47 protein-coding genes and 2 tRNA genes are annotated in these 50,841 nt (G+C 46.4%); 37 read left to right on the top strand and 12 right to left on the bottom strand.

What is annotated here, in order from left to right; translation table 11 throughout:
* Positions 1–35: 35 nt before the first annotated feature.
* Positions 36–111 (top strand) — tRNA-Gly (locus tag VHA02S_RS19470).
* 280 nt (positions 112–391) lie between these two features.
* Positions 392–468, top strand: a tRNA-Met gene (locus tag VHA02S_RS19465).
* A gap of 528 nt (positions 469–996) precedes the next feature.
* Here VHA02S_RS19465 and queG read toward each other — a convergent pair.
* Entirely contained in the window at positions 997–2,124 is a 1,128-nt protein-coding gene (gene queG / locus VHA02S_RS19460) for a tRNA epoxyqueuosine(34) reductase QueG (protein ID WP_038897862.1), read from the bottom strand.
* A 297-nt stretch (positions 2,125–2,421) separates the two neighbouring features.
* On the opposite strand from queG, the gene tsaE reads away from it, so the two are divergent.
* The 8 genes from tsaE (at position 2,422) to hflC (ending at position 11,638) form a co-directional block, all read left to right on the top strand.
* Positions 2,422–2,886 (top strand): tRNA (adenosine(37)-N6)-threonylcarbamoyltransferase complex ATPase subunit type 1 TsaE, encoded by a 465-nt coding sequence (gene tsaE / locus VHA02S_RS19455; protein ID WP_038897863.1) that lies wholly within the window; start codon positions 2,422–2,424, stop codon positions 2,884–2,886.
* A complete protein-coding gene (locus VHA02S_RS19450; RefSeq protein ID WP_005451397.1) occupies positions 2,880–4,610 on the top strand; it encodes a LysM peptidoglycan-binding domain-containing protein in 1,731 nt (576 codons plus the stop codon). Before tsaE ends, VHA02S_RS19450 begins: the two co-directional genes overlap by 7 nt.
* Positions 4,611–4,628: 18 nt before the next feature.
* Positions 4,629–6,692, top strand: coding sequence for a DNA mismatch repair endonuclease MutL (mutL, locus tag VHA02S_RS19445; protein WP_038897864.1), 2,064 nt, complete (start codon positions 4,629–4,631; stop codon positions 6,690–6,692).
* Positions 6,689–7,621 (top strand): tRNA (adenosine(37)-N6)-dimethylallyltransferase MiaA, encoded by a 933-nt coding sequence (miaA, locus tag VHA02S_RS19440; protein ID WP_005451402.1) that lies wholly within the window; start codon positions 6,689–6,691, stop codon positions 7,619–7,621. The genes mutL and miaA overlap by 4 nt, the downstream gene beginning before the upstream one ends.
* 194 nt (positions 7,622–7,815) lie before the next feature.
* Positions 7,816–8,079, top strand: coding sequence for an RNA chaperone Hfq (gene hfq, locus VHA02S_RS19435; protein WP_038897865.1), 264 nt, complete (start codon positions 7,816–7,818; stop codon positions 8,077–8,079).
* A gap of 38 nt (positions 8,080–8,117) precedes the next feature.
* Complete coding sequence (hflX, locus tag VHA02S_RS19430; protein WP_005451407.1) at positions 8,118–9,407, top strand: ribosome rescue GTPase HflX; 1,290 nt, start codon at positions 8,118–8,120, stop codon at positions 9,405–9,407.
* A 45-nt stretch (positions 9,408–9,452) separates the two neighbouring features.
* A complete protein-coding gene (gene hflK / locus VHA02S_RS19425; protein WP_005451415.1) occupies positions 9,453–10,655 on the top strand; it encodes an FtsH protease activity modulator HflK in 1,203 nt (400 codons plus the stop codon).
* A gap of 2 nt (positions 10,656–10,657) precedes the next feature.
* On the top strand, positions 10,658–11,638 hold the full coding sequence (gene hflC / locus VHA02S_RS19420) for a protease modulator HflC (protein WP_009697541.1): 981 nt from the start codon (positions 10,658–10,660) through the stop codon (positions 11,636–11,638).
* Positions 11,639–11,745: 107 nt separating this feature from the next.
* On the opposite strand, the gene VHA02S_RS19415 is transcribed toward hflC, so the two are convergent.
* Positions 11,746–11,931, bottom strand: a complete 186-nt coding sequence (locus tag VHA02S_RS19415) for a DUF2065 domain-containing protein (protein WP_038897867.1) — start codon at positions 11,929–11,931, stop codon at positions 11,746–11,748.
* Between the two features lie 173 nt (positions 11,932–12,104).
* Between VHA02S_RS19415 and VHA02S_RS19410 the strand changes: the two genes are divergently transcribed.
* On the top strand, positions 12,105–13,421 hold the full coding sequence (locus VHA02S_RS19410; protein ID WP_005451418.1) for an adenylosuccinate synthase: 1,317 nt from the start codon (positions 12,105–12,107) through the stop codon (positions 13,419–13,421).
* Between the two features lie 230 nt (positions 13,422–13,651).
* Positions 13,652–14,287 (top strand): flagellar protein MotX, encoded by a 636-nt coding sequence (gene motX, locus VHA02S_RS19405; RefSeq protein WP_005451422.1) that lies wholly within the window; start codon positions 13,652–13,654, stop codon positions 14,285–14,287.
* Positions 14,288–14,393: 106 nt separating this feature from the next.
* On the opposite strand, the gene hmpA is transcribed toward motX, so the two are convergent.
* The gene (hmpA, locus tag VHA02S_RS19400) at positions 14,394–15,578 is read right to left on the bottom strand and encodes an NO-inducible flavohemoprotein (RefSeq protein ID WP_038897868.1); all 1,185 of its coding nucleotides are present in this window, start codon (positions 15,576–15,578) and stop codon (positions 14,394–14,396) included.
* A gap of 111 nt (positions 15,579–15,689) precedes the next feature.
* Here hmpA and nsrR point away from each other — a divergent pair, with 111 nt between their 5' ends.
* The 5 genes from nsrR (at position 15,690) to trpS (ending at position 21,505) form a co-directional block, all read left to right on the top strand.
* Positions 15,690–16,115 (top strand): nitric oxide-sensing transcriptional repressor NsrR, encoded by a 426-nt coding sequence (nsrR, locus tag VHA02S_RS19395; protein ID WP_009703335.1) that lies wholly within the window; start codon positions 15,690–15,692, stop codon positions 16,113–16,115.
* A gap of 117 nt (positions 16,116–16,232) precedes the next feature.
* Positions 16,233–18,719: a ribonuclease R gene (gene rnr, locus VHA02S_RS19390; RefSeq protein ID WP_005451428.1), complete on the top strand. Its 2,487-nt coding sequence runs from the start codon at positions 16,233–16,235 to the stop codon at positions 18,717–18,719.
* Positions 18,720–18,795: 76 nt separating this feature from the next.
* Complete coding sequence (gene rlmB / locus VHA02S_RS19385; RefSeq protein ID WP_005451431.1) at positions 18,796–19,539, top strand: 23S rRNA (guanosine(2251)-2'-O)-methyltransferase RlmB; 744 nt, start codon at positions 18,796–18,798, stop codon at positions 19,537–19,539.
* A gap of 125 nt (positions 19,540–19,664) precedes the next feature.
* Positions 19,665–20,351 carry a phosphoglycolate phosphatase gene (locus VHA02S_RS19380; RefSeq protein ID WP_005438341.1) on the top strand — a complete coding sequence of 229 codons (687 nt, stop codon included), beginning with the start codon at positions 19,665–19,667 and terminating at the stop codon, positions 20,349–20,351.
* 116 nt (positions 20,352–20,467) lie between these two features.
* Positions 20,468–21,505, top strand: a complete 1,038-nt coding sequence (trpS, locus tag VHA02S_RS19375) for a tryptophan--tRNA ligase (RefSeq protein WP_005432761.1) — start codon at positions 20,468–20,470, stop codon at positions 21,503–21,505.
* Positions 21,506–21,556: 51 nt separating this feature from the next.
* On the opposite strand, the gene VHA02S_RS19370 is transcribed toward trpS, so the two are convergent.
* Positions 21,557–21,952 (bottom strand): hypothetical protein, encoded by a 396-nt coding sequence (locus VHA02S_RS19370; RefSeq protein ID WP_005451435.1) that lies wholly within the window; start codon positions 21,950–21,952, stop codon positions 21,557–21,559.
* A gap of 624 nt (positions 21,953–22,576) precedes the next feature.
* Between VHA02S_RS19370 and VHA02S_RS19365 the strand changes: the two genes are divergently transcribed.
* From VHA02S_RS19365 to VHA02S_RS19335, 7 genes are all read left to right on the top strand, one after another.
* A complete protein-coding gene (locus VHA02S_RS19365; protein ID WP_038897869.1) occupies positions 22,577–23,653 on the top strand; it encodes a porin in 1,077 nt (358 codons plus the stop codon).
* 21 nt (positions 23,654–23,674) lie between these two features.
* Positions 23,675–26,845: an ExeM/NucH family extracellular endonuclease gene (locus VHA02S_RS19360; protein ID WP_038897870.1), complete on the top strand. Its 3,171-nt coding sequence runs from the start codon at positions 23,675–23,677 to the stop codon at positions 26,843–26,845.
* A gap of 189 nt (positions 26,846–27,034) precedes the next feature.
* A complete protein-coding gene (locus tag VHA02S_RS19355) occupies positions 27,035–27,622 on the top strand; it encodes an aminodeoxychorismate/anthranilate synthase component II (RefSeq protein WP_038897871.1) in 588 nt (195 codons plus the stop codon).
* A 361-nt stretch (positions 27,623–27,983) separates the two neighbouring features.
* Complete coding sequence (locus VHA02S_RS19350) at positions 27,984–29,195, top strand: aspartate aminotransferase family protein (protein ID WP_005438347.1); 1,212 nt, start codon at positions 27,984–27,986, stop codon at positions 29,193–29,195.
* Between the two features lie 108 nt (positions 29,196–29,303).
* Positions 29,304–30,323 (top strand): arginine N-succinyltransferase, encoded by a 1,020-nt coding sequence (gene astA / locus VHA02S_RS19345; protein ID WP_005438349.1) that lies wholly within the window; start codon positions 29,304–29,306, stop codon positions 30,321–30,323.
* Between the two features lie 28 nt (positions 30,324–30,351).
* Positions 30,352–31,809 (top strand): succinylglutamate-semialdehyde dehydrogenase, encoded by a 1,458-nt coding sequence (gene astD, locus VHA02S_RS19340; RefSeq protein ID WP_017819681.1) that lies wholly within the window; start codon positions 30,352–30,354, stop codon positions 31,807–31,809.
* A gap of 264 nt (positions 31,810–32,073) precedes the next feature.
* Positions 32,074–32,865, top strand: coding sequence for a DUF1338 domain-containing protein (locus tag VHA02S_RS19335; protein WP_005451448.1), 792 nt, complete (start codon positions 32,074–32,076; stop codon positions 32,863–32,865).
* A 178-nt stretch (positions 32,866–33,043) separates the two neighbouring features.
* On the opposite strand, the gene crp is transcribed toward VHA02S_RS19335, so the two are convergent.
* From crp to VHA02S_RS19305, 6 genes are all read right to left on the bottom strand, one after another.
* A complete protein-coding gene (gene crp, locus VHA02S_RS19330) occupies positions 33,044–33,676 on the bottom strand; it encodes a cAMP-activated global transcriptional regulator CRP (RefSeq protein WP_005381432.1) in 633 nt (210 codons plus the stop codon).
* A gap of 239 nt (positions 33,677–33,915) precedes the next feature.
* Positions 33,916–34,785 carry a phosphoribulokinase gene (locus VHA02S_RS19325; protein WP_005438358.1) on the bottom strand — a complete coding sequence of 290 codons (870 nt, stop codon included), beginning with the start codon at positions 34,783–34,785 and terminating at the stop codon, positions 33,916–33,918.
* Positions 34,786–34,909: 124 nt separating this feature from the next.
* Complete coding sequence (locus VHA02S_RS19320) at positions 34,910–35,122, bottom strand: YheU family protein (RefSeq protein WP_005451451.1); 213 nt, start codon at positions 35,120–35,122, stop codon at positions 34,910–34,912.
* 70 nt (positions 35,123–35,192) lie between these two features.
* Complete coding sequence (locus VHA02S_RS19315; protein ID WP_009700452.1) at positions 35,193–36,200, bottom strand: hydrolase; 1,008 nt, start codon at positions 36,198–36,200, stop codon at positions 35,193–35,195.
* A 100-nt stretch (positions 36,201–36,300) separates the two neighbouring features.
* Positions 36,301–36,780 (bottom strand): TIGR02444 family protein, encoded by a 480-nt coding sequence (locus VHA02S_RS19310; RefSeq protein ID WP_038897872.1) that lies wholly within the window; start codon positions 36,778–36,780, stop codon positions 36,301–36,303.
* The gene (locus VHA02S_RS19305) at positions 36,777–38,696 is read right to left on the bottom strand and encodes an ABC transporter ATP-binding protein (RefSeq protein ID WP_038897873.1); all 1,920 of its coding nucleotides are present in this window, start codon (positions 38,694–38,696) and stop codon (positions 36,777–36,779) included. Before VHA02S_RS19305 ends, VHA02S_RS19310 begins: the two co-directional genes overlap by 4 nt.
* A 177-nt stretch (positions 38,697–38,873) precedes the next feature.
* On the opposite strand from VHA02S_RS19305, the gene kefG reads away from it, so the two are divergent.
* From kefG to VHA02S_RS19280, 5 genes are all read left to right on the top strand, one after another.
* Positions 38,874–39,461, top strand: a complete 588-nt coding sequence (gene kefG / locus VHA02S_RS19300) for a glutathione-regulated potassium-efflux system ancillary protein KefG (protein WP_005451460.1) — start codon at positions 38,874–38,876, stop codon at positions 39,459–39,461.
* Complete coding sequence (kefB, locus tag VHA02S_RS19295; protein ID WP_038897874.1) at positions 39,445–41,241, top strand: glutathione-regulated potassium-efflux system protein KefB; 1,797 nt, start codon at positions 39,445–39,447, stop codon at positions 41,239–41,241. The genes kefG and kefB overlap by 17 nt, the downstream gene beginning before the upstream one ends.
* Before the next feature lie 35 nt (positions 41,242–41,276).
* On the top strand, positions 41,277–41,477 hold the full coding sequence (locus VHA02S_RS19290) for a YheV family putative zinc ribbon protein (RefSeq protein ID WP_005432753.1): 201 nt from the start codon (positions 41,277–41,279) through the stop codon (positions 41,475–41,477).
* Between the two features lie 88 nt (positions 41,478–41,565).
* Positions 41,566–42,141 carry a peptidylprolyl isomerase gene (slyD, locus tag VHA02S_RS19285; RefSeq protein ID WP_005432768.1) on the top strand — a complete coding sequence of 192 codons (576 nt, stop codon included), beginning with the start codon at positions 41,566–41,568 and terminating at the stop codon, positions 42,139–42,141.
* Between the two features lie 130 nt (positions 42,142–42,271).
* A complete protein-coding gene (locus VHA02S_RS19280; RefSeq protein ID WP_038897878.1) occupies positions 42,272–43,213 on the top strand; it encodes an isoaspartyl peptidase/L-asparaginase family protein in 942 nt (313 codons plus the stop codon).
* A gap of 93 nt (positions 43,214–43,306) precedes the next feature.
* Here the strand turns inward: VHA02S_RS19280 and VHA02S_RS19275 are convergent, their stop codons facing one another.
* Positions 43,307–43,534 carry a SlyX family protein gene (locus tag VHA02S_RS19275; RefSeq protein ID WP_005451463.1) on the bottom strand — a complete coding sequence of 76 codons (228 nt, stop codon included), beginning with the start codon at positions 43,532–43,534 and terminating at the stop codon, positions 43,307–43,309.
* A complete protein-coding gene (locus VHA02S_RS19270) occupies positions 43,531–44,517 on the bottom strand; it encodes a WD40 repeat domain-containing protein (RefSeq protein ID WP_005451464.1) in 987 nt (328 codons plus the stop codon). The genes VHA02S_RS19275 and VHA02S_RS19270 overlap by 4 nt, the downstream gene beginning before the upstream one ends.
* A gap of 128 nt (positions 44,518–44,645) precedes the next feature.
* Here VHA02S_RS19270 and fkpA point away from each other — a divergent pair, with 128 nt between their 5' ends.
* The 8 genes from fkpA (at position 44,646) to fusA (ending at position 50,685) form a co-directional block, all read left to right on the top strand.
* A complete protein-coding gene (gene fkpA, locus VHA02S_RS19265; RefSeq protein ID WP_005451465.1) occupies positions 44,646–45,428 on the top strand; it encodes an FKBP-type peptidyl-prolyl cis-trans isomerase in 783 nt (260 codons plus the stop codon).
* A gap of 144 nt (positions 45,429–45,572) precedes the next feature.
* Entirely contained in the window at positions 45,573–46,289 is a 717-nt protein-coding gene (locus VHA02S_RS19260; RefSeq protein ID WP_005438378.1) for a helix-turn-helix transcriptional regulator, read from the top strand.
* A 2-nt stretch (positions 46,290–46,291) separates the two neighbouring features.
* A complete protein-coding gene (tusD, locus tag VHA02S_RS19255; RefSeq protein WP_005438379.1) occupies positions 46,292–46,687 on the top strand; it encodes a sulfurtransferase complex subunit TusD in 396 nt (131 codons plus the stop codon).
* A complete protein-coding gene (gene tusC / locus VHA02S_RS19250; protein WP_005451467.1) occupies positions 46,684–47,040 on the top strand; it encodes a sulfurtransferase complex subunit TusC in 357 nt (118 codons plus the stop codon). The genes tusD and tusC overlap by 4 nt, the downstream gene beginning before the upstream one ends.
* A 7-nt stretch (positions 47,041–47,047) precedes the next feature.
* Positions 47,048–47,323 carry a sulfurtransferase complex subunit TusB gene (gene tusB, locus VHA02S_RS19245; protein WP_029789491.1) on the top strand — a complete coding sequence of 92 codons (276 nt, stop codon included), beginning with the start codon at positions 47,048–47,050 and terminating at the stop codon, positions 47,321–47,323.
* Between the two features lie 178 nt (positions 47,324–47,501).
* On the top strand, positions 47,502–47,876 hold the full coding sequence (gene rpsL / locus VHA02S_RS19240; protein WP_004399892.1) for a 30S ribosomal protein S12: 375 nt from the start codon (positions 47,502–47,504) through the stop codon (positions 47,874–47,876).
* 100 nt (positions 47,877–47,976) lie between these two features.
* The gene (rpsG, locus tag VHA02S_RS19235) at positions 47,977–48,447 is read left to right on the top strand and encodes a 30S ribosomal protein S7 (RefSeq protein ID WP_005438390.1); all 471 of its coding nucleotides are present in this window, start codon (positions 47,977–47,979) and stop codon (positions 48,445–48,447) included.
* A gap of 138 nt (positions 48,448–48,585) precedes the next feature.
* Positions 48,586–50,685 (top strand): elongation factor G, encoded by a 2,100-nt coding sequence (gene fusA / locus VHA02S_RS19230; RefSeq protein ID WP_038897876.1) that lies wholly within the window; start codon positions 48,586–48,588, stop codon positions 50,683–50,685.
* The last annotated feature ends 156 nt before the right edge of the window (positions 50,686–50,841 follow it).

The raw sequence follows: 50,841 nt of genomic DNA, 5'->3' as shown, positions 1-50,841 counted from the left end.
ATTTGATAGCCCTCATTGTGCTTAACAGTGACATTGCGACACTAGCTCAGTTGGTAGAGCGCAACCTTGCCAAGGTTGAGGTCACGAGTTCGAACCTCGTGTGTCGCTCCAGCTTTATAGCTTTCATTGTGCTTAACAGTGAATTGCGACACTCGCTCGTTTATAGAGTAAAAACTTGCCAAGGTTGAGGTCACGCCTTTCTATTATGAATAGGGAACCTCGTGTGTCGCTCCAGCTTTATAGCTTTCATTGTGCTTAACAATGAATTGCGACACTCGCTCGTTTATAGAGCAAAAACTTGTCAAGGTTGAGGTCACGCCTTTCTGTTATAGATAGGGCAACCTCGTGTGTCGCTCCAATTCTTATTACTGCAAAAGCAGTGATACACGGACGCGGGATGGAGCAGCTTGGTAGCTCGTCGGGCTCATAACCCGAAGGTCGTCGGTTCAAATCCGGCTCCCGCAACCAATTCACATCGCTCTTTTCATAATGCTGCGAAGCATGAACCCCTGAAAAACAATATTTAATCCGCATCACTCGATGTCGGACGATTTCGTTTGTGTTTTAAACATGAGACGACTTGTCTGAACAGCGAATAATCTGGTGTTCGGGCCCCTTTCTGCTCTTTAATTAACAGAGTTATCCACATATGTCATTCTGTGGATAAGTTGGTTGATAAAGTGTTCTCAGCTTCAATTTGAAGGACTGTAAAGAAAGATCTTTTCTTTGTTAGGGCACAATAAAAGTTTTCTGTAACTGCGTAAATGCTTGTTTTGTATAGTAAAACTTGCTTTTATTGCGGATCGGATGCGTTAAATTAGGATCATTAATTTGTGTTTTTTTGATCCTAGTCATTTCTTCAGGTTGTGTTTAACTTTTTTATCTTCCCCGAATTCCTTCGACTCTATAATTTTTTTCCACATTACAGAATTGAGAACAAGGTCATGAATTGATCGTGCAAAAAGAGTTTTCAATCTCTTGCATATGAGCTACGCATTATGCGTCTCTTGGAAGTCCTTTTTCTACGATTCTGATTAAACGCTTTTTCTTGGTCTCAATAGAATCCGATTTATTTGCTGGAAGTTGGTTGAATTGTTGTGCAAGAGCCCATTCAATGTGTTCATCGAGCAGTTCACTTTCACCGCGTCTTGCTTCTAGGGCATCAATTGTTCTTTGGCTGTATTCTGCATTGCCAAGTGCGACAGAAATATTACGTAGCCATTGCAGGTGTCCAATTCTACGAATTGCTGACCCTTCCATTTGTTTTAGGAAGGTTGCCTCATCCCAATTGAACATGGTAACGAGATCTGGGTCTTCAAAACTCTCGCGGCGATGAAAATCCTCTTGCTCAGTGATTTCTGCATATCGATTCCAAGGGCAAACTAATTGGCAATCGTCGCATCCATAGATACGGTTTCCCATCGGTTTGCGGAACTCTTCTGGGATCACACCATCAAACTCAATCGTGAGATATGAGATACAGCGTCTCGCATCCACGACTTTTTCATCGACAATCGCTTGTGTCGGACAAGATGTGATGCAAGCTTTACATTTGTCACATTGATCAACGCTTGGTTCATCAACAGGCAAAGGTAAGTCGATAAGCAGCTCACCAAGGAAAAACCAAGAGCCGCAATCTTTATCCAAAATCAGAGAGTGTTTGCCAGTCCAGCCTAATCCGGCTTTTTGCGCCAATGGACGTTCAAGGATCGGGGCTGAGTCGACAAAAGGGCGATAGCCAAATTGTCCGACTTCTTGCTCAATAAGTTTGCCAAGTTTATTAAGCTGTTTTCTCACCAATTTGTGATAGTCACGCCCGAGCGCGTAACGGCTGATATAAGCGTGGTTTTTGTTTGCCAGATTGGAAGCAAACTTTGCTTCTGGTGGCAAGTAATCCATACGTACGCTAATCACTCGCACGGTTCCCGGCAAAAGTTCATTTGGTCTGGCGCGCATCATGCCGTGACGAGCCATCCAGTCCATTGAACCGTGGTAGCCTTGATCAAGCCATTTTTGCAGAGCCGCTTCATGTTCACTAAGATCAACATCGCAGATACCGACTTTCTGAAAGCCGATCTCTTTACCCCAAATTTTGATTTGTTGAGCGAGTTGTTCGAAGTTCATGTTTTATCACCGAGATAAAGGGGGGCGGATCTTACCGGATCTTATGAATTGGTGCTACCAGAAAGTCTAGACATAAAGCCGGGAAATAGATTTTGAAACAAAGTCATCAAAAGTTGACGCAGGCATGAGCAATTTTGTTTATGCATTCAATAGAATCAGGTAATTAGGTTTTGCCTTATTGGCTACTTTTTTCGCACATATGACATTTGAAAGCTTGTCTCTCAAAACCAACACAGTTTACTATTCCTGTTCTTTTGATTTTTATATAGTCAACGATCATTAGTTAGAGAAACATCAATGAGCACGAAACAATTTAACCTGAAAGGTGAGCATGAAACGGTAGCACTAGGTACCGCGTTGGCTCAACTTTGTTCCCAACAAACCACTATTTATCTGCATGGCGATCTGGGTGCGGGTAAAACAACCTTTAGTCGTGGTTTTGTCCGTGCTCTTGGCCATCAAGGAAACGTAAAAAGCCCGACCTATACTTTGGTTGAACCTTATCAGCTGGATAAGTGGCAAGTTTACCACTTTGATCTATACCGACTGGCAGATCCTGAAGAGTTAGAATTCATGGGGATTCGCGATTACTTCACGGATGATGCGATTTGTTTGGTTGAATGGCCAGAAAAAGGGCAAGGAATGCTGCCACAACCGGATCTTGATGTGGATATTCGCTACCAAGGCGAGCAGCGCGTAGCCGAACTTACGGCAAATAATGAATATGGTGTGCAGTTACTCAGTCGATTGGAGCTATGTTGAGTCTTTCAAAATTTAGAGTAGTGGCGGCATTTGTCGCCACTTTTCTCCTTATCATCCCCAATTTAGCATTTGCTAACGTCGTTAAAAGTTTCCGAGTTTGGCCTTCACCAGATGAGACTCGTGTTGTCATCGATTTAAGCGCGGAAGCTGACTATTCCTATTTCTCTTTATCTGGACCGGATCGCTTGGTCGTGGATATTAAAAACACGTCTATGCAAGCTAAGTTGCCTGTTACGGTAACGGACAGTCCTGTGTTGAAGCGTGTTCGTAAAAGCTCTCCGCCAAACAAAAGCACATACCGTTTGGTTTTTGAGTTGAAGAAGAGCGTCAAAGCTGAACTGTTTACGCTAAAACCAACGCCAGGTGGTCAGTATGGTCATCGTTTGGTGATTGATTTGCCACATGGGGCGAAAACATCAGCGGCGGCGAGTAATACTTCTAAGCCGAGCAAACCGGCAAAACCAAGCAAAGACATGAGTACGGTCCAACGTGCACAAGAGATTCTGATCGTGATCGACCCAGGCCACGGTGGTGAAGATCCTGGTTCAATTGGTCCATCACGTCGAAAGTATGAAAAAGACGCGGTATTGAGCATCTCTCGTAAGCTTTCAGCCCAGCTAAATGCAGTACCTGGCATCAAAACTCGCATGACTCGTACTGGTGACTACTTCGTCAACTTGAATCGCCGTGTTGCGATTGCTCGTGAACATGACGCACACTTATTAATTTCGATTCACGCCGATGCGTTTACCTCTCCTAAACCTCGTGGTGGTTCGGTGTTCGTGTTAAATACTCGTCGTGCCAATACCGAAATTGCACGTTGGGTAGAGAATCACGAGAAACAATCTGAGCTACTTGGTGGCTCTGGAACGGCATTTGTGAGCAATTCAAATGACCGTAACGTCAACCAAACTTTGTTAGATCTTCAGTTCAGTCATTCGCAAAAAGAAGGTTATAAGTTAGCGACAAACATTTTAGGTGAGATGGGCAAAGTTGCTCGCCTGCATAACTCGAAACCAATCAATACCAGCTTGGCAGTTTTGCGTTCTCCGCAGATTCCTTCTGTTTTGGTTGAAACGGGCTTTATCTCGAACCCAACGGAAGAGAAGTTACTATTCCAACGCTCTCACCAAGATAAGCTAGCGCGTGCGATTACTAAAGCTGTCGTACAGTACTTGAAAGATAATCCACCAGAAGGCACGGTGTTCTCGTCTTCTGCGAAACCTGTTGTGCATACCGTGAAGCGTGGTGAATCGCTTTCTGTGATTGCACAGAAATATGGCTCGTCGACCAAAGCGATCATGAGTGCGAACAAACTCAAATCAAGCGGTTTAGCCGTCGGTCAGAAGCTGAAAATCCCGGGTACAGGTGCCGTTTCAGTATCCATCCCGAATAAACCTAACACGGTAGAAACTGAGACAATTACGCACACTGTTAAATCTGGCGAGTTCCTCGGTAAGATCGCAAGTCACTACAAAGTGAGGATTGCTGATATCCGCCGTGAAAATAATTTAAAATCAGATACGCTTTGGGTCGGTCAGAAGTTGAAGATCACCGTTGCGGTGAAAGACAAACCAATTCGCAAACACAAGGTTGCTCGTGGAGAATACCTAGGCAAGATTGCGTCGAAATATGGTGTCAGTGTCTCTAGCATTCGCAAAGCGAACAACTTGCGCTCTGATGAGCTTGCCGTCGGGCAGGTACTGATTATTCCAAACAAGTAAGTGAACTGATAACTCATCATGACCATTAAGATTTTGCCAGCACGATTGGCAAACCAAATCGCGGCAGGGGAGGTAGTTGAAAGACCTGCCTCTGCCGTGAAAGAACTGGTAGAAAACAGTCTCGACTCTGGTGCAACCCGTATCGATATTGATATCGAGAAAGGTGGCGCTAAGCTAATTCGTGTGCGCGATAACGGCAAAGGGATTGTGAAAGATGAGTTAGGTTTGGCGCTAAGTCGCCATGCTACGTCTAAGATCCATACATTGGACGATCTCGAAGCCATCATGAGTTTGGGGTTCCGCGGTGAGGCGTTAGCGAGTATTAGCTCGGTGTCGCGCTTGACCATGACTTCTCGTCCAGCCGCACAGGAACAAGCGTGGAGTGCCTATTCTGAAGGGCGTGACATGAAGGTCAAACTCCAACCGACGGCGCATCCAATTGGTACCTCAGTTGAAGTCTTAGACCTGTTCTTTAATACGCCTGCGCGCCGTAAATTCCTCCGCACGGAAAAAACCGAATTTGCTCACATCGATGAGCTGCTAAAGCGTATTGCGTTAAGTCGCTTTGATGTCACTATCAATGTTCGCCACAACGGCAAAATGATTCGCCAATACCGCGCGGCAAAAAATCAGCTTCAAACAGAAAAACGCATTGCAGCGGTATGTGGTAATGCTTTTGTGCGTAATATGCTGCGCATCGAACTGGAACATCAAGGGCTCAAGCTTCATGGTTGGATTACAACGCCAGAAGGGGCTAGGCAGCAAAGTGATCTACAGTATTGCTACGTGAATGGCCGCATGATGCGTGACAAATTGATCAATCACGCGATTCGTCAAAGTTACGAAACCAGCCTCAAACCTGATCAATTCGCGGCATATGTATTGTTTATTGAGCTCGATCCGCACCAAGTGGATGTTAACGTGCACCCTGCAAAGCATGAAGTGCGTTTCCATCAAGCACGTCTGGTGCATGATTTCATCTATCAAGCGTTGGCAGATGCCCTTGCGCAAAGTTCAGTGATTGATAAACCACATGTGAATGAATCTGCATTCCACCACGCAGATCCTGTTGAGGCAGCAGAGTCACTTGAGGCAATGACGTCTCTCCCTGAACCAGAAAGTTCACCTGAGGCAACTAGCACTCCAGAACTAACTGGTGCTCCAGAGCATATCGCTTCCCCAGTGCCAGAACGCGTGTATCAAGCGATTGATAATACCCCAGCCTATCCGGGGCGCTCAGACTACGAAACGAAACCTCGCGATCGTATGCCAAGCGATTCCTCTGTGCGAGAAGCGCGCGTAGCGGACTCGTTCAAGAGAACAGATTGGATTGAATCAAAACCTGCGCCTAAACCGAGTGCACACAAAGAACAGCGTCATGCTGAGCCAGCACCAAGCAAACAAGAGGTGCGTGCGTATCATGAATTGCTACAGACACCTGATTTTGAACCTCGAAGCGAAACCAGTGCGGCTGCGATCACTAATCAAGCAGAGACAGCTTTAACCCCAGTGATGGCGCTGAGCAAAGCTTTAGCTGTGGTCGATGAGCAGTACGTATTAATGAGCAGCGACAGTGGTGTGGCTTTGGTTGCGTTACCAAGAGCTGAGTTCTATCGAACCAAAGGGCAACTCACACCAAGTGATGGTGCATTAAAAGCGCAACCACTACTGGTACCATTATCGGTGAAATTGGAACCGGAGTTGGTTCAACTTGCGCAGGATTACCAACAAGATTTTGCTCAGTTAGGCATTCAGCTAAAAGCTCGAAATGATAAAGCCTTGATGGTCATGGGCGTACCTTCACCATTGCGTCAACAAAACTTACAAAATTTGATACCAGATCTGTTATCTTACGCGCAAACTCGCGTGACGAGGGAAGTGGCAACGGCTCAGTTATTATCTGAGCTGATAGATTGGCTTGCTTTGCAGGTCACCACAGTTAAGAGCCACTATACTCTTTCCGAAGCCATCCAAATTATTGCGGAACTTGAACAGCTAAGACATGGTCAATTGCCATTAGAAGACACGAAATTTGTGTCTGCTGTTGATTTCTCTGCCACGATTGCCAAATTAAGACCATGACAGACAAACTACCTTTGGCGCTATTTTTAATGGGGCCAACTGCATCAGGTAAAACAGAGCTAGCGATTCGTCTTCGCCAGAAATATCCGGTTGAGATCATCAGCGTGGATTCGGCGTTGATCTACAAAGACATGAACATTGGTACGGCGAAACCTGATGAGCGCGAGCTGAGTCTAGCGCCGCATCGTCTCATCGATATTCTTGACCCGAGCGAATCGTACTCTGCGGCGGACTTCCGTCGTGATGCACTACAAGCAATGGATGACATTGTTGCAGAAGGAAAAATTCCGCTCTTGGTTGGCGGTACAATGCTGTATTACAAAGCGTTACTTGAAGGCTTATCACCTCTTCCTGCTGCAAATCCTGAAATTCGTCAGCAAATTGAGCAAGAGGCATTGACTAAAGGTTGGTCGGTGTTGCACGATGAGCTGAAAGAGATTGATCCTGTATCAGCTGCGAGAATTCATCCAAACGATCCTCAACGTTTATCGAGAGCGTTGGAAGTCTTCCGTATTTCAGGTAAAACTCTTACTGAGTTGACTCAAACTAAAGGCGACAGCTTGCCTTACCGAGTCAAACAGTTTGCAATAGCTCCCAAGGACAGGGCAGAACTTCACCGTCGAATTGAACTGCGTTTCGATAAGATGATGGAAGCGGGTTTTGAAGAGGAAATGAAAGCGTTGTATGCGCGCAAGGATCTTCACCCTGATCTTCCTTCTATCCGTTGCGTTGGCTACAGACAGATGTGGGAGTACTTAGATGGGGACTGCACACGCGACGAAGCCGTTTTTCGTGGCATTTGTGCAACTCGTCAATTGGCCAAGCGTCAAATCACCTGGTTACGCAGCTGGAATGATTTAACTTGGTTGGATAGCGATAACATTGAACAGGCACTTGAAACCATGTCAGAAGCAATAGCATCTGATTGAGATAGCTGTGTATAATGTGATCGTTTTTGCGTGAACGCACTCTCAAAGGATCTGTTATTGGCGGTTTTTATACTATGCTGCTAATTACTTAGGGTGCATTTTTGATTCGTTTAGCTCAGATGCAAAAAGCAGTACCTTTTGCATTGCACCACTAGCTAAATAATTACAACTACAAATTAAATAAGGAAAATAAAATGGCTAAGGGGCAATCTCTACAAGACCCATTCCTAAATGCGCTACGTCGTGAGCGTATCCCGGTATCTATCTACCTTGTGAACGGTATCAAACTGCAAGGTCAGATCGAATCTTTCGATCAATTCGTGATCCTATTGAAGAACACTGTTAACCAAATGGTGTACAAGCACGCAATCTCTACAGTTGTGCCGGCTCGTCCAGTAAGCCACCACAGCGGTGCTCGTGCTCAAGGTGATCGTCCACAAGAGAAATCTGAAGATTAATTCTTCATTTAGTATTTTTACAATAAGGAGTTGATTGCTTGTTTGACCGTTATGAATCCGGTGAGCGAGCCGTACTTGTTCATATCAACTTCACGCAAGAAGGTGAATGGGAAGATCTAGCTGAATTCGAAATGCTGGTTTCTTCCGCTGGGGTAGAGACGCTACAAGTTGTGACTGGTAGTCGTCAATCCCCACACCCGAAATACTATGTCGGAGAGGGTAAGGCACAAGAAATTGCTACTGCGGTGCAATTAACTGGCGCTGAAATTGTGATTTTTAATCACTCCCTCTCTCCTGCCCAAGAACGTAACCTCGAAGCACTGTGCAAATGTCGAGTTCTCGACCGCACCGGTCTCATCCTCGATATCTTTGCTCAACGAGCACGAACACACGAAGGTAAGCTACAAGTTGAGCTAGCCCAACTTCGCCATATTTCTACTCGTTTGATTCGCGGTTGGACGCACCTTGAAAGGCAGAAAGGCGGTATCGGTCTACGTGGTCCAGGTGAAACCCAATTAGAAACCGACCGCCGTTTATTGCGTGACAGAATCAAAGCTATCTTGCGTCGACTTGAAAAAGTGGCCAAGCAGCGTGAACAAGGACGCCGTGCCCGAAACCGAGCTGAAATACCAACCATTTCTCTCGTGGGCTACACCAACGCGGGTAAGTCGACACTCTTCAACCGTATTACAGAAGCTGGCGTTTACGCGGCAGATCAACTGTTTGCTACTCTTGACCCAACTTTACGTAAGATAGAGTTAGCAGATGTAGGACCTGCAATACTTGCAGATACTGTTGGTTTTATCCGACACCTGCCTCACGATTTGGTTGCTGCCTTCAAAGCAACCTTGCAGGAAACGCAAGAAGCTGACATTTTGTTACATGTTGTTGATGCCAGTGACGAGCGTTTTCGTGAGAATATTCAAGCTGTTCATGAAGTCTTAGAAGAGATCGATGCACATGAAGTGCCGACGCTCGTAGTAATGAACAAGATTGACAATCTAGAAGAGCAGAAACCACGTATAGAACGAGATGAGGAAGGCGTGCCTCGCGCGGTCTGGGTTTCTGCAATGGATGGATTAGGCATTGATCTTCTGTTTGACGCGCTGACCGAGCGTTTAGCGTCGCAAATGGTTGAGCATCAGTTGCGAATTCCTCCACAGTATCAAGGACGATTCCGTAGTACATTCTTCCAAATGAAGTGTATTCAACGTGAGGAATATGACCAGGAAGGTAACTTGTTGATCGATATTCGAATGCAACAGGTAGATTGGTCTAGACTTGAAAAAAGAGAAGGGGCAGTTTTAGTCGACTTTATAGTCACTTAAAGGACTGCTACAGTATAACGTCATATCAAATGATGGAGCTTTCTAATGGCGTGGAATGAGCCTGGAAATAACAACGGCAACAATGGCCGCGATAATGACCCTTGGGGTAATAATAATCGTGGTGGCCAGCGTCCTGGTGGCCGAGATCAAGGTCCGCCAGATTTAGATGAAGTGTTCAGCAAACTGAGTCAAAAGCTGGGTGGCAAGTTTGGTAAAAAAGGCGGCGGTGGTTCTTCTATCGGCGGTGGCGGTGGTGCAATTGGCTTCGGCGTAATTGCGGTTATTGCGATTGCGGTGTGGTTCTTCGCTGGTTTTTACACCATCGGTGAAGCAGAACGTGGTGTTGTGCTGCGTTTAGGTAAATACGACCGTATCGTAGACCCAGGTCTGAACTGGCGTCCTCGTTTTATCGACGAATACGAAGCGGTTAACGTGCAAGCGATTCGTTCGCTACGTGCATCTGGTCTAATGCTGACAAAAGATGAAAACGTAGTAACAGTAGCAATGGACGTTCAATACCGTGTTGCTGACCCATACAAATATCTATACCGCGTAACCAATGCAGACGACAGCTTGCGTCAAGCAACAGATTCGGCGCTACGTGCGGTAATTGGTGACTCACTGATGGATAGCATCCTAACAAGTGGTCGTCAGCAAATCCGTCAAACGACACAAGAAACGCTAAATCAAATCATCGATAGCTACGATATGGGTATCGTGATTGTTGATGTGAACTTCCAGTCTGCGCGTCCGCCAGAGCAAGTTAAAGATGCGTTTGATGATGCAATCGCTGCGCGTGAGGATGAAGAGCGTTTCATCCGTGAAGCAGAAGCTTACAAGAACGAAATCTTGCCGAAAGCAACAGGTCGTGCAGAGCGTTTGAAGAAAGAAGCGCAAGGTTACAACGAGCGTGTAACCAACGAAGCTCTTGGTCAAGTAGCTCAGTTTGAAAAACTACTGCCTGAATACCAAGCGGCACCTGGTGTAACTCGTGACCGTCTGTACCTAGACGCGATGGAAGAGGTTTACTCAAGCACATCGAAAGTGTTGATTGACTCTGAATCTAGCGGCAACCTTCTTTACCTTCCAATCGATAAACTGGCTGGTCAAGATGGTCAAACAGACACTAAACGTAAATCGAAATCGACTTCAACGTACGATCACATCCAATTGGAATCTGAGCGTTCGCAAGAAGACACTTCGAACACGCAGTCTCGTTCAACTGGTACACGTCAAGGGAGATACTAAGAATGCGTAAGTTAATGATCCCTGTACTGGTCATCGCACTGGCATTGATGCTGATGTCACTGTTTGTGATTCCTGAAGGCGACCGCGGTATTGTGGTTCGATTTGGTCGTGTCTTGAAAGACAACAACGACATTACTCGTATTTACGAGCCGGGTCTGCATTTCAAAATGCCTTTGTTTGACCGCGTGAAAACACTAGATGCGCGTATCCAAACAATGGATGGTCGTGCTGACCGTTTCGTAACGTCTGAGAAAAAAGACGTAATCATCGATACCTACGTGAAGTGGCGTATTGAGGATTTCGGTCGTTACTACCTAGCAACTGGCGGTGGTAACACGCTGACTGCTGAAGCGCTTCTTGAGCGTAAAGTAACAGACGTTCTACGTGCAGAAATCGGTTCTCGTGAAATCAAGCAAATCGTATCTGGCCCACGTAATAACGACGTACTTCCAGAAGACGCAAGCAGTGATGAAGTGAGCACTGAGGCGGCTCGTGAAGCATTAGAAATCGATGGCGAACGTGACCTAATCATGTCTGAAGTGTTGAAAGACACGCGTGACAGCGCAATGAAAGACTTGGGTGTTCGTATCGTCGACTTCCGTATGAAGAAGATCAACCTACCAGATGAGATCAGTGAATCTATCTACCGTCGTATGCGCGCAGAGCGTGAGTCGGTAGCTCGTAAACACCGTTCTCAAGGTCGTGAGAAAGCAGAAGTAATCCGCGCACAAGCTGAGCTTGAAGTAGCGACGATTCTTGCTGAAGCAGACAAAACAGCTCGTGTAACACGAGGTGAAGCGGATGCAGAAGCGGCGAAGATCTACGCAAATGCGTACAACAAAGATCCTGAGTTCTTCAGCTTCCTACGTTCTCTAAAAGCTTACGAGAAATCGTTCAGCTCTAAGAGTGACATCCTTGTTCTGGATCCGAAGAGTGAATTCTTCCAATACATGAACAACGCGAAAGGCGCAGAAGCGAAATAACCTAAGCGTTACCGCAAATTGAAAAGGCTCCGTTATGGAGCCTTTTTTGTATCTTTTGTTTCTAACGGTATCTGCTAGACAAATTCAAGATAGAGTCAGAAGCGTGATTAACTCATCATGATAGCGATGACAGCCCCTGCTACCACTAAGCAACCACCAATGCGACGTAATTGGTTATCTGGCTGCTCACTCAACTGAGCCACCATGTTGCGCCAGCCATTTGGGGCGACCAATGGTCCCATACCTTCAACAATCAATACTAGCCCTATCGCTAGCCAAATAGACTCAGACATCATGATTCCTAGTTGAATTCTGAAAAGTAAATATTATCAGCGATGTAGTGATTTCGAAATGAGCAGGGGTGGCGAGTTTGCATTCTAGTATCAACTCTGTGAACAAAAAATGACTGCAAGAAGAGTGATTCAGTGCTAGAATCCATTTTTAACTAGCAATCAGACTTGGAAAGATGGGAAATAACGTAGTCGTTCTAGGCACCCAATGGGGTGACGAAGGTAAAGGTAAAATCGTAGACCTTTTAACTGAAGATGCAAAATACGTGGTACGCTACCAAGGCGGTCACAACGCAGGTCACACACTTGTAATTGACGGTGAAAAAACCGTTCTTCACTTAATTCCATCAGGTATCCTTCGCGATAACGTAAAATGCGTTATCGGTAACGGTGTTGTACTATCGCCTGAAGCTCTAATTAAAGAAATGAAACCTCTTGAAGAGCGCGGCATTCCAGTACGCGAACGTCTTTTCATTTCTGAAGCATGTCCTCTAATTCTTCCTTACCACGTTGCAATGGACCAAGCTCGCGAAATCGCTCGCGGTAAAAAAGCTATCGGTACAACGGGTCGTGGTATCGGTCCAGCATACGAAGATAAAGTTGCTCGTCGCGGTCTACGCGTTGGCGACCTATTCGATATGGCTACTTTTGCAGAGAAACTAAAAGAAGTAATGGAATTCCATAACTTCCAACTAGTTAACTTCTACAAAGCTGAGCCAGTAAGCTACGAAGAAGTACTTGAGCAAGCGAAAGGCTACGCTGAACTACTAACTTCAATGGTTATCGACGTAACTGACGAACTAGACGCAGCACGTAAGCGCGGCGACAAGATCATGTTCGAAGGTGCACAAGGTACTCTACTTGATATCGACCACGGTACTTACCCGTACGTAACTTCTTCTAACACGACTGCTGGTGGTGTTGCTGCAGGTTCTGGTTTCGGTCCTCGTCACATCGGTTACATCCTTGGTATCGCGAAAGCTTACTGTACTCGCGTTGGTGCAGGTCCATTCCCGACTGAGCTATACGACGGTCTAGACAAGCAAGATCCAGTAGGTAAACACCTAGGTGAAGTTGGTCACGAGTTTGGTGCGACAACAGGTCGTTTACGCCGTACTGGTTGGTTCGATGCTGTTGCTATGCGTCGTGCAATCCAAATCAACTCTGTATCTGGTTTCTGTCTAACTAAACTAGACGTACTAGATGGTCTAGAAGAGCTAAAAATCTGTACTGGTTACAAGATGGAAGATGGCTCTACGCTAGAAGTTTCTCCGATGGCTGCTGAAGCATTCGAAAAAGCAACGCCTATCTACGAAACAATGCCAGGTTGGTCTGAGAACACATTCGGTGCGAAATCAATCGAAGAGCTACCACAAGCTGCTCTAGATTACATCAAGCGTATCGAAGAGCTAACTGGCGTGCCAGTAGACATCATCTCTACAGGTCCTGACCGTAACGAAACTATCATTAAGGTTCACCCATTCGAAGCTTAATCGATACTCGTTAGAGATTATAAAAACCGGCTTTTATAGCCGGTTTTTTTGTATCTGTGAGTTGGGTTCACTGCCGAAAAATGCGACTCGCCGTGGCAAATATTTGCCGTTAAGCTTAAGTAGGAGGCAAAAATTGCCTAAAGCTTAACTGACCTTTGCCGATAAGGTTATCAAGCAGAGGAGATCCTTGGCTGATCTTTGGTTTCTTAGATACCTTAAAGAGTACATTTATGAAGTTACGAACAGTGGCTGCTTCACTGTTATTGATGCTGAGTGCGACATCGGCTTGGGCAGATGTTGCCGATGTAGGGGCGCCTGTCCCCATCTACACCGAAGCAGAGCTTATTAAGCTTATTGAGCAGAATAAGCACTTAGAACGCGTGCGCGCTGATAACTGCCAGCTAGTGGAAGATATCGTGGCACGTGCGACGCGCATTAACTTGCCGTCTTATGAATTCCTTTATGGCGATATGTTGGCGTGGGGCGTATGTGTAGAGCAAGACGTAGAGCTCGGTCTTTACTACATGGAAAATGCAGCCCACCAAGGCTTGCCAGCTGCACTAGAGCAGCTAGGTCGCTATTACTCTCGCGGTACTTTAGTCCAACAAGATAAAGAACGTGCAATCCCATACCTGCGAGAAGCGGCGGCAATGGGCAACTTAAATGCGCGTATTCATCTTGCTGAGCTATTGCTGCGTGATTACGGTAGTCCGTTGGATTACGAAGATGCCTACCGTTGGCTTTATAATTCGGTGACTGCCGATCAAAGAAAGCACAAACGTATTGCGATGCTGAGAAACGGTCTTGAGCAACGCATGCCACAAAACATTATTGCGCGCGCTAAGCGCCGCGACACTTTCTGGTAGGTGTACTCTTAAAACACCAGTAACTTCATAAAGCTCTGCCAATACATACAACAAAGCCCACATCATGTGGGCTTTGTTGTTTTTCCCGAAGCGTAATTGCAGGCGATTAAACGACTTTGTGTGGACCAAAGCACTCGTAATGGAACTGCTCTTGCGCTACGCCAAGCTCAAGTAATTGTTTCGCGACGTGCTGCATAAAGCCAACAGGACCACAGAAGTAGACTTGTACGTTGTCTTGCTTAAGGGCTGCTTCAATTTCAGTTAAGTTGACGAAACCGGTGAAGTGGAAGTCTTCACCAATCTTGTCTTCTGCTGTTGGTTGGTTGTACCAAACCAACGAGTTCATGTTCTCTTTAGCATTTACGAGCTGGTTTACGTGCTGTTTGAATGCGTGTTGTTGACCGTTTTCTGTAGCATGTACCCATGTGACTGGTGCTTGGTGCTCAGAAAGGCTCTCAAGCATTGATAGAGTCGGAGTTAGACCAACGCCCGCTGATACCAAAACAACCGGTGTAGCCGCGTCCACATCCATAAAGAAATCACCCGCAGGTGCCGCAAGTTGCACCTTATCGCCGATGCTCAACTCATCGTGAAGGAAGTTCGATACTTTACCGCCTTCTTCACGTTTTACCGAGATACGGTAAGTGTTCTCTTGAACCGCAGAGGATAGGCTGTATTGGCGAATCTCTTGGTTTTCGAACTTATCACTGTTGATGTAGATACCTAGGTATTGACCAGGTTTGTACTCAGAAACCACTTCACCATCGGTTGGTTTGAAAACAAAGCTACAGATGTTTTCGCTCTCAAGCTGCTTGCCCACCAACTCAAATTCACGCAGGCCACGCCAGCCACCTTGCAGTGCTGCATTCTCTTGGTAGATTTGCTCTTCACGCTGAATAAATACATTGGCCAGCACGTCATAAGCTTCTGCCCATGCATCAATCACTTCCTGACCCGGAGAGAACAACTCGTCGATCGTCGCAAGTAGATGTGTACCAACGATTTGGTACTGATCTTTGGTGATCATAAAACTGGTGTGTTTATGGGCGATTTTTTCTACTGCACCAAGCAGTGCTGGTAGGTTATCGATGTTGGTTGCGTAAGCGCAGATTGCATTAAATAGAGCTTCACGTTGGTCACCATTACGCTGATTACTCATGTTGAAAATGTCTTTCAACTCAGGGTTATGGGTGAACATACGATCGTAAAAGTGTGCCGTTAACTTCGGACCGGTTTCAGCAAGAAGTGGTGCGGTTGCTTTCACGATATCAATGGTTTGGTTGCTGAGCATAATGGCTTCCTATTTAAAGTTGTATTTGTAATGCATGTTTAAAGTTGTATCTCAAATGTATCTTTCGATCAAGAAAAGAATTACAATTTTGCTACTACAGAGGATAGCAACATGCAGTTAACTAGCTTTACCGATTATGCGCTCAGAACCTTGATTTACTTGGCTTCATTGCCAAAAGATGAGCTGACAAATATTACCGAAGTGACTGATTTATTTGGTGTATCACGTAACCATATGGTGAAAGTGATTAACCGTCTTGGTCAGCTTGGTTATGTGCATACGGTGCGCGGTAAAAATGGTGGTATTCGTTTGATGAAAGCGCCGCAAGACATCACTGTCGGTGGTGTGGTGCGTGATTTAGAGCCATTAGATTTGGTGAATTGTTCTGTGGAATTTTGCCATATCACGCCGGCATGTCGTCTAAAAGAAAAGCTAGCGAAAGCGAAAATGGCGTTTTTGGCTGAATTAGATGGCTGCACGATTGAAGAGCTATTAAGTGATAATTCTGAACTGCTGATCTTACTTACCCGTCCTTAGCCTTCTTAACGTTCTATAAATCTTCTCACTGACACTCTTTTTTAAAGCAATTTCTGTAGCTTATCGAGAGACTCGGATATACTAGCTCTATACCTTCCTTGCTAGATAGGCGTGCCTATGTCAGACAATATTCCAAACGATCCTTTCGCAGATCGTGAATCCAAAAATTACGAAAATCCAATCCCAAGCCGAGAGTTCATTCTTGAGTTTCTAGAAGAAGCGGGCGTACCGATGAATCGCAATGATTTGTTTGAAGCGCTAAAACTTGAAGGTGAAGAGCATTACGAAGGTTTACGCCGTCGACTGCGCGCAATGGAGCGTGATGGTCAGCTCGTATTTACGCGCCGTCAGTGTTATGCGTTGCCAGAAAAACTTGAGATGGTGAAAGGTTACGTAATTGGTCACAAAGATGGTCATGGTTGGGTTCGTCCAGAAGGCAGTGTCGGCAAGGATAATGACATTGTACTGCCGCATCACCAGATGAAGCACATCATCCACGGTGACTACGTGTTGGTGCAACCAACTGACAATAGCAAGCGTGGTCGTCGTGAAGGTCGTCTTGTTCGTGTTTTAGAAGAGCGTAACACGCAGATCGTGGGGCGTTTCTTCCTTGAATACGGCTACTCATACGTTGTGCCAGATGACTCTCGCATCAGCCAAGATATTCTGATCCCAAATGAGCACAAAGCAGGTGCTCGTATGGGTAACGTGGTCGTTATTGAGATTACTGATCGCGGCTCTCGCTCACGTGGCATGATGGGTAAAGTGGTTGAAGTTCTTGGTGAGAACATGGCGCCGGGCATGGAAACGCAAATAGCAATCCGTACCCACCAAATTCCACACGATTGGCCAGCAGCCGTCGATAAACAGATCGAAAATCTGGGCGAAGAAGTTCCAGAAGAAGCAAAAGAAGGTCGTGTCGATCTACGTGACTTGCCGCTAGTAACCATTGATGGCGAAGACGCTCGTGACTTTGATGATGCGGTTTACTGTGAGAAGAAAAAGAGTGGCGGTTGGCGCCTATGGGTCGCAATTGCTGACGTAAGTTACTACGTGCGTACAGACTCTGCGCTGGACAAAGAAGCCATCAACCGTGGTAACTCGGTATACTTTCCATCGCAAGTTGTGCCAATGCTACCTGAAGTGCTATCAAACGGTTTGTGTTCACTTAACCCTCAGGTTGATCGCTTGTGTATGGTATGTGAGATGACCATCTCTGACACCGGTAAGCTATCAGGCTATAAACACTACGAAGCTGTGATGAACTCGCATGCGCGTCTGACTTACAACAAAGTGGGTGCGATTCTAGAAGGGGATGAAGAGCTGCGCATGCGTTATCACGCTGTCGTTCCTCACCTTGAAGAGCTGCACGCGATGTACAAAGTACTTAAAGAAGCGCGTGATAACCGTGGTGCGATTGAATTCGAAACCGTTGAAGCTAAATTTATCTTCAATGCGGATCGTAAGATTGAAAGCATCGAGCCGGTAATTCGTAACGACGCACATAAGATCATCGAAGAATGTATGATCCTAGCGAACATCGCTTCAGCGTCTTACGTTGAGAAAGCAAAAGAGCCAGCGTTGTACCGTGTTCACGAATCTCCGGGTGAACTGCGCCTGCAGGGGTTCCGTGATTTCCTCAGTGAGCTAGGTCTGGATCTGAAAGGTGGTTTAGAGCCATCACCAACCGATTATGCAGATTTGGTAAAACAAATTGCAGAACGTCAGGACAAAGAACTGATTCAAACCATGTTACTGCGCTCAATGAAGCAAGCGGTATACAACGCAGACAATGCCGGTCACTTTGGTCTAGCGCTGAAACGTTACGCGCACTTCACGTCGCCAATTCGTCGTTACCCTGACCTGTTGCTGCACCGCGCAATCAAGTACCTGATTGCTAAAGAAGAAGGTCGCAACCAAGATCGTTGGACACCAACTGGCGGTTACCATTACTCGTTTGACGACATGGACTTCTACGGTGAGCAATGTTCGATGACAGAGCGGCGTGCAGACGACGCAACTCGTGAAGTGGCAGATTGGTTGAAGTGTGAATACATGCAAGACCATGTTGGCGACGAGCTGGATGGTGTTATTGCCAATGTAACCAGCTTTGGTTTCTTTGTTCGTCTGACGGAACTGCATATCGATGGTTTGGTGCATATTTCAACGCTAGCGAACGACTACTACCAATTTGATCCTATTGGTCAAAGACTTATCGGCGAAAGCTTCGGTAACATCTATCGCCTAGGCGATGCGGTAAAAGTGAAAGTGCTTGCGGTTAACTTAAATGACAAGCAAATTGACTTTGAATTAATCGAAACAAGCCGTAAGCTACGCGGCAAAGGTAAGACTGCGAAGAAACGCGCAGCGGATGCCAAACGCAAAGCGAAAGAGAAAAAACGTGCGGCAACGAAAGGCGGCACTCGTGCAATACCTGCGATTGAACCAACCAAGCGACCAGAATCTGCTGAAGCAGAAAAACCTCGCAAAAATGGAGCAAAACGCAGTGACACTGAAGGTGCTAAAAAGCCGAAGAAAGCACGCAAGAAAAAGCCACACAGTAAGCCGAGAAAGACTAAGCGTACTAAGAGCGACGCTGAGTAGGCTGAATCGCCAATCTAGTCTGGATTTAAAGGGGTAGATTGGCGCAGGCAATACGACCAGAACAACAGGTTAAACAATGAGTAACGAATTTATCTACGGCATTCACGCAGTGAAGGCGGTATTGGAGCGCGAACCAGAGCGTTTTATCGAAGCATTTGTGCTAAAAGGTCGTCAAGACGATCGCCTAATGCCAATTTTAAATGACCTTCAGGTATGTGGTGTTTCGATTCAGCAAATGACGCGTAAAACCTTGGATGACAAAGCGCGTGGCGCAAACCACCAAGGCATCATCGCTCGCGTGAAGCCAGCGAAACAGCTGAACGAAAACGACATCGATGGCATCCTAGCGCAGCACGAGTCACCGCTACTATTGGTGTTGGATGGCGTGACGGATCCGCATAACCTAGGGGCTTGTCTACGTAATGCCGACGCAGCTGGCGTAGCAGCGATCATCGTACCGAAAGATCGCTCTGCACCGATGAACGCAACTGTAAGCAAAGTAGCTTGTGGTGCAGCAGAAGTCGTGCCATTGATCCGAGTGACCAACTTGGCTCGTACTATGCGTACACTGCAAGAGCAAGGCATCTGGTTTGTTGGTACGGCGGGCGAAGCGACGCACGATATTTACCAAGCAAAACTAACGGGTCCTCTTGCTATCGTAATGGGTGCAGAAGGTGACGGCATGCGTCGTCTGACTCGCGAAACCTGTGATGATTTGATTAAGATCCCAATGGCAGGTAGCGTTTCAAGCTTGAACGTATCTGTGGCATCTGGCATTTGTTTGTTTGAAGCGGTTCGTCAGCGTATTGCTGCAAAGTAATTGCTAAATAAATTTCTAATAAACAAATAGTTACTACAAAGTCAGACACAATGATAAAAACAAAGGATGGGGTGCCATCCTTTGTCGTTTTCACCGATTTATAAATAAAAATCTTCAGGGAAGTTATGACTCAACAAGACATTAAATTCATTGCCTTTGACCTAGACGGTACTTTGCTTGATAGCGTGCCGGATCTAGCGGTTGCGGCAGACCAAGCCGTTCAAGCTCTTGGTTTTCCTTCTGTTTCAGAAGAGCAGGTTCGTGACTATGTTGGTAACGGTGCAGACGTGCTGATTGGACGCTCACTAAGCCAAAGCCTGACCATCAACCCAGAGTTGAGTGAAGAGCTTCGTGCAAAAGCGCGTGTACTGTTTGATGACTACTATGATCAAAGCGGTCACAAATTAAGCCACCTTTACCCGACGGTAAAAGAGACACTGGAAGAGTTACACAAAGCCGGCTTTGTTATGGCATTGGTAACCAACAAGCCTTCGAAGTTTGTGCCTGATGTTTTAGAAAAGCACGACATCGCAAAATACTTTGTTGATGTGCTAGGTGGCGATGCATTTCCAGAGAAAAAACCAAACCCAGTAGCACTGAACTGGCTGATGGAAAAACACCAAATCCAACCAAGTGAAATGTTGATGGTCGGCGACTCGAAGAACGACATTCTCGCGGCAAAGAATGCAGGCTGTGCCTCATTTGGTCTGACTTATGGTTACAACCACGGTGAGTCTATCTCAGCATCAAATCCAGATTTTGTCGCTGACAGTTTGGCAGAATTATTGGACGTTGTAGCGGTTTCTGCATAACGGCTACAAAAGAGCTTCCAAAATACTCGTTAATGAGTACACTGAGTAAACCGTGCACCTATTACTGCACGGTTTTTTTCATTTAATTAGATTAAGAAGTCAAAGGAATCATTCTAATGAGCAAACCCATTGTATTGAGTGGTGTTCAACCTTCAGGTGAACTAAGTATCGGTAACTACTTGGGTGCTCTACGTCAATGGCAGCAGATGCAAGACGATTATGATTGCCAATACTGTGTGGTAGACCTTCACGCGATTACGGTTCGTCAGGACCCTAAAGCGCTGCATGAAGCGACTCTAGACGCACTGGCGATCTGTCTGGCAGTTGGTGTTGACCCGAAGAAGAGCACGTTATTTGTTCAGTCACACGTACCAGAGCATGCTCAACTTGGTTGGCTTCTTAACTGTTACACCCAAATGGGTGAACTGGGTCGTATGACGCAGTTTAAAGACAAATCTGCACGTTACTCAAACGACAGTTCGAGCCAGTTTGGTGATGTAAACGTTGGTCTGTTTGACTACCCAGTACTGATGGCGGCAGACATCCTGCTGTACGGCGCACACCAAGTGCCTGTAGGTAGCGACCAGAAGCAACACCTAGAGCTAGCGCGTGATATTGCTAACCGCTTTAACAACATCTACTCACCAGAGCAGCCAATCTTCCAAGTGCCAGAGCCTTACATTCCGACGGTAAATGCGCGTGTAATGAGCCTTCAAGACGCAACCAAGAAGATGTCTAAATCTGATGACAACCGTAAGAACGTTATCACGCTGTTGGAAGAGCCTAAGTCGATCATTAAGAAGATCAACAAAGCGCAAACCGACACAGAAACGCCACCGCGTATCGCTCACGACTGGGACAACAAGGCAGGTATCTCTAACCTAATGGGGCTGTACTCTGCGGCAACAGGCATGAGCTTTGAAGAGATTGAAGCGAAATACCAAGGCGTTGAAATGTACGGTCCATTCAAGAAAGACGTTGGTGAAGCTCTAGTTACTATGCTTGAGCCAATTCAGGCTGAATACCACCGCATTCGTGCTGACCGCGCTTACATGAACGAAGTAATGAAGCAAGGCGCTGAGAAAGCATCGGCACGTGCGGCTGAAACGTTGAAGAAAGCGTACGAAGCTGTAGGTTTTGTCGCTCGCCCATAGGTAAAATTCGAATACAAAAAAGCTCCACCATTGGTGGAGCTTTTTTTATGCTTATTTTCTGGAAGAGGCTTCTTCCTCGCAACGTGCCATATTGTAGTACTCGGCACGTCCTCGTGGTCCTGCAAACCATGCTTTTATAACAAAACCGCGTTCCGTGAAGTAACGCAGATCCTCGCATGCGATTTGATAGCTTGATTCGGTAATCGAAACTGGATCCCAAGCGTAACGCGAGAATCGCGGCAACTGAGCGGTGAAAGTAATCATCCCCTCATCACTTACATCAAAGTGTTCATACTGGTTAAGCTCGGCTTTAGCGTTCTCAATTAAGTGTTGGGTTGTGTTCGGCTTTAATGGTTGGCTTGTCTTGAGTTCGTCTGGGATGGCTTGGCATCCAGCAAGAAATACCGAGCAAGCGAGAGTTAGCGCAACTGGTTGAAATCGTCTCATTTTCAGTCCTGTTTTTAATATGAGTTTTTATGGATATCCTGCTGCGTTGTTATAACCCCTGATTATCAAATTGACTAGGTGTTAGTGTCGAAAATAATGATTAATTTATAAAATCAGCCATTAAAAGGAGAATGATTCGCAATAAAATAAAGAAAATGAACCACTAAATTAGCAAGTGTTGATGTTTATTGCTCGGAAAATGACCTAAGTAATATACGAAACAGCCTTGTTAAAACCATTATTAATATTTTGCTTAACATTATGGGAAATATAAAACTGAGTAATTGATCTAATTTTACATATTTAAAGTTATTGTTAATTCTGTTAACAACAAAATCTGTTGAATGTATAAAACACCTCATAATAATAACTAAATATTTGTGAAACATTTCTCAATTAGCATGCCTTTTACTTTTCTTTTTGCATAAAAAAGAGAGATTTATCTAGTTAATAAATGAATCAAGTTGAACTGTGATCTTCCTCACAAGGAATAGGTCAGGAGACTTTTCGCGCTCAAAACTTACCGATTAAACACTCAATAGTATTGGTTAAATAAACGCCAGAGCCCAGTTTGACATATAGAACGAAATTCCATTTGAAATTAAATACAACAAGGAAATAGGCATGCTGAAAAGAAATGCAGTGGCTATAGCGATCTCTTCGCTATTTATGGCGACAGCGGTCAATGCTGCGACCATATATGAAGATGACAACGGAGACTTTCTAAAACTGTATGGCGAAGTGGGTGTTGGCGGACATGTTGGCGCAAACTACGAATACGGTGAATTTTACACTGATGAAAAAAGCTACATCGATGACTCTTTCGCTACGTTAGGCGTCAAAGGTAAGCGAGACAAAATGCACTACCGTCTAGAGCTAGATTATGAACGTGAGAATTGGAAGCACGGTTCTGGCGATCTAGTTCTAACCATCGATAAATTATTTGTTGGCTACGATGTGTGGGAAAACCAGTACATTGAAGCCGGCCTGACGGATACAGCATTTGATGATTACGATAAGTGGGGTGACTTCACTTTTGATACAACTGTAGAAACTGGTGAAGCTGGTGACCAAGACGTAACAATCAAATACGAAGGTCGTTACTTTGATGATGTAAAAGTCGGTGCTTCATACACTTACGGTGGTAAGTCTTCATCTGGTTCTGAGCTGGGTGACATTGTGAACGGCTACATTGGCTACTTTGGCGATAGCTTCTCAGCTGTTGTTGGTTTAGAAGGTCGCGGTGGTTCTGATGGTAAGTCGAAGTACGGTGAACAACGTTTGATTGGTTTTGGTATGCGTTACGCAGTTAACGACACCATTCACTTAGGCTTCAACGCGTTCTACGAAGAAGAAGATATTGCTCGCAAAGAAACGGTTATCGATAACACCGATAAAGAGAACAAGCAAAGCATCTTCAATGATTACCAGACCCAAGAAAACCAAGGTGCTTTGGTTTCTGCGAAATACATTTTCACCAAGCAGTGGGAGCTCGTGGGCTCTTACAACTACGAAGAATATGAAGCGTGGGATCCAAGCAGTGATGTTTGGGATGGTAAGCGATACAGCTGGGGTACAAGCCGCACATGGGGCACGCTAGGCGTGAACTACAAACCAACCAGCTCAAGCATTATTGCGCTTGAAATGAACGCTGGTGATGCTGCTCAAGACGCTTACGCTTATGCGCGCGTTTACTTCTAACCCACGATAGAGAGATTTCCCATGAATAAAAAAATGACCCTACTCGCGGGTGCGATTAGTAGTGTGCTAAGTGGCGCAGCATTTGCGGATATTAACGACATCATTATTTCTGAGTATGTTGAAGGCTCGGCATCAAATAAAGCCGTCGAAATTACCAACATAGGCTCTGCAGCACATACCTTTGACGGTACACTGTCGCTGTACTACTCGTCTTACAAAAACCAGATTAAAGATAAAGATGGTAACAACGTACTGAAAGGTAAGGATGGTAGAACTTTACAACCTGGTAAGAGCATCGTTGTTATTAATGGTGACGCGGGTGCTGAAATGCGAGCGTTCATTGAACGTTTGGGCGGTAAGGACGTGACAGTTGTTGCTGGTACTTACGATGAAGTAAAACACTCAGCAATGAACTTCAACGGTGATGACGCAGTGTGGTTGGGTACAAGCTCAGCGGAAGCGGACATTAAGGATATCTTTGGTACTTACGGTTACAAGGGCGATAAGCTTTGGGATGACCGAACCATGCGCCGTAAAGCAGGTTCAACACAAGCGACGACATATGATGAATCTCAGTGGGACAAGTTTGCAAAAGACGACTTCGGTGGTCTTGGTGATCCTACTGCAGTAAATAACGATCCAATTACACCACCAGAAAACACGCCATGTGCTGATGCTGCAGGCAGTCTTTCTTACAAAACCATTGGTGAAGTGCAAGGTGAAGGTTATTCATCGCCTCTGATTGAGTCTGGTTACGAGTCGGCAGATGAGTACTTAGTGACAGGTGTTGTGAGTGCGGTAACTACGAATCTAGTGAAGGGTTTCTTCCTTTACGACAACAATGCTGATGGTAATGTTAAGACATCAGACGGTGTGTTCGTTCAGACGAAAGGCGAGCTGTCTCAAGACATGGTTGGTCAACAAATCTGTGTTCGTGCCAAAGTAAAAGAGAACTATGGTGTAACAACACTGATTCCAACGAATGACATTTGGGAAGTAGAAAACGCTTCTCAGGTACCACCAACACCAGTTGATATGGTTCGTATCGATAGCGATGATGAAAACTTCCGTTCGACACTGGAACGTCTAGAAGGCATGCCTGTTCGATTGGTGAAAGATATGGATGCAGCTGAAGATGGCGAGCAGAACATGCGTGTTTCTCGTTCGTTCAGCTTTGATTTTGATAGCTTCCGTAACAACATGGTATTGGCATACAAGCGTCCAAATCCACAGCCAAACCAAGATCATGTAGCAGGCAGCGCAGAATCTCTGGCACAAAAAGCAGAAAACAAAGACTTCCGTGTTTATGTTGATACCGATGCTAAAGCACCAAATGGTCAAATTCCTTACTACCCAGATTTCTTTGCTGATCCAAAGAAAAACTACATCCGCATCAACGACTCTGTCGTTGGTTTAGAAGGTGTTCTGCATTACTCGTACAACGAGTTCCGTTTGATCCCAACGAATACGGTTGATAGCAAAGCGTTCATCCACAATACCGATCGAACTAAAGCGCCTTCGATCAAGGAAACAAACGATGCGTACTCTGCGGCTGATTCATTCAACATTCGTATCGCAACACAAAACGTACTGAACTACTTCAACTCACCATATGGCGGTTCTGATAACAGCTTTGGTGACAACCGTGGTGCTGAATCACAGCTGGACTTTGATCGTCAACAAGCCAAGATTGTAGAAGCAATTTACGGTCTAGATGCGGATATCGTTGGTTTGATGGAAATCGAGAACAACGGTTTCGGTGACTTTGGTGCAATCAATGAATTGCTTGCCGCAATCAATGCGAAGTACGACGATGAAGATTACGGTGACCGTAATAAGTCAAACTCTATCCACAACCGTTACGTGTTCGTTGGTTTTGATAAAAACGGCGACACCATTCTGGATGACCAAGATACGGTCGGCTCTGATGCGATTACTACAGGTATTATTTACCGCCCATCAAAAGTCTCTGTGATCTCTGGTCAAGTTATCCCGATGCCAAGTCAACATGCACCAATGATCGTCGATGAAAACGGTGCTCCAATCACAGACAGCAAAGGTGAAATCCGTGAGAGCGGTGATAACTACCAACGTAATACGGTAGCGGCTACTTTCCAAGTCTTGAACACAGGTAAGCGTCTAACGGTTTCGGTAAACCACTTGAAATCTAAAGGTTCGACTTGTTACGAAGATTGGAAAGGTTGGGAAACATGGGAAAAATTCGATCCTTCAAAAGATAATGTGAAGAGCGATGATGACTTCCAGGGTTCTTGTGAGAACTTCCGTGTTGCTGCGGCTTACCACCTAGGTGAAGAGATGGCGAAGATCGAAGGTGACAAAGTAGTTCTTGGTGACATGAACTCTTACGCACACGAAGATCCAATGCTGGTTCTAACGTCTAACCCAACAGGTAAAACTCTGACTGCAGCGGGTTACACCTTCATTGGTAAACTGCCTCAATTTGGTCCAGAAGGCAAAGTCATTACTAAGACTTACGGTTACATCAACGCGGTTGATCGAATGATGCCTGCAGGCGAAACGGCTTGGAGTTACTCATACAATGATGAAGTGGGCTCGTTGGATCACCTATTGATCTCTGGTTCACTAGATAAGCGCTTAATTGATGCTGTTGATTGGCACATTAATGCGCCAGAGTCGTCACTGTACGATTACAACAGCAAGTACAAGGGCGGTGATACGAATGAACCAAACCCATTCTACTCACAAGACCCATACCGTTCGTCTGACCACGATTCTGCTCTCGTTACACTAGGCTACAAGTACGGTGAGGCTGGTGAGCGACTTGTGACAATCGCAACGAAGAGCGGTCGCGCAGATATCGGTTACGCAGTTCCAGCGACGGCTCAAAAGGGTGATGTAGCAACCTTGTCTATTTCTCCTGTTCCGGCTGATGCTCCAGCACTACCAAAAGTGACACTGGATAAAGATGGTGCGCAAATGGTGATGTTTGATTCAGCAAAACTACCAGTTGGTAAGTATGAGCTGACGATGACTCTGAACAACGAAACTTCAGGTGTTGTTAACCAGAAAGTGACGGATGTGGAGTTTATTAAACGTGATTCAAGCAATGTGAAACCTGTTCACCCAGAAAAAGATGGTTCTGGTGGTTCATTTGGCTTTGGCGCGCTACTTGCGATGCTAGGTCTAGGCTTCCTACGCCGTCGTCGCTAAGCGAATTTATTTCCTGACAAACAGTTTCTAAATAGCTGTAAAGACCAAAGGCCAGCCTATGCTGGCCTTTTTATTCAGCAAAAACTTGCCTTTCTTGCTTGGTATAGCAAAATACCGCCCTTGATTGTCACGAACGTGGCGATTCACCACTTAAGCATTGCCAAAACGGATTGGAGCAACCGACCTTTTATGTTGTTGATCATCGATAACTACGACTCTTTTACCTACAACCTTTACCAATACTTCTGCGAGCTTGGTGCAGACGTAAAGGTGGTGCGTAACGATGAAATCGACATCCAAGGCATTGAGGCGCTCAACCCAACTCATTTGGTGATCTCTCCAGGTCCCTGTACCCCTGACGAAGCGGGTATCTCTCTACAAGCTATCGAATACTTTGCTGGTAAGTTACCAATCTTAGGCGTTTGCCTTGGTCATCAGGCGATTGCGCAGGTGTTTGGAGGGGAAGTGGTACGTGCTCGACAAGTGATGCACGGCAAGACATCACCAATTCGTCACAACGGTCGCAGTGTGTTTAAAAACCTTAATAACCCACTTACGGTAACCCGCTACCACTCTCTCGTGGTGAAAAACGGCACATTACCTGATGTGTTTGAATTGACCGCTTGGACTGAACTGCCTGACGGAGCCATGGACGAAATCATGGGTTATCAGCATAAAACCCTGCCAATTGACGCGGTACAGTTCCATCCTGAGTCGATTAAGACAGAACAAGGTCACGAACTGCTTGCGAACTTTCTTGCGCGCAAAGCGATCTGATCGCGATCACCTTTCTTAACAAATTCTTCATGTTTTTCGCCTGAGAATGGGAATGCAAAACTATGCGTTCTGTCTATTTGGTGGCGGCTATTCATTTTTCTCCTTTCTTTCTAAACCTTGCTATACATAACTTTTATAAAAAATCGCTTCTCTATTTGCGTTTCTTGGTGCATAAATAATCATAGATAGTGAGTATGGGTAGTCGCGCTCGGAAGCGAAAAGAATAAATCACTATTGAAATGGTTAATTAAATGTAAATACAATGCCGCAATAGCTTAAATGCAAAACATTATTTGCTGGCAAAGAGTGCCGGTTAAATTCGCTTATCTGCTAGGCATGCGGTATCAAGAAGGAATGTGCAATGACAACGGAAAACAAAGTAGAGCGCGGTTTATTCGATGAGGTAATGGTACCTTGCTATAACCCGATGGAAATGATCCCTGTAAAAGGTGAAGGTTCACGCATTTGGGATCAGAACGGAAATGAATACATCGACTTTGCTGGTGGTATTGCGGTGAGCTGTCTTGGTCATTGTCATCCAGTTATGGTGAACGCATTGACTGAGCAAGGTAACAAGCTTTGGCACCTAAGTAATGTTATGACTAACGAGCCAGCACTGCGATTGGCGAAGAAGTTAACAGAAGTCAGCTTTGCTGAGCGAGTGTTCTTCGCTAACTCTGGCGCAGAAGCAAACGAAGCGGCACTAAAGCTAGCACGTCGTTACGCAGCAGACGTTCATGGTACAGAGAAATCTGAAATTATCGCATTCAAACAAGGTTTCCACGGTCGTACTTTCTTCACGGTAACAGTAGGCGGTCAAGCGGCTTACTCAGACGGTTTTGGTCCTAAACCTGGCGATGTGACACACCTTCCTTACAACGATATCGAAGCACTTCAAGCACACATGTCGGATCGCACTTGTGCCGTAATGATGGAGCCTCTGCAAGGTGAGGGCGGCATCATTCCACCAACTCCTGAATTCGCTCAAGCGGTTCGCGAGCTGTGCGACAAGCATAACGCACTGTTGATCTTCGATGAAGTGCAAACTGGTAACGGTCGTACGGGTCACTTCTACGCATACCAAGGTCTAGGCATTACGCCAGACATTCTAAGCACAGCGAAATCACTGGGTGGCGGTTTCCCTATCGGTGCCATGTTAACGACGGCAAAATTGGCTGAGCACATGAAAGTGGGCACGCACGGTTCAACTTACGGTGGTAACCCACTAGCGTGTGCAGTTGCAGAAGCGGTTGTTGAAGAAGTGACAAAACCAGAAGTACTGGCTGGCGTACTAGAGCGTGAAGCGATGTTCCGTGAAGGTCTGGAGAAGATCAACGCGAAATACAACATCTTCTCTGAAGTGCGCGGTAAAGGTCTACTGCTTGGTGCTGCACTGAATGAAGAGTGGCAAGGTCGTGCGCGTGACGTACTGGTTGCTGCAGGTAAACAAGGTCTCATGGTATTGGTTGCGGGTGCCAATGTCGTACGTTTCACACCATCACTCGTTATCACACAACAAGAAATCGAAGAAGGTTTGGCGAAGCTGGATAAAGCGATCGCAACGCTGGTTTAAGCGCGATCTCCGCTTATCGTCAACCTAGACACCCCCATCAAGGATCTCTGATGGGGGTATTGTTCCTACAATATAGTTAGGATCTTCTTGCATCTGGAGGGAGTATTGATGCTAGTAGTTCGCCCTATCGCAATGTCGGATTATGACGCGCTGCACACCTGTGCGGTTGAGTCAGGTCATGGATTTACATCTCTACCGGTTAACGAAGAACTGTTAACCAATCGAATCAAACACTCAGAATACAGTTTTGGCAAACCTGACGTTAAGGAAGCCGGTGATGAAGGCTACCTAATGGTGGGTTTTGAATCTGAAACTGGTGAAGTGGCAGGTACCACAGGTATTGAAGCTTCGATCGGCTGGGATGTGCCTTTTTATTCTTACCACATCAGCAAAGTGGTGCACTCGTCACCAAAGCTTGGCGTAAACAACGTGGTGAAGCTGCTGACGTTTGGTAATAACTACACGGGTAACAGTGAAATCTGTACCTTGTTCCTACGTGAGAAATTCCGTGGTGGCTTGAACGGGCGTCTGATGTCCAAGTGCCGTTTCTTAATGATGGCAGAGCACCCAGAACGTTTCTCAGAAACCATCTTTGCTGAAATGCGCGGCGTATCAGACGAGAACGGTAACTCGCCATTCTGGCAGTGGCTTCAAGAGCATTTCTTCTCTATCGATTTTACGCTTGCGGATTACCTTACCGGTATCGGCAAGAAGGGCTTTATCGCCGACTTGATGCCGAAGTTGCCAATCTACATCAACCTACTGAGCCCAGAAGCGCAAGCTGTGATTGGTAAAGTGCACGACAACACACGTCCAGCATTGAAGCTGCTTGAGCGTGAAGGTTTTACCAACCGTGGATACGTCGACATTTTCGATGGTGGTCCAACGGTGGAATGTGACTTACGTAATATCGAATCGGTACGCCACTCATTCCGCGCGCAAGTCAAAATCTCGGAGCACACCAGCACACAAGACTTCTTGATGTGTAACTCATCATTCGAGAACTTCCGTGCAGCCGCAGCAAAAGCAGCGTATGACGCAGAAACGCAAAGCGTAGTGCTTGCACCAGAATTGGCGGATGCACTCTTGGTTGAGGAAGGGGATTTTGTTCGCCTTCTTCCGCAGTAACTGACGACAGAATTTAAGGATAGAAACAATGACACATTGGATTGCAGGTGAATGGGTACAAGGTCAGGGTGAAGCATTTACGTCTCTGTCGCCTTACAACCAAGAAGTGATCTGGCAAGGCAACGGCGCAACAGCAGAGCAGGTTAACCAAGCGGTATCTGCGGCGCGTGAAGCGTTTGTTGATTGGAAGAAGCGTCCATTTGCAGAGCGCGAAGCGATCGTGTTGGCTTTTGCTGAGAAAGTAAAAGAGAACAGCGAAAAAATCGCTGAAGTGATTGCTAAAGAAACCGGCAAGCCAATCTGGGAAACACGCACCGAAGCGGCTGCAATGGCAGGTAAAATCGCGATTTCTATTCGTGCTTACCACGACCGTACGGGCGAAGCGACACGTGAAGCCGCAGGCAACCAAATTGTATTGCGTCATCGCCCACTAGGTGTGATGGCGGTGTTTGGTCCTTATAACTTCCCAGGTCACTTGCCAAATGGTCACATCGTGCCAGCACTATTGGCTGGTAACACCGTGGTCTTCAAACCGTCTGAGCAAACGCCATGGACGGGTGAACTCGCTATGAAGCTGTGGGAAGAGGTCGGTCTACCAAAAGGTGTGATTAACCTAGTCCAAGGCGCGAAAGAAACCGGTATTGCGCTGGCGGATGCGAAAGGTATCGATGGCGTGCTGTTTACTGGTAGTGCAAACACAGGTCATGTTCTACATCGTCAGTTTGCTGGTCAGCCGGGCAAAATGCTGGCGCTTGAAATGGGTGGCAACAACCCGATGGTTATCTCGGATAACTACGGTGACTTAGACGCAACGGTTTACACCATCATCCAATCTGCCTTCATCAGTGCAGGGCAACGCTGTACCTGTGCTCGTCGACTATACATTCCATTTGGCGACAAGGGTGATGCAGTCATTACTAAGCTGGTGGAAGCGACACGCAATATTCGTGTAGGCCAACCATTTGCAGAGCCTGCGCCTTTCATGGGACCGCAAATTTCGGTAGCGGCGGCCAAGTTCATTCTCGATGCACAAGCGAACTTGCAATCACTGGGTGGCGAAAGCTTGATTGAAGCAAAAGCAGGCGAAGCGGCGTTTGTTTCTCCGGGCATCATCGATGTGACGAACATTGCCGAGTTGCCAGATGAAGAGTACTTCGGCCCACTTCTGCAAGTGGTGCGCTATGAAGGGCTAGAGAAAGCAGTAGAGCTGGCGAACGATACGCGCTTTGGTCTATCTGCAGGTCTGGTTTCAACCGATGACCAAGAATGGGAATACTTCGTGGACCACATTCGTGCTGGCATCGTGAACCGCAACCGTCAGCTGACGGGCGCAAGTGGTGATGCGCCATTTGGTGGTCCGGGTGCGTCGGGTAACCTACGCCCTAGTGCTTACTACGCAGCAGACTACTGTGCGTACCCAATGGCATCAATGGAAGGACAAGAGACGGTCTTACCTGCCACATTGAGCCCGGGTGTAAGCCTGTAATAGAGAAACACGAAGTGGTGACAAAGTATCGCCGCTTCTCTCTGTCGGAGCTATTTACCAAGTTAGGATTCTGGTAAGCGCGCTGGCAAACGCCAAAGGCGAGCTTAAGACTCTCCAGAGCGTGTTGACTGACTGGCACTTATGCCACACATACCGTCACAGGTTGATGACCGCTCGTTCGTGATTCTGGACAGCCCACGGGCTGTGAACGAGCGGTCAACTTCCTCTTACCCCTAACTCTACATTTCATAACAAGGAGTCGTTATGACGCCCGATGTGTTATTTGAATCGCTATGGCAAGACTACATTCAACGTCTTTGCCCTTCTGCTGCTAAAGTTCATCAGCTTCTTCAAGAAGATGAGCCTCTGATTAATGACCATATTGCGCTACGTACGTTTAATGTCGCTCCCCTAGGCATTGAAACGTTAGCGAAGCCATTCCTAGCGGTGGGTTACAAAGCCTGTGGTGACTACGTATTTGAAAGCAAAAAGCTGGTGGCAAAACATTTTGAGCACCCAGATCCGAAACAGCCAAAAGTCTTCATCAGTGAATTGAAAGTGGATGAGTGCTCACCAGAGCTACAAGCCATCGTTCATAAACTGGTAGAGCAGGTTGATGCGTCTAAATTGACCAGCAGTGACTTCTTGTACGGCGGACGTTTGTGGGACCTTAGCTATGCTGACTTCCAGATCTTAGCGAAAGAGAGTGAGTACGCTTCTTGGCTTGCTGCGCACGGTTATGGAGCGAACCACTTCACGGTGAGTGTGAATCAACTCAATCAGCATGAAGAAGTGAAGCAAGTGAACGACCACCTACGCACCGTAGGCTTTATCATCAACGAGAATGGCGGTGAAGTAAAAGGCACGCCAGAGGTGTTACTAGAGCAATCATCGACCATGGCAGACAAAGTGCCAGTGACCTTCACTGAAGGCGTTGAGGTGATTCCTGGAGGCTTCTACGAGTTTGCTAAGCGCTACCCAATGGATAACGGTGAGTTGTACCCAGGGTTTGTAGCTGCATCGGCAGATAAGATCTTCGAGAGTACCAACGGTTAATAGATACAAGACGAGAGCCGCTTCGCTTCGAGAGGGTTTTTACTTGGGGCTTCATCTCAAAGGATGAAGTCCGTTGTGAAGTGCAGTGCTCTCGACTCTCAATGTCTAACTCCCAAAAAAGAAAAAGCCACCAAACTTGCATTTGGTGGCTTTTAAATTTTTTAAACGTTAATCGAGATTAACGAGTCCCGTAAACAACGATAGTCTTACCGTGCGCAGAAATTAGGTTCTGCTCTTCTAGCATCTTCAAGATACGACCTACTGTCTCACGAGAACAGCCAACAATTTGACCGATTTCTTGACGAGTGATCTTGATTTGCATGCCGTCTGGGTGCGTCATCGCATCTGGTTGTTTAGCAAGGTTCAGAAGAGTCTGAGCGATACGACCAGTTACGTCTAGGAACGCTAGGTCACCCACTTTTTGGCTAGTAACTTGTAGACGACGAGCCATTTGCGCCGAAAGACGCATTAGGATGTCTGGGTTAACTTGGATAAGTTGACGGAATTTCTTGAAAGAAATCTCTGCCACTTCACAAGGAGATTTAGCGCGAACCCAAGCTGTACGCTCTTGGTCTTCTTCGAATAGACCAAGCTCACCAATGAAGTCGCCTTGGTTTAGGTAAGAAAGGATCATTTCCTTACCTTCTTCGTCTTTGATAAGAACCGCAACAGAACCTTTAACGATGTAGTACAAAGTCTCTGCTTTTTCGCCCGCGTGAATTAGCGTGCTCTTTGATGGGTACTTATGAATATGACAGTGTGAAAGAAACCACTCTAATGTTGGGTCGGTTTGAGGTTTACCTAGAACCATAATATCTCACTTCCTCTGCAGGGTACGCTTGCGCTATCCATATTTTAGCTAAGCCTGAATTGGCTTACTAGAATAAGAGCACTTTTTATATGCTGCAAGCTCTCTTGTGTTTCGGTTAGAAATAGTATCCTTTTTCGGAAACGATTTCTTGATTTTAATCGTGCCATGATTGAGATTTTGTAAGCAAAACTGTGCACATGATCACGGTATGAAAAGTAAACACTCAATTAACGAGGTTTTTAGCCAATTTTCCCGGTTTCGATGAGTTGCTGCAGAATCGGTCTCACTATGAGCTCCATTGCAAAGCTCATCTTACCGCCAGGAACCACAATGGTGTTATGGCGAGACATGAAGGAGCCATCAATCATCGCCAACAAATACGGGAAGTCGACATTCTTGATACCGCGCAGGCGGATCACCACGAAGCTTTCATCCAAGCTAGGGATGCCTTTAGCGTTAAGTGGGTTAGAAGTATCGACGGTTGGTACGCGTTGGAAGTTGATATGTGTGCGAGAAAATTGCGGGGTAATGTAGTTCAGGTAATCGTCCATCGAGCGCACGATCGAATCCATCACCGCTTCTCTTGAATGACCACGATCGCGCGTGTCACGAACAAACTTTTGGATCCATTCCAAGTTCACAATCGGCACCATGCCAATTAGAAAGTCGACGTGACGCGCCACATTGACATCACCATCTACCACGCCACCGTGTAAACCTTCGTAGAACAGCACATCGCTGTTTTCTGGCAGATCTTGCCAAGGCGTAAAGGTGCCCGGCATTTGGTTGTATGGAACGGCTTCATCAAAAGTGTGCAGATAGCGGCGCACGCTGCCAGTGCCATCTTCACCGAACTTACGGAAGAACTCTTCTAGCCCCGGAAAGTCATTGGCTTGTGGACCAAAGTAGCTGATGTGTTTGCCTTGCTCACGCGCTTTGCGGATTTCGACATCCATCTCTGGACGTGTAAAACGGTGGAAGCTGTCACCTTCAACCCACGCTGGTTTGACGTTCATCATATTGAACATCTTGCGGAAGGCTTCAGAAGTGGTGGTAGTGCCGGCACCGGACGAACCAGTAACCGCAATGATTGGGTGTTTCGCTGACATGACAAACCTTGTCGAAAATTACTTACCTGTAAAGTGCAGCACACGTATGCTGCACGGTCGATAACCCACTATAGCACGTAACAAGCCCTTGTCATCGAGTGGGATACGGTAAAATGTGAAGGGTCTAAAACTTTGCTTTTAGTTGGATATCAACCGTTTCATGAAGCTCAGAAAATACGATGACCGCTTCGCCTTTCTCTAATTGGGTTTTGACCTGATCGATTTTACTCTGCAGTGAAACTTCGACTGAGCCGTAGTCGGTGCCTTCACGTAGCACGAATTCGCGGATCAGGTTTTCTAGTGTCTCTGGCGAAATGTCTTGCCATGGAATGATCATAAATACCTCAAACTTTTATGATGTTTAAGCGCGCCTCTTAGGTTATTGATGTCTGGCGCGCCTAGATAGTTTACTGTGTTCGTGGCACGGATACAGCAGAAAGGTACTCAGCGGCGATACTTTCGTAATAAGCCGGTAATGCTTCTTCTAACCAGAATTTAGGTTTTAATGCCGTGCCCGTCAGGAAGCCAACGTGTCCACCATGTTCATAAAGCCGATAATCAATGTTGTCTGGCAATACGAATTTTGGGATAACCTCTTCGGTCATAAACGGATCGTCTTTGGCGTGGATGATCAAGGTTGGCAAGGTGATCTGTTGCAACTTGCTTAAGCCTGAACATTGATCGTAATAATCTTGCGCGTCTTTAAAACCATGCAGAGGCGCGGTGATCAAGTCATCAAATTCATACAAGCGAGTCACGCGTTTGATCGAGTTATACGACAAGGCGAGTTCACCTTGGATTAAGTCGTGCTTTTGCAGTGCATTGCGTTTGAGTGAAGAGAGCAAGTAACGTCGGTAAACTTTCGAGAAGCCCTGCTCAATACGATTGGCACATGCTGCCAAGTCCAGTGGTGCAGAGACAATGGTTGCGGCACTTAATATTGGGTCGTCTTTATACTCAGCCAAGTAGTTCGCCAGCATGTTACCGCCAAGGGAAATGCCGACCGCAACTTTAGGGTTGTTAGGGAATTGCTGATTGAGTTGCTGAAGAAAGAAACGAGCATCCGTTACTTCGCCAGAATGATAGGCGCGGGCTTTCTTGTTTGGCTTACCGCTGCAACCACGAAAGTGCATCATCACTGACAGCCAACCCGATTTAGAGAAGGCGTTCATCAAACCGTTCGCATACGGACTATAGAAGCATCCTTCTAAGCCATGAAAGAGGACGAAGATTGGTTTGTTGTGAGCGGCTTCAGAATCTGGCTGTTGTGACCACGCCAAATCTAAGAAGTCACCATCCGGTGTATCGAGTGTTTGCCAAATAGGCGTAAACAACGCTTTCTTGCGGATAAAGCGTGGCAATAGCGTCTGAAGATGCGGGTTCTTAATCCCGGCGGCTGCGAAAAATTGTGTCATACCTAACTGCTCTTATATGGTCCTTCAATGTTCGCTGAAGAACTTATTAATATAATCCTTTATAGCTTTAGTATAGATATTTTACTGGTTTATGACTGATTTATGGATATTGAATGTTTGGAACTGGAATGGAGAATGCCTGTTGCAGATGCTCTCCACCTAACTGGCGACAGTATCTCAGCGTCAGTGGTTCGCCATCATTCTTGACTAATTTGAGTGAGTTGACGCAGTCGACGAGGTCGGACTGTTGCTGTTTTTCGAGCTGCAATTCGAACTGCAATGCTTCGCGATAAAGCGCGTCATTAACTTGTGATTTGAGGTGGCGACGAAGTTCACGGTAAGAGTGGAGCAGAGTTTCACTTCGACTAAGACAGCCTTGAACTAAATGCCAGTCTTGCTCTTGGAAAATCACCTGCTGCTCATCGAGCCATCTGAGCAGCAGTAATAGGTTCACATTGCCGTGGTAGTTGTTTTGCAATGATAAGCACGCTTCCTTCACTTCTCGCACACCATAAAATTGCAGACTGAACTGCCAAAGGTGTTCTAGGGTAAGAGTGTATTCTGCGTGCTCGTTTGTCATTGATTAAACTCTAGTTCCATCTGCTCGAGTGTTTCTTGGGCAGACATCCATTCCATTTCTACTTCTTCAAGATCTGCTTTGCTAGAAGCTTGAAGCGCCAACACTTCGTTAAGTTTAGCCTTGTTTTCGGCTTCATACAGCGAGTTATCCGCTAATTGCTCTTCTGCTTTTGCTAGAGCTTCACCTAACTTATCCATTTTGTTTTCTAACTGTGTCAGCGTTTTGCGAATTGGTGCGGTCTGCTTACGAAATTCTGCTTCGCGTCGCTTTTGCTCTTTTTTCGCCGCTGCACTGTTGGCGTTATCTTTAACTGGCTGAGCCGCTTGTGCTTCTTTACGCTCGGCTTTTTGTTGCTCGGTCAACCACTTGTAGTAATCGTTCAAGTCACCGTCGAATGGTGCGACTTGGCGATCGTGCACAAGGTACAAATCATCTGTGGTTGCACGCAATAGGTAGCGATCGTGCGAAACAATCACCATCGCACCTTCGAATGTTTGCAGTGCCATGGTCAGTGCTTGGCGCATGTCCAAGTCCAAGTGGTTGGTCGGTTCATCGAGTAGCAATAGGTTCGGTTTCTGCCACACAATTAATGCCAATACCAAACGTGCTTTCTCACCACCTGAAAACGGTGCGACTTTCTCAAGCGCTTTATCACCTTGGAAACCAAAGCTACCTAGATAATCACGTAGCTGCTGCTCGGTTTGATCTGGTGCGATTTGCATCATGTGCTGCAGCGGTGTTTCTTCTGGGTGCAGTGTTTCTAGTTGGTGCTGAGCGAAGTAACCGATCTTCACGCCTTGTGAATAAGTGAGATCGCCGCCTTGCGCTTTGAGCTCACCAGACAGCAATTTGATCAAGGTTGATTTACCCGCGCCGTTACGACCAAGTAGACCAATACGGCTGCCCGGCACTAAGTTAAGGCGGATCTTCTCTAAGATCAGGTTGTCACCGTAGCCTGCCGATACTTCATCCATCATCATGATTGGGTTTGGTAGGGCTGCAGGATCGCGGAACTGGAAACTAAATGGGTTATCGAACTGCGCTGGCAGTACCTTCTCCATACGCTCCAGCGCTTTAATACGGCTTTGTGCTTGGCGCGCTTTTGATGCTTTGTAACGGAAGCGGTCAATGTAGCTTTGCATGTGCGACATCTGTTTCTGTTGCTTCTCGAACATCGCCTGTTGCAGCACCATTTTTTGTGCGCGTTGGTTTTCGAATGACGAGTAGTTACCCGTGTATTCGTTCAGCTGCTGGTTTTCGATGTGAACGATACGACCAACGATCGGGTCCAAGAAGTCACGGTCGTGCGAGATCAGAATCAGCGTACCAGGGTAGTTTTGTAGCCAGCGCTCTAGCCACATTACCGCGTCCAAATCCAAGTGGTTGGTTGGTTCGTCGAGTAACAGTAGATCAGAACGACACAATAGCGCTTGAGCCAAGTTAAGGCGCATACGCCAACCACCCGAGAACTGAGTCAGGTTCCAACTCATTTGCTCTTGGCTAAAGCCCAGACCATCAAGCAGTTCGGCAGCACGTGCGCGAATGCTGTAACCGCCAATGGTTTCAATTTTGCCGTGGATCTCCGCAACTAAGGTGCCGTTGTCTTTCTCTTCGGCGATCGCCAGTTGAGCTTCAAGATCACGGAACTCACGATCACCATCAATAACGTATTCAATTGCGCTGCGGTCTAGTGCAGGGGTTTCCTGTGCTACCCATGCCAACTCCCAATGTTGAGGTTGGCTAAATGAGCCTGCATCAATCGACAGTTCATCTTTTAGTAGGGCAAACAGAGTTGATTTACCACAGCCATTTTTACCAACCAGACCCACTTTGTCGCCTGGGTGAATGGTTGCAGAAGCTTGGTCTAAAAGAGGTTTACCGCCACGCAGTAACTGAATATCAGAGAAGGTAATCATAGAGTTTTAATTCACTTTGCGCAGTGCGCGTTTCTTGGTCGTTGATCTCGCGGTGAATAGTAGGGGTATTGGCGGGAAAAGTCGATCTCTGCGCTTTAATTGCATTATGCTATACAAAAAAGTATAACAAACTGATAACGATAATTTTCCCTGAGAAATCAACACAAGGACGACCATTTGGCTGTTGCTACGCCCATTCCTCCGAGGGTTCTGGTTATTTATGCTCACCCAGAACCGCAAAACTCCATTGCCAACCAAGTGATGATTAAAAAAATCGAATCACTGGGTCATGTCACCGTGCACGATCTTTATGGCGCGTACCCTGATTTCTTTATTGATGTGAACTACGAACACGATCTGCTGATGTCGCATGATGTGATCGTTTTTCATCATCCTCTCTATATGTATTCCTGTCCTGCACTGTTGAAAGAATGGATGGATCGTGTGTTGGGCAAAGGTTTTGCGTTCGGTGATGGTAGCGCATTAGCGGGTAAGTACTGGCGCAGTGTGATCACTACTGGCGGTAAAGAGGATGCGTTCAGCCCGATGGGTTACAACAAATACCCACTTGAGCAAATTCTACAACCGTTTGAACTGACTGCCGCTTTATGTCAGATGCATTGGATTGAGCCTTTAGTGCTGTACTGGTCGCGCAATGTATCGGACATCGAACGTTATCAGCATGCTGAACAATATCGTCAATGGCTGAACAACCCCCTGAGAGAGTGGGATGAGCAAGGAGGTTACCATGGCGATAACCAGTGAGTTTCTTCAAAGTAGTGTGGTATTCCTTTCTGCTGCCGTTATTGCAGTGCCGATTGCCCAGCGACTTGGTCTGGGCTCTGTGCTTGGCTACCTGATTGCAGGCGTTCTAATTGGTCCTTGGGGGCTGGGGTTAATCAGTGATGTGGACGCGATTCTCCACTTCGCCGAACTCGGGGTGGTGTTGCTGCTGTTCTTAATTGGTTTGGAACTGAACCCCAAAAAGTTATGGCAGATGCGCGGACCAATCCTCGGTCTGGGTGGTGCCCAAGTTATTGTTACCACGGCGGTGATAGGCAGCATCGTCAGCCTGTTTGGATTGAGCATGCAAGTGAGCTTAGTGATCGGTATGGGCTTGGCACTCTCGTCCACCGCGATTGCACTAAAAGTGATCGAAGAACAGGGGCAAGCCGGTACGGAAACCGGACAATCGGGTTTTGCGGTGCTGCTGTTCCAAGATATTGCCGTCATCCCGATGCTCGCCATGCTGCCATTACTCGCCGGTGGTCAAAGCGGCGGTGATTGGTTAGATGCTATTTGGGTGTTAGGCAGTGTGGTTGCGTTATTAGTTGGCGGTCATTTCCTCTTACGTCCTCTGTTCCGTTTTGTGGTGATGAGTGGTGTGCGAGAACTCTTCACCGTTGCCGCCCTCCTAGTCGTACTTGGCATTTCTGTTGCGATGCAAAAGCTGGGGCTGTCGATGGCACTCGGTACTTTCTTAGCGGGTGTGTTACTGGCAGAAAGTGAATACCGTCATGAACTAGAAATCGCGATTGAACCGTTTAAAGGTCTACTGCTTGGCTTGTTCTTTATTGCTGTGGGTATGGCAGTGAATCTTGGTTTATTAGCCTTGCAACCGTTCGCAATTATTGGTGCCGTGATTGCTCTTGTGGTGGTCAAAGGTTTGGTTCTGTATGTTTTGGCTCGCACTGCTCGAGTTCGTGCGAAGTCGCGCAGTCGTATGGCAGCGATTTTGAGCCAAGGTGGTGAGTTTGCGTTTGTGATTTTCACCGCGGCAAGCCAAGAAGGTATCTTAACCAAGGAGCAAGTTGCCTTTTTGTTGGTGGTGGTGAGCTTGTCGATGGTGACCACGCCGCTGCTGCTCATGGGACAGAAAAAATGGTTTGCGCACACGCTTAACCAAGAAGAAGAGAGCGTCACGACCAATGTGGTGGATCGTCGACCACGAGTGATCATCGCAGGCTTTGGTCGTTTTGGTCAGATTGTTGGACGCCTGATGTACGCCAACAAGATCAAAGTAACAGTACTAGAAAGTGACGCGAGCCAAATCCACTTGCTGCGTAAATACGGTTATAAGGTGTTTTATGGTGATGCGACTCAGATTGATTTGTTACGCGCCGCGGGAGCGGATAAAGCAGAAGCCTTAGTGATCTGTACCGACTCACCAGATGAGGTGATGGCGATTGTCGACATTTGCCGTGCGCACTTTCCGAAGTTGAAGATCCTTGCCCGTGCTCGCAGCCGCGTAGAAGCCTACCAGTTAATGAACCACGGCGTGCAAAATTACTCGCGAGAAACCTTTTTAGGCGCATTAGATCTAGGTCGCCAAGCGCTCGTAGAATTAGGCATGCACCCGTATCAAGCAAAGCGGGCAGAAGCACATTTTCGCAAGCTAGATAATGCTATGCTCAAAGACTTATTGCCTCAGCATAATGAGGATAAAGAGCTCGCTCAACGCTCGAAAGAAGCACGTAAAGAACTAGAAGAAATCTTCGGTCGTGAAATGGAAAGCGACCAACAGTCGCCAAATCATTGGAAGTAGTACCCGCGCAGCATTAGGCGGGAAAAGGAACAAAAGTGAAAGCCAAGAAACGTTTTATCGCGGGTGCAAGCTGCCCGCAATGCAGTCAGCAAGATACTCTGCGCTGGTGGATTGATAACAACATTGAGCTGGTTGAGTGTGTCGACTGCGATTATACCGAGCAGCGTAAACCGCAATCTGTAGAAAAAAATAAACACTCAGAACAAGAAATGATCGGGATTTTTAAGCCTGAGTAATTGAACTTCGTTAATTGATCCCCATAATACTATCATCTCGGTACTTAACCCCATTCTGGTTAGGTCAATTAATCTCCCTGGAGTTAGTATGAAAATTGAAAAGAACGTTGTTGCAAGCCTTGCATACAAAGTAATGTTGGAAGACGGTGTTGTTGTTGATCAATCAACTTCTGAAGCACCTCTTGATTACCTTCACGGTCACAACAACCTAATCACTGGTCTTGAGAAAGAACTAGAAGGTAAAGTGGCTGGCGACAAGTTCTCAGTAACAGTAGCTCCTGAAGATGCGTACGGCGACCACAACGATGCACTAGTGCAACGTGTTCCTGCAGACGTATTCCAAGGCGTTGACCAAATCGAAGTTGGCATGCGTTTTCTAGCAGATACTGACCAAGGTCCAATCCCTGTAGAAGTAACTGAAGTAGACGGCGACGAAGTTGTTGTAGACGGCAACCACATGCTAGCTGGTCAAACACTAACTTTCGAAGTAGAAGTTATGGCTACTCGTGAAGCGACAGCTGAAGAGATCGAACACGGTCACATCCACCAAGGTGGTGGCTGTTGTGGCGGTCACGACCACGATCACGAAGGCGGCTGCTGCGGTGGCGAAGAAAAAGCTGACGACCACGAATGTTGTGGCGGCGGCGGTTGCGGTTCTCACTAATCGCACGCTCTTCACTAGATAACGCTATCTAGCAAAGCTTTAAAAAGCGCAAGTTGAGGTTTCAACTTGCGCTTTTTGTCTATCTGGGGTGTAGTGCCAATCATACAAGGAATAACAGTTGGACAAAGCGATGACGAAACCTTTCTCGATTGCCATTCATGGCGGTGCAGGCACTATCTTGCGTGAACAGATGAGTGACGAACTGCAACAATCCATCTTGGCGGATTTAGAAGCTGCGGTAAAAGCGGGGCATCAAATCCTAGCAACAGGTGGTGAAGCCATAGATGCGGTCGTGGCGGCAGTGAAAGTGCTGGAAGACTCTCCTAATTTTAATGCGGGTAAAGGCTCGGTACTGACCCATAACGAGATGGTCGAAATGGATGCCTCTGTGATGGATGGTCGACATCAAGCCGCAGGGGCAGTCGCTGGGGTGCGTCATATCAGAAACCCCATTGAACTCGCTCATGACGTGATGCGAAACAGCAACCATGTATTGTTGGTGGGCGAGGGCGCAGAGAAGTTTGCTTTTGAACAAGGTCATGAGTACACCGAGCAGGATTACTTCTTTACCGATCGCCGCTATGAGCAGTTGCTGTCTATGCGTGAGAAAGGACTGTTTGCTCTGTCGGAATCTCGTTACCCAGATGATCGTAAGCACGGTACGGTTGGTGCGGTGGCTTTGGACCAGCAAGGCAACTTAGCCGCTGCCACCAGTACTGGTGGCGTGACCAACAAGAAATACGGTCGAGTGGGAGACTCCGCTCTGATTGGTTGTGGTACGGTGGCAGAGAATGGTGTCGTCGCGGTTTCCACTACGGGCGTCGGTGAGTTCTTTATTCGTAAACGTGTTGCGGAAGACGTTGCAGCACGCATGCGTTATTTGCAAGAAGACGTTCATACGGCGTGCGAACACATTATTCAGGGTGATTTAAAAGCAATGGGCGGCGAAGGTGGTTTGATTGCAATTGATGCTAAAGGTGAGCTGCACTTTGCGATGAACAGTTCTGGCATGTACCGAGCTGGCATCAATACACAAGGCGAGCTGACCGTTAAAATCTACGCAGACGAATAATTTCGTCCCGCTCATTCCTAAGCAACATTTTTAAGTTGCGAATACAACAAAGCCCAGAACACGTTCTGGGCTTATGCTATTTGAGCTTGCATTTTAATAATGCGGTGGTGGGGTTTCTTCTGACGGATCGGCTAAATTCGACGAGTCCATATTTTTCACTTTACCTACCACATATTTCATCTGATCGAGCATCTTGGTAATTTGCAGTTGTTGCTGCGACAAGGCGCCGTTCAGATCTTCAATAGTCTGTTCTTGGAACGCAAGCTGACATTCTAAGTCATTGATGCGTGCTTCCAATTGCTGAATGATTTTATCTGTCATGATCCGTTCTCTAGCTGCCAAGCTTGGGCAATGCCCGCAGAAGTGGCAGTAATTACACGTTGCTTGGAATCAAAGGCTGCATCATACACGACCGCGCGGGGAGGGCGAGTATCTTTTTTCGGCTCAACTTCAAATCCATCGACGCGTTTGCCGGTCTGGGTATCCCACACCATCACACGACCTGAAGGTGTGCCAGTTACTAACAAGCTGCCATCATCGGAGAAGCGCGCCGTCGAAAAGATTAACTGACGAGACCAACTGCTCAGTTGCGTGACTTCTTCACCCGTCTCTAAATTCCAGATGATGGCTTGGTTGCCACCGTCTGAGGTCATGGCCAGTTTGCCATCTCTCTGTAAAGCGACTCTGACTACGCGTTGGTCGTGCTCAAAGGTACGCAATACCAGCCCTGTTTCGGTATCCCACAGATACGCTTTGTAGTCGTTGCCACCTGTGAGAGCGAAGCGACCGTTGGGCGAGATAGCGACAGAATTGACTTTTTCTTGGTGCGCAAGGAACTCTAGCCGACGACCAGTGACTAAGTTGACGTAAATCGCTTTACCGTTGGACAGTCCAAGTAATACCTGTTCACCGTTACTGGTGATATCAACGTCTCGAATCAGCGCGTCATCGATAGACCACAGCCCTTCAGCTTGAGTCCATCCGAGATCCCACACAGCGAAGTTCATTTGGCTTGCTGTGACTGCATAACGACCATTGTCTGAAATGCGAATATGGGAGACCACGTTGGCGGCTTGATCGAGTTCACCCAGCTTTGCGAGTTGTTTGTTTTGCTCCAAATCCCAAAGAACCAATTGGTGCTCTTTGGAGTACAGCAGCGCAAATCGACCATCTCGGCTGAGCGCAAAGCTGGTGGAACCTTGTGGTTCGAGTGACCAACGTTGAACATCACGATCGGTAAAAAAGCATCCATTTAACGTGGTGATGACAATTAAATATAGGAATAAATGAGAAATTCTTTGCATCACATCTAATAATCCGGTTTGTGTCTTAAGACATATAGCTAGTATATTGGTATAACGATTGTCTTCACTAGTCTCATAGAAGATTTGTGCACAACAACCAGTGGCTAAGCCATTATTGGGAGAATTTAATGAAATCAGTTTTAAAAGTGTCGCTACTTGCTGCAACAGTAATGCTAGCGGTAGGTTGTCAAAAAGAAGAAACAAAACCAGAAGCAGCACCTCAAGCAGAACAAGTTCAAGCAGAGACTGGTAAAGCAGTTCACTTTAAAACAGACGATGACAAAGCGGCTTACGCGATCGGTGTTTCATTTGCTAACTACCTAAGCACTAGCATTGAAAAACCAAGCGAAATTGGCATCAACCTAAACAAAGACCTAGTTCTTAAAGGTATCGAAGACGTATTTAAAGATAAAGCAGCGCTAAACGAAGAAGAAACTCGTGCCGCTCTAGAATCTCTAGACAAGCGTGTTGCAGAAACTATGCAAAAGCAAGCGGCTGAGAAAGCAGCTGAAGCGAAGAAAGCTGGTGATGACTTCCGTGCGGAATTCGAGAAGCAAGAAGGCGTAGTGAAGACAGAATCTGGTCTTCTATACAAAGTTGAAACACCGGCTGAAGGCGAGAAGCCAAAAGACACCGACACAGTTCAAGTACACTACAAAGGTACTCTGATCGACGGTACTCAATTCGACAGCTCTTACGATCGTGGCGAACCAGCAACGTTCCCACTAAACCGCGTAATCCCAGGTTGGACTGAAGGTGTTCAGCTAATGCCTGTAGGTTCTAAGTTCAAATTCGTTATCCCGCCAGAGCTAGCATACGGTGACCAAGACACACCGAGCATTCCTGCTAACTCAACGCTAGTATTCGAAGTTGAGCTACTAAAAATTGAGAACGACAACGCTGCTCAATAATTATCCTTAGCGATAACTCGATGAAAAAAGGTCCGTTTTACGGGCCTTTTTTGTTCTAGGTCACTAGTTGGTGAGTTTGCTAGGTTGCCTTTCAAATTTTCTGATAAACTTACACCAATTTGTTGATTTTTCGCTCGAAGGCTTATGACAACTACAGAAACAATAAATGCGGAAATGTTGCTCGAAATGGAATCTGTCAACGTGATGCCATTTACCGAGCACGATAAAATCATCTTGAGATCTTACGAAGCGGTCGTTGACGGCATTGCCAGTCTTATTGGTCCGTTCTGTGAGATCGTTCTTCACTCACTGGAAGACCTCAATACCTCTGCAATCAAAATCGCTAACGGTGAGAACACCGGTCGTCAGGTAGGTTCTCCTATCACTGACTTAGCACTTAAGATGCTGAAAGACATCGAAGGTTCTGAGCGTAACTTCTCACGTTCGTACTTCACCCGCGCTAAAGGCGGCGTATTAATGAAGTCGATCACCGTTGCTATTCGTAACGGCGAAAACCGTGTGATTGGTTTGCTTTGTATCAACGTCAACCTTGATGCGCCTTTCTCTCAAGTGCTGCAATCTTTCATGCCAACGCAAGAAGCGAAAGAAGCGGCGTCATCCGTTAACTTCGCAAGTGATGTTGAAGAACTCGTAGACCAAACGGTTGAGCGTACGATTGAAGAGATCAACGCCGATAAATCGGTATCGAACAATACCAAGAACCGTCAGATAGTGATGGAACTGTACGACAAAGGTATTTTCGATATCAAAGACGCTATCAACCGTGTCGCAGATCGCCTGAATATCTCTAAACACACCGTTTACCTATACATTCGTCAGCGTAAGACTGAGGACGAATAAGCGTGAGTGGATTAACTTACACGCTGGTAGTGAACGGCCCGGTTTACGGCAGTCAATCGGCGCGCAGCGCATATCAATTCGCACAAGCAGTAATTGAACAAGGACATACTTTGGTGAGTGTGTTCTTTTACCAAGATGGCGTCACCAATGGTACGGCTTTGAGCGTGCCTGCCAACGACGAGTTTGACCTAACCAAAGCATGGCAATCACTCGCACAGCAACACGATGTTCGTCTGGAAACCTGCGTAGCAGCCGCTTTGCGTCGCGGCATCATCAGCGAAGATGAGGCGAATCAACATGGTCTTGAGCAGAACAACCTAGCGACAGGGTTCGAGCAAGCCGGTTTGGGGAGCTTAGCCGAAGCCATGTTAACGCAAGATAGAGTGGTGCAGTTTTGAGTCAGTTAACTTACCTATTTCGTAGCGCGCCTCATGGTAACAATGCAGGGCGTGAAGGTGTGGATGCGCTGTTAGCAGCGTCTGCGTACTGTGAAGACATCACCGTTCTATTTGTTGGGGATGGTGTGTATCAGTTACTGCTTGGACAAGAGCCTAAAGGCATATTAAGCAAAGACTACGCACCAATGCTGAAGTTGTTCGACTTGTACGACATTGAGCAAGTGTTTGTTTGTGCCGATTCGCTTGCCGAGCGTGGCTTGGCTCAAGCCGATTTAGTCATTGATGCAGAGGCGCTAAATACAGAGCAACTAAAAGCTCAACTGCAACAAGCGGGCAAACTGCTGTCATTCTGAGGAAGCCATGTTACATATCATCAAATCCGTAGCTGCATTAGACGATGCAATGGCACTGTACAGTGAGCAAGATGATGTCTTGTTGATTGAAGATGCCGTGTACGCTGCGAACCCTCAGCATAAGGCATTCAGCAAGGTAAAAGGTCCATCAATGTTTGCGCTGCAAAGCGATATTGAAGCCCGCGGCATGAGCAATCGTATCAGCCCATCTATTGAGGTGATTGGCTATGCTGGCTTTGTTGAACTAACAGCAAAACAAGCCAAATCTCTGACTTGGGATTAACCCTTCTTTCCTGTCGATTGAGCTTTACGGATTAATTGCCCTAATTGAACAAAAAAGATCCGTATATTTCTTGACACACCTCTCACTGCTGCATAGAATTTTGCGTCCCTAACTGCCAACCGCTGTTAGGGATAGATTTTTCACAAAGCTTACTTTCAAGTAAATCAGGAGCTAGTTAATGGCAACTATTAACCAGTTGGTACGTAAGCCACGTGCAAAGCAAGTTGTTAAAAGCAACGTGCCTGCACTAGAAGCGTGCCCACAAAAACGTGGTGTATGTACTCGTGTTTACACTACTACACCTAAAAAACCTAACTCAGCACTTCGTAAAGTTTGTCGTGTACGTCTGACAAACGGCTTCGAAGTTACATCGTACATCGGCGGTGAAGGTCACAACCTTCAAGAGCACAGTGTTGTACTAATCCGTGGCGGTCGTGTAAAAGACCTTCCGGGTGTACGTTACCACACTGTTCGCGGTGCACTTGACTGTGCTGGCGTTAACGACCGTAAACAAGGTCGTTCTAAGTACGGTGTGAAGCGTCCTAAGTCTTAATGGATTCCGTTAAGTAAGGCCAAACACTAAATTATTTTTAATTTTTTGAAAAAACTGAAAAGTTTTGGATAAAACCTGAAGAAGACAACGGAGAAAATCCATGCCACGTCGTCGCGTCATTGGTCAGCGTAAGATCCTTCCAGATCCAAAGTTCAAATCTGAACTGCTGGCAAAATTCGTTAACATCCTAATGGTTGACGGTAAAAAATCTACTGCAGAAAAAATCGTTTACACTGCACTAGATTCTATGGCTGAAAAGTCTGGTAAAGACCACTTAGCTATTTTTGAAGAAGCTCTTGAAAATGTTCGCCCAGCGGTAGAAGTTAAATCTCGCCGTGTAGGTGGTTCAACTTACCAAGTACCTGTAGAAGTACGTCCGGTTCGCCGTAACGCACTTGCTATGCGTTGGTTGGTTGAAGCTGCGCGTAAGCGTGGTGAAAAATCTATGGCTCAACGCCTAGCTGCTGAAATGCTAGACGCGTCTGAGAACAAAGGTACTGCGGTTAAGAAACGTGAAGACGTTCACCGCATGGCTGACGCAAACAAAGCGTTCGCTCATTACCGTTGGTAATACCTTTTCAGTGCTGCAAGGTTCCTTGCAGCACTTCTTTAGTTCCTATGCCTATGCTAGGAACTATTGCTATATCTAGGGGATAGCATTTTTTAGTTATAGCAATAGTCCCTATCTCTAAGTTAAGAGGATTCAATCGTGGCTCGCAAAACTCCTATTGAGCGCTACCGTAATATCGGTATCTGTGCTCACGTAGATGCAGGTAAAACAACCACTACTGAACGTATTCTGTTCTACACTGGTCTGTCTCATAAAATCGGTGAAGTTCACGATGGCGCAGCAACCATGGACTGGATGGAGCAGGAGCAAGAACGTGGTATCACAATCACGTCTGCGGCGACTACTACCTTCTGGCGTGGTATGGAAGCACAATTCCAAGAGCACCGCGTTAACATCATCGACACCCCTGGACACGTTGACTTTACTATCGAAGTAGAGCGTTCTCTACGCGTACTTGATGGTGCAGTTGTTGTGTTCTGTGGTTCATCTGGTGTTGAACCTCAGTCTGAAACTGTATGGCGTCAAGCTGACAAGTACCACGTTCCACGTATGGTATTTGTTAACAAGATGGACCGTGCAGGCGCTGACTTCCTACGCGTTGTGGACCAAATTAAAAACCGTCTTGGTGCGAATCCTGTTCCAATCCAACTGAACGTTGGTGCAGAAGATGATTTCCGTGGTGTTATCGACCTTATCAAGATGAAGATGATCAACTGGAATGAAGCTGACCAAGGTATGTCGTTCACATACGACGAAATTCCAGCTGAAATGCAAGAGCTTGCAGAAGAATGGCGCAACAACCTAGTTGAAGCGGCAGCAGAAGCAACTGAAGAGCTAATGGACAAGTACCTTGAAGAAGGTGAACTGTCTGAAGCAGAGATCAAACAAGCTCTACGTACTCGTACACTAAACAACGAAATCGTACTGGCTACTTGTGGTAGTGCGTTCAAAAATAAAGGTGTTCAAGCAGTACTAGACGCAGTGATCGAGTTCTTGCCATCGCCAATCGACGTACCTGCAATTAAAGGTATCGACGAAAGAGAGAACGAAGTTGAGCGTCACGCAGACGACAACGAACCGTTCTCAGCACTAGCATTCAAGATCGCGACTGACCCATTCGTGGGCACACTAACTTTCATGCGCGTTTACTCAGGTGTTGTGAACTCAGGTGATGCTGTTTACAACTCAGTAAAAGACAAGAAAGAGCGTTTCGGTCGTATCGTTCAGATGCATGCGAACAAGCGTGAAGAAGTAAAAGAAGTTCGCGCTGGTGATATCGCAGCTGCTATCGGTCTGAAAGACGTTACAACAGGTGACACACTATGTGACCAGAACCACAAAGTGATTCTAGAACGCATGGAATTCCCTGAACCTGTAATTCAGATCGCTGTAGAACCTCGTTCTAAAGCAGACCAAGAGAAAATGGGTATCGCGCTAGGTAAACTGGCAGCGGAAGACCCATCATTCCGCGTGGAAACGGATGACGAAACAGGTCAGACTCTGATCTCTGGTATGGGTGAGCTTCACCTAGATATCATCGTTGACCGTATGAAGCGTGAATTCAGCGTTGACTGTAACGTTGGTAAACCTCAGGTTGCTTACCGTGAAACCATTCGTGGTAAAGCGGAAGTAGAAGGCAAGTTCGTTCGTCAATCTGGCGGTCGCGGTCAATACGGTCACGTATGGATCAAACTTGAACCTTCAGAGCCTGGTGAAGGTTTCGTATTCGTAGACGAGATTGTGGGTGGTGTGGTTCCTAAGGAATACATCAGCTCGGTATCGAAAGGTATCGAAGAACAAATGAATAGTGGTGTTCTAGCGGGTTACCCTGTTCTAGATATTAAAGCAACACTATTTGACGGTTCTTACCACGATGTTGACTCAAGCGAGATGGCGTTCAAGATCGCTGGCTCGATGGCATTCAAGAAAGGTGCACTAGAAGCACAACCTGTGATTCTAGAACCAATGATGAATGTTGAAGTAACTACGCCGGAAGATTGGATGGGTGACGTTGTTGGTGACCTAAACCGCCGCCGCGGTATGATCGAAGGTATGGATGAAGGTGTGGCTGGTCTTAAGATCATTCGTGCTCAAGTTCCACTATCTGAGATGTTTGGTTACGCAACTGACCTACGTTCTGCAACTCAAGGCCGTGCGTCTTACTCTATGGAGTTTAACGAGTACGCTGAAGTACCGAAAAACTTCGCAGATAAAATCATTGCAGACCGTGGTTACTAATTAAAACGCTTTGAGCTGAAAAAAAGTCCAGCTTTTTTTAAAGATCAATGCGTCCAAATATTGCGCTAACAGGCGTTGGCGCATAAAATAACAATTTCTGGCGCGTCGAGATCAATAATGATCACGGCGAATCATAACTAGGAAGGAACACGATTG

The sequence above is a fragment of the Vibrio harveyi NBRC 15634 = ATCC 14126 = KCTC 12724 genome, assembly GCF_001591145.1.
GTDB lineage: Bacteria > Pseudomonadota > Gammaproteobacteria > Enterobacterales > Vibrionaceae > Vibrio > Vibrio harveyi.
The sequence above is the reverse complement of the archived record's forward strand: the minus strand, read 5'-3'. Positions and strand labels throughout refer to the sequence as shown.

Coding starts and splice junctions, on each gene's coding strand:
- queG (WP_038897862.1), bottom strand. CDS start 2,124: ATGAACTTCGAACAACTCGCTCAACAAATCAAAATTTGGGGTAAAGAG.
- tsaE (WP_038897863.1), top strand. CDS start 2,422: ATGAGCACGAAACAATTTAACCTGAAAGGTGAGCATGAAACGGTAGCA.
- VHA02S_RS19450 (WP_005451397.1), top strand. CDS start 2,880: ATGTTGAGTCTTTCAAAATTTAGAGTAGTGGCGGCATTTGTCGCCACT.
- mutL (WP_038897864.1), top strand. CDS start 4,629: ATGACCATTAAGATTTTGCCAGCACGATTGGCAAACCAAATCGCGGCA.
- miaA (WP_005451402.1), top strand. CDS start 6,689: ATGACAGACAAACTACCTTTGGCGCTATTTTTAATGGGGCCAACTGCA.
- hfq (WP_038897865.1), top strand. CDS start 7,816: ATGGCTAAGGGGCAATCTCTACAAGACCCATTCCTAAATGCGCTACGT.
- hflK (WP_005451415.1), top strand. CDS start 9,453: ATGGCGTGGAATGAGCCTGGAAATAACAACGGCAACAATGGCCGCGAT.
- hflC (WP_009697541.1), top strand. CDS start 10,658: ATGCGTAAGTTAATGATCCCTGTACTGGTCATCGCACTGGCATTGATG.
- VHA02S_RS19415 (WP_038897867.1), bottom strand. CDS start 11,931: ATGTCTGAGTCTATTTGGCTAGCGATAGGGCTAGTATTGATTGTTGAA.
- VHA02S_RS19410 (WP_005451418.1), top strand. CDS start 12,105: ATGGGAAATAACGTAGTCGTTCTAGGCACCCAATGGGGTGACGAAGGT.
- motX (WP_005451422.1), top strand. CDS start 13,652: ATGAAGTTACGAACAGTGGCTGCTTCACTGTTATTGATGCTGAGTGCG.
- hmpA (WP_038897868.1), bottom strand. CDS start 15,578: ATGCTCAGCAACCAAACCATTGATATCGTGAAAGCAACCGCACCACTT.
- nsrR (WP_009703335.1), top strand. CDS start 15,690: ATGCAGTTAACTAGCTTTACCGATTATGCGCTCAGAACCTTGATTTAC.
- rnr (WP_005451428.1), top strand. CDS start 16,233: ATGTCAGACAATATTCCAAACGATCCTTTCGCAGATCGTGAATCCAAA.
- rlmB (WP_005451431.1), top strand. CDS start 18,796: ATGAGTAACGAATTTATCTACGGCATTCACGCAGTGAAGGCGGTATTG.
- VHA02S_RS19380 (WP_005438341.1), top strand. CDS start 19,665: ATGACTCAACAAGACATTAAATTCATTGCCTTTGACCTAGACGGTACT.
- trpS (WP_005432761.1), top strand. CDS start 20,468: ATGAGCAAACCCATTGTATTGAGTGGTGTTCAACCTTCAGGTGAACTA.
- VHA02S_RS19370 (WP_005451435.1), bottom strand. CDS start 21,952: ATGAGACGATTTCAACCAGTTGCGCTAACTCTCGCTTGCTCGGTATTT.
- VHA02S_RS19365 (WP_038897869.1), top strand. CDS start 22,577: ATGCTGAAAAGAAATGCAGTGGCTATAGCGATCTCTTCGCTATTTATG.
- VHA02S_RS19360 (WP_038897870.1), top strand. CDS start 23,675: ATGAATAAAAAAATGACCCTACTCGCGGGTGCGATTAGTAGTGTGCTA.
- VHA02S_RS19355 (WP_038897871.1), top strand. CDS start 27,035: ATGTTGTTGATCATCGATAACTACGACTCTTTTACCTACAACCTTTAC.
- VHA02S_RS19350 (WP_005438347.1), top strand. CDS start 27,984: ATGACAACGGAAAACAAAGTAGAGCGCGGTTTATTCGATGAGGTAATG.
- astA (WP_005438349.1), top strand. CDS start 29,304: ATGCTAGTAGTTCGCCCTATCGCAATGTCGGATTATGACGCGCTGCAC.
- astD (WP_017819681.1), top strand. CDS start 30,352: ATGACACATTGGATTGCAGGTGAATGGGTACAAGGTCAGGGTGAAGCA.
- VHA02S_RS19335 (WP_005451448.1), top strand. CDS start 32,074: ATGACGCCCGATGTGTTATTTGAATCGCTATGGCAAGACTACATTCAA.
- crp (WP_005381432.1), bottom strand. CDS start 33,676: ATGGTTCTAGGTAAACCTCAAACCGACCCAACATTAGAGTGGTTTCTT.
- VHA02S_RS19325 (WP_005438358.1), bottom strand. CDS start 34,785: ATGTCAGCGAAACACCCAATCATTGCGGTTACTGGTTCGTCCGGTGCC.
- VHA02S_RS19320 (WP_005451451.1), bottom strand. CDS start 35,122: ATGATCATTCCATGGCAAGACATTTCGCCAGAGACACTAGAAAACCTG.
- VHA02S_RS19315 (WP_009700452.1), bottom strand. CDS start 36,200: ATGACACAATTTTTCGCAGCCGCCGGGATTAAGAACCCGCATCTTCAG.
- VHA02S_RS19310 (WP_038897872.1), bottom strand. CDS start 36,780: ATGACAAACGAGCACGCAGAATACACTCTTACCCTAGAACACCTTTGG.
- VHA02S_RS19305 (WP_038897873.1), bottom strand. CDS start 38,696: ATGATTACCTTCTCTGATATTCAGTTACTGCGTGGCGGTAAACCTCTT.
- kefB (WP_038897874.1), top strand. CDS start 39,445: ATGGCGATAACCAGTGAGTTTCTTCAAAGTAGTGTGGTATTCCTTTCT.
- slyD (WP_005432768.1), top strand. CDS start 41,566: ATGAAAATTGAAAAGAACGTTGTTGCAAGCCTTGCATACAAAGTAATG.
- VHA02S_RS19280 (WP_038897878.1), top strand. CDS start 42,272: ATGACGAAACCTTTCTCGATTGCCATTCATGGCGGTGCAGGCACTATC.
- VHA02S_RS19275 (WP_005451463.1), bottom strand. CDS start 43,534: ATGACAGATAAAATCATTCAGCAATTGGAAGCACGCATCAATGACTTA.
- VHA02S_RS19270 (WP_005451464.1), bottom strand. CDS start 44,517: ATGCAAAGAATTTCTCATTTATTCCTATATTTAATTGTCATCACCACG.
- fkpA (WP_005451465.1), top strand. CDS start 44,646: ATGAAATCAGTTTTAAAAGTGTCGCTACTTGCTGCAACAGTAATGCTA.
- VHA02S_RS19260 (WP_005438378.1), top strand. CDS start 45,573: ATGACAACTACAGAAACAATAAATGCGGAAATGTTGCTCGAAATGGAA.
- tusB (WP_029789491.1), top strand. CDS start 47,048: ATGTTACATATCATCAAATCCGTAGCTGCATTAGACGATGCAATGGCA.
- rpsL (WP_004399892.1), top strand. CDS start 47,502: ATGGCAACTATTAACCAGTTGGTACGTAAGCCACGTGCAAAGCAAGTT.
- rpsG (WP_005438390.1), top strand. CDS start 47,977: ATGCCACGTCGTCGCGTCATTGGTCAGCGTAAGATCCTTCCAGATCCA.